The sequence below is a fragment of the Phyllobacterium sp. 22552 genome, assembly GCF_052044585.1.
GTDB classification, from domain to species: Bacteria; Pseudomonadota; Alphaproteobacteria; order Rhizobiales; family Rhizobiaceae; genus Phyllobacterium; species Phyllobacterium ifriqiyense.
On sequence record NZ_JBQENG010000011.1, the window covers coordinates 3139 to 60809 of the forward strand.

General features: G+C 54.9%; 56 protein-coding genes and 3 pseudogenes (1 of these 59 running past the window's edge). 32 read left to right on the forward strand and 27 right to left on the reverse strand.

Annotated features, from left to right (window positions below):
• Positions 1–2327, forward strand: a 2327-nt coding sequence (locus ACTJI9_RS21020; protein WP_440810710.1) for an autotransporter domain-containing protein, incomplete at its 5' end; no start/stop codon positions are given.
• Positions 2328–2435: 108 nt separating this feature from the next.
• Complete coding sequence (locus tag ACTJI9_RS21025; protein WP_440810712.1) at positions 2436–2729, forward strand: DUF6916 family protein; 294 nt, start codon at positions 2436–2438, stop codon at positions 2727–2729.
• Here the strand turns inward: ACTJI9_RS21025 and ACTJI9_RS21030 are convergent.
• From ACTJI9_RS21030 to ACTJI9_RS21055, 6 genes and pseudogenes are all read right to left on the reverse strand, one after another.
• Complete coding sequence (locus ACTJI9_RS21030) at positions 2722–3306, reverse strand: GNAT family N-acetyltransferase (protein WP_440810714.1); 585 nt, start codon at positions 3304–3306, stop codon at positions 2722–2724. The genes ACTJI9_RS21025 and ACTJI9_RS21030 overlap by 8 nt on opposite strands.
• A complete protein-coding gene (locus ACTJI9_RS21035; protein ID WP_440810716.1) occupies positions 3306–3839 on the reverse strand; it encodes a phage tail protein in 534 nt (177 codons plus the stop codon). The genes ACTJI9_RS21030 and ACTJI9_RS21035 overlap by 1 nt, the downstream gene beginning before the upstream one ends.
• Before the next feature lie 29 nt (positions 3840–3868).
• The gene (locus tag ACTJI9_RS21040; protein ID WP_440810718.1) at positions 3869–4399 is read right to left on the reverse strand and encodes a phage tail protein; all 531 of its coding nucleotides are present in this window, start codon (positions 4397–4399) and stop codon (positions 3869–3871) included.
• Between the two features lie 37 nt (positions 4400–4436).
• Positions 4437–4967, reverse strand: a complete 531-nt coding sequence (locus ACTJI9_RS21045) for a phage tail protein (RefSeq protein WP_440810720.1) — start codon at positions 4965–4967, stop codon at positions 4437–4439.
• Between the two features lie 854 nt (positions 4968–5821).
• A pseudogene (locus tag ACTJI9_RS21050) lies at positions 5822–6409 on the reverse strand (IS6 family transposase); the annotation flags it as partial.
• Positions 6410–6494: 85 nt separating this feature from the next.
• The gene (locus ACTJI9_RS21055; RefSeq protein ID WP_440810721.1) at positions 6495–10715 is read right to left on the reverse strand and encodes a DUF4781 domain-containing protein; all 4221 of its coding nucleotides are present in this window, start codon (positions 10713–10715) and stop codon (positions 6495–6497) included.
• 205 nt (positions 10716–10920) lie between these two features.
• Here ACTJI9_RS21055 and ACTJI9_RS21060 point away from each other — a divergent pair, with 205 nt between their 5' ends.
• Positions 10921–11358: a hypothetical protein gene (locus ACTJI9_RS21060; protein WP_440810723.1), complete on the forward strand. Its 438-nt coding sequence runs from the start codon at positions 10921–10923 to the stop codon at positions 11356–11358.
• A 558-nt stretch (positions 11359–11916) separates the two neighbouring features.
• On the opposite strand, the gene ACTJI9_RS21065 is transcribed toward ACTJI9_RS21060, so the two are convergent.
• Complete coding sequence (locus ACTJI9_RS21065) at positions 11917–13821, reverse strand: calcium-binding protein (protein WP_440810725.1); 1905 nt, start codon at positions 13819–13821, stop codon at positions 11917–11919.
• Between the two features lie 430 nt (positions 13822–14251).
• Between ACTJI9_RS21065 and ACTJI9_RS21070 the strand changes: the two genes are divergently transcribed.
• From ACTJI9_RS21070 to ACTJI9_RS21100, 7 genes are all read left to right on the forward strand, one after another.
• On the forward strand, positions 14252–14518 hold the full coding sequence (locus tag ACTJI9_RS21070; RefSeq protein ID WP_440810726.1) for a hypothetical protein: 267 nt from the start codon (positions 14252–14254) through the stop codon (positions 14516–14518).
• Positions 14519–14762: 244 nt separating this feature from the next.
• Positions 14763–16118, forward strand: a complete 1356-nt coding sequence (locus tag ACTJI9_RS21075; RefSeq protein ID WP_440810728.1) for an LLM class flavin-dependent oxidoreductase — start codon at positions 14763–14765, stop codon at positions 16116–16118.
• Positions 16119–16136: 18 nt separating this feature from the next.
• Positions 16137–17027, forward strand: coding sequence for an ABC transporter ATP-binding protein (locus ACTJI9_RS21080; protein ID WP_440810730.1), 891 nt, complete (start codon positions 16137–16139; stop codon positions 17025–17027).
• Between the two features lies 1 nt (position 17028).
• The gene (locus ACTJI9_RS21085; protein ID WP_336441715.1) at positions 17029–18105 is read left to right on the forward strand and encodes an ABC transporter substrate-binding protein; all 1077 of its coding nucleotides are present in this window, start codon (positions 17029–17031) and stop codon (positions 18103–18105) included.
• A 27-nt stretch (positions 18106–18132) separates the two neighbouring features.
• A complete protein-coding gene (locus tag ACTJI9_RS21090; RefSeq protein ID WP_440810732.1) occupies positions 18133–18981 on the forward strand; it encodes an ABC transporter permease in 849 nt (282 codons plus the stop codon).
• On the forward strand, positions 18981–19769 hold the full coding sequence (locus tag ACTJI9_RS21095) for an ABC transporter permease (protein ID WP_440810734.1): 789 nt from the start codon (positions 18981–18983) through the stop codon (positions 19767–19769). Before ACTJI9_RS21090 ends, ACTJI9_RS21095 begins: the two co-directional genes overlap by 1 nt.
• A 34-nt stretch (positions 19770–19803) precedes the next feature.
• Positions 19804–20673 carry an NADPH-dependent oxidoreductase gene (locus tag ACTJI9_RS21100; protein ID WP_440810736.1) on the forward strand — a complete coding sequence of 290 codons (870 nt, stop codon included), beginning with the start codon at positions 19804–19806 and terminating at the stop codon, positions 20671–20673.
• Positions 20674–20943: 270 nt separating this feature from the next.
• Here the strand turns inward: ACTJI9_RS21100 and ACTJI9_RS21105 are convergent, their stop codons facing one another.
• Positions 20944–21891 carry a DMT family transporter gene (locus ACTJI9_RS21105; RefSeq protein ID WP_440810738.1) on the reverse strand — a complete coding sequence of 316 codons (948 nt, stop codon included), beginning with the start codon at positions 21889–21891 and terminating at the stop codon, positions 20944–20946.
• Between the two features lie 92 nt (positions 21892–21983).
• Here ACTJI9_RS21105 and ACTJI9_RS21110 point away from each other — a divergent pair, with 92 nt between their 5' ends.
• Positions 21984–22850, forward strand: a complete 867-nt coding sequence (locus tag ACTJI9_RS21110) for a LysR substrate-binding domain-containing protein (protein WP_440810740.1) — start codon at positions 21984–21986, stop codon at positions 22848–22850.
• A 529-nt stretch (positions 22851–23379) separates the two neighbouring features.
• Here ACTJI9_RS21110 and ACTJI9_RS21115 read toward each other — a convergent pair.
• Positions 23380–24279: a LysR family transcriptional regulator gene (locus ACTJI9_RS21115; RefSeq protein ID WP_440810741.1), complete on the reverse strand. Its 900-nt coding sequence runs from the start codon at positions 24277–24279 to the stop codon at positions 23380–23382.
• 138 nt (positions 24280–24417) lie between these two features.
• On the opposite strand from ACTJI9_RS21115, the gene ACTJI9_RS21120 reads away from it, so the two are divergent.
• Both ACTJI9_RS21120 and ACTJI9_RS21125 read left to right on the forward strand, forming a co-directional pair.
• Entirely contained in the window at positions 24418–24747 is a 330-nt protein-coding gene (locus tag ACTJI9_RS21120) for a nuclear transport factor 2 family protein (protein ID WP_440810743.1), read from the forward strand.
• Positions 24744–25523 (forward strand): SDR family oxidoreductase, encoded by a 780-nt coding sequence (locus ACTJI9_RS21125; RefSeq protein WP_440810745.1) that lies wholly within the window; start codon positions 24744–24746, stop codon positions 25521–25523. Before ACTJI9_RS21120 ends, ACTJI9_RS21125 begins: the two co-directional genes overlap by 4 nt.
• 28 nt (positions 25524–25551) lie before the next feature.
• Here ACTJI9_RS21125 and ACTJI9_RS21130 read toward each other — a convergent pair whose 3' ends face one another.
• On the reverse strand, positions 25552–26019 hold the full coding sequence (locus ACTJI9_RS21130) for a MarR family winged helix-turn-helix transcriptional regulator (RefSeq protein ID WP_440810746.1): 468 nt from the start codon (positions 26017–26019) through the stop codon (positions 25552–25554).
• Between the two features lie 144 nt (positions 26020–26163).
• On the opposite strand from ACTJI9_RS21130, the gene ACTJI9_RS21135 reads away from it, so the two are divergent.
• From ACTJI9_RS21135 to ACTJI9_RS21145, 3 genes are all read left to right on the forward strand, one after another.
• A complete protein-coding gene (locus tag ACTJI9_RS21135) occupies positions 26164–26961 on the forward strand; it encodes an alpha/beta fold hydrolase (protein WP_440810748.1) in 798 nt (265 codons plus the stop codon).
• Positions 26962–27149: 188 nt separating this feature from the next.
• A complete protein-coding gene (locus ACTJI9_RS21140) occupies positions 27150–28757 on the forward strand; it encodes a GMC family oxidoreductase (protein ID WP_440810750.1) in 1608 nt (535 codons plus the stop codon).
• A gap of 3 nt (positions 28758–28760) precedes the next feature.
• Positions 28761–29141, forward strand: a complete 381-nt coding sequence (locus tag ACTJI9_RS21145; protein WP_440810752.1) for a hypothetical protein — start codon at positions 28761–28763, stop codon at positions 29139–29141.
• A 365-nt stretch (positions 29142–29506) separates the two neighbouring features.
• On the opposite strand, the gene ACTJI9_RS21150 is transcribed toward ACTJI9_RS21145, so the two are convergent.
• Complete coding sequence (locus ACTJI9_RS21150; RefSeq protein WP_440810754.1) at positions 29507–30388, reverse strand: NmrA family NAD(P)-binding protein; 882 nt, start codon at positions 30386–30388, stop codon at positions 29507–29509.
• A 252-nt stretch (positions 30389–30640) separates the two neighbouring features.
• Between ACTJI9_RS21150 and ACTJI9_RS21155 the strand changes: the two genes are divergently transcribed.
• Positions 30641–31540: a LysR family transcriptional regulator gene (locus ACTJI9_RS21155; protein ID WP_440810756.1), complete on the forward strand. Its 900-nt coding sequence runs from the start codon at positions 30641–30643 to the stop codon at positions 31538–31540.
• 177 nt (positions 31541–31717) lie between these two features.
• On the forward strand, positions 31718–31903 hold the full coding sequence (locus tag ACTJI9_RS21160; protein WP_336441731.1) for a hypothetical protein: 186 nt from the start codon (positions 31718–31720) through the stop codon (positions 31901–31903).
• Between the two features lie 126 nt (positions 31904–32029).
• On the opposite strand, the gene ACTJI9_RS21165 is transcribed toward ACTJI9_RS21160, so the two are convergent.
• Entirely contained in the window at positions 32030–32434 is a 405-nt protein-coding gene (locus ACTJI9_RS21165; RefSeq protein WP_336441732.1) for a hypothetical protein, read from the reverse strand.
• A 266-nt stretch (positions 32435–32700) separates the two neighbouring features.
• On the opposite strand from ACTJI9_RS21165, the gene ACTJI9_RS21170 reads away from it, so the two are divergent.
• Positions 32701–33198 carry a TetR family transcriptional regulator C-terminal domain-containing protein gene (locus tag ACTJI9_RS21170; protein WP_440810758.1) on the forward strand — a complete coding sequence of 166 codons (498 nt, stop codon included), beginning with the start codon at positions 32701–32703 and terminating at the stop codon, positions 33196–33198.
• 167 nt (positions 33199–33365) lie between these two features.
• Here ACTJI9_RS21170 and ACTJI9_RS21175 read toward each other — a convergent pair whose 3' ends face one another.
• The 11 genes from ACTJI9_RS21175 to ACTJI9_RS21225 form a co-directional block, all read right to left on the reverse strand.
• A complete protein-coding gene (locus tag ACTJI9_RS21175) occupies positions 33366–34631 on the reverse strand; it encodes an ABC transporter substrate-binding protein (RefSeq protein ID WP_440810760.1) in 1266 nt (421 codons plus the stop codon).
• A gap of 25 nt (positions 34632–34656) precedes the next feature.
• The gene (locus ACTJI9_RS21180) at positions 34657–35493 is read right to left on the reverse strand and encodes a carbohydrate ABC transporter permease (protein ID WP_440810762.1); all 837 of its coding nucleotides are present in this window, start codon (positions 35491–35493) and stop codon (positions 34657–34659) included.
• Entirely contained in the window at positions 35490–36428 is a 939-nt protein-coding gene (locus tag ACTJI9_RS21185; RefSeq protein WP_440810764.1) for a carbohydrate ABC transporter permease, read from the reverse strand. The genes ACTJI9_RS21180 and ACTJI9_RS21185 overlap by 4 nt, the downstream gene beginning before the upstream one ends.
• Positions 36421–37575, reverse strand: a complete 1155-nt coding sequence (locus ACTJI9_RS21190) for an ABC transporter ATP-binding protein (RefSeq protein WP_440810766.1) — start codon at positions 37573–37575, stop codon at positions 36421–36423. The genes ACTJI9_RS21185 and ACTJI9_RS21190 overlap by 8 nt, the downstream gene beginning before the upstream one ends.
• The gene (locus ACTJI9_RS21195) at positions 37572–38408 is read right to left on the reverse strand and encodes a metallophosphoesterase family protein (protein ID WP_440810768.1); all 837 of its coding nucleotides are present in this window, start codon (positions 38406–38408) and stop codon (positions 37572–37574) included. Before ACTJI9_RS21195 ends, ACTJI9_RS21190 begins: the two co-directional genes overlap by 4 nt.
• Positions 38409–38935: 527 nt before the next feature.
• Positions 38936–39595, reverse strand: coding sequence for an aspartate/glutamate racemase family protein (locus tag ACTJI9_RS21200; RefSeq protein WP_336441757.1), 660 nt, complete (start codon positions 39593–39595; stop codon positions 38936–38938).
• A 70-nt stretch (positions 39596–39665) separates the two neighbouring features.
• On the reverse strand, positions 39666–40634 hold the full coding sequence (locus ACTJI9_RS21205; RefSeq protein ID WP_336441758.1) for an ABC transporter ATP-binding protein: 969 nt from the start codon (positions 40632–40634) through the stop codon (positions 39666–39668).
• Positions 40627–41697 carry an ABC transporter ATP-binding protein gene (locus ACTJI9_RS21210; RefSeq protein ID WP_440810770.1) on the reverse strand — a complete coding sequence of 357 codons (1071 nt, stop codon included), beginning with the start codon at positions 41695–41697 and terminating at the stop codon, positions 40627–40629. The genes ACTJI9_RS21205 and ACTJI9_RS21210 overlap by 8 nt, the downstream gene beginning before the upstream one ends.
• A complete protein-coding gene (locus ACTJI9_RS21215) occupies positions 41694–42587 on the reverse strand; it encodes an ABC transporter permease (RefSeq protein ID WP_440810773.1) in 894 nt (297 codons plus the stop codon). The genes ACTJI9_RS21210 and ACTJI9_RS21215 overlap by 4 nt, the downstream gene beginning before the upstream one ends.
• Before the next feature lie 3 nt (positions 42588–42590).
• Positions 42591–43544 (reverse strand): ABC transporter permease, encoded by a 954-nt coding sequence (locus ACTJI9_RS21220; RefSeq protein WP_440810775.1) that lies wholly within the window; start codon positions 43542–43544, stop codon positions 42591–42593.
• Positions 43545–43619: 75 nt separating this feature from the next.
• A complete protein-coding gene (locus ACTJI9_RS21225) occupies positions 43620–45131 on the reverse strand; it encodes an ABC transporter substrate-binding protein (protein ID WP_440810840.1) in 1512 nt (503 codons plus the stop codon).
• Between the two features lie 649 nt (positions 45132–45780).
• Here ACTJI9_RS21225 and ACTJI9_RS21230 point away from each other — a divergent pair.
• The 6 genes from ACTJI9_RS21230 (at position 45781) to ACTJI9_RS21255 (ending at position 49907) form a co-directional block, all read left to right on the forward strand.
• Positions 45781–45999 (forward strand): hypothetical protein, encoded by a 219-nt coding sequence (locus ACTJI9_RS21230; protein ID WP_336441762.1) that lies wholly within the window; start codon positions 45781–45783, stop codon positions 45997–45999.
• A 30-nt stretch (positions 46000–46029) separates the two neighbouring features.
• Entirely contained in the window at positions 46030–46230 is a 201-nt protein-coding gene (locus ACTJI9_RS21235; protein WP_336441763.1) for a hypothetical protein, read from the forward strand.
• Between the two features lie 441 nt (positions 46231–46671).
• On the forward strand, positions 46672–46869 hold the full coding sequence (locus ACTJI9_RS21240; RefSeq protein WP_440810777.1) for a hypothetical protein: 198 nt from the start codon (positions 46672–46674) through the stop codon (positions 46867–46869).
• 47 nt (positions 46870–46916) lie between these two features.
• On the forward strand, positions 46917–47837 hold the full coding sequence (locus ACTJI9_RS21245) for a LysR substrate-binding domain-containing protein (protein ID WP_336441765.1): 921 nt from the start codon (positions 46917–46919) through the stop codon (positions 47835–47837).
• Positions 47838–47951: 114 nt separating this feature from the next.
• A complete protein-coding gene (locus ACTJI9_RS21250) occupies positions 47952–49136 on the forward strand; it encodes an MFS transporter (protein WP_440810779.1) in 1185 nt (394 codons plus the stop codon).
• A gap of 333 nt (positions 49137–49469) precedes the next feature.
• Positions 49470–49907, forward strand: coding sequence for a GNAT family N-acetyltransferase (locus tag ACTJI9_RS21255; protein ID WP_440810781.1), 438 nt, complete (start codon positions 49470–49472; stop codon positions 49905–49907).
• Positions 49908–50809: 902 nt separating this feature from the next.
• Here ACTJI9_RS21255 and ACTJI9_RS21260 read toward each other — a convergent pair.
• Complete coding sequence (locus tag ACTJI9_RS21260; protein ID WP_336441768.1) at positions 50810–51799, reverse strand: substrate-binding domain-containing protein; 990 nt, start codon at positions 51797–51799, stop codon at positions 50810–50812.
• Positions 51800–52220: 421 nt separating this feature from the next.
• Between ACTJI9_RS21260 and ACTJI9_RS21265 the strand changes: the two genes are divergently transcribed.
• From ACTJI9_RS21265 to ACTJI9_RS21275, 3 genes are read left to right on the forward strand one after another with little or no spacing between them, the layout of a single operon-like run.
• Positions 52221–52964, forward strand: a complete 744-nt coding sequence (locus ACTJI9_RS21265) for an ATP-binding cassette domain-containing protein (protein WP_440810783.1) — start codon at positions 52221–52223, stop codon at positions 52962–52964.
• Positions 52965–53000: 36 nt separating this feature from the next.
• Positions 53001–53999, forward strand: a complete 999-nt coding sequence (locus tag ACTJI9_RS21270) for an ABC transporter permease (protein ID WP_440810785.1) — start codon at positions 53001–53003, stop codon at positions 53997–53999.
• Between the two features lie 12 nt (positions 54000–54011).
• A complete protein-coding gene (locus ACTJI9_RS21275; RefSeq protein WP_336441771.1) occupies positions 54012–54914 on the forward strand; it encodes an NAD-dependent epimerase/dehydratase family protein in 903 nt (300 codons plus the stop codon).
• Between the two features lie 375 nt (positions 54915–55289).
• Here ACTJI9_RS21275 and ACTJI9_RS21280 read toward each other — a convergent pair whose 3' ends face one another.
• Positions 55290–55811, reverse strand: coding sequence for a cupin domain-containing protein (locus tag ACTJI9_RS21280; RefSeq protein WP_440810787.1), 522 nt, complete (start codon positions 55809–55811; stop codon positions 55290–55292).
• Positions 55812–56053: 242 nt separating this feature from the next.
• Positions 56054–56290: a hypothetical protein gene (locus tag ACTJI9_RS21285; protein WP_336441773.1), complete on the reverse strand. Its 237-nt coding sequence runs from the start codon at positions 56288–56290 to the stop codon at positions 56054–56056.
• Positions 56291–56304: 14 nt separating this feature from the next.
• Between ACTJI9_RS21285 and ACTJI9_RS21290 the strand changes: the two are divergent.
• The 4 genes and pseudogenes from ACTJI9_RS21290 to ACTJI9_RS21305 form a co-directional block, all read left to right on the forward strand.
• Positions 56305–56487, forward strand: a pseudogene (locus ACTJI9_RS21290) (LysR substrate-binding domain-containing protein); the annotation flags it as partial.
• 77 nt (positions 56488–56564) lie between these two features.
• Positions 56565–56732, forward strand: coding sequence for a hypothetical protein (locus ACTJI9_RS21295; protein ID WP_440810845.1), 168 nt, complete (start codon positions 56565–56567; stop codon positions 56730–56732).
• Entirely contained in the window at positions 56675–56854 is a 180-nt protein-coding gene (locus ACTJI9_RS21300) for a hypothetical protein (protein ID WP_440810841.1), read from the forward strand. Before ACTJI9_RS21295 ends, ACTJI9_RS21300 begins: the two co-directional genes overlap by 58 nt.
• A gap of 22 nt (positions 56855–56876) precedes the next feature.
• Positions 56877–57237 (forward strand): annotated as a pseudogene (locus ACTJI9_RS21305) (Dps family protein); the annotation flags it as partial.
• A 57-nt stretch (positions 57238–57294) separates the two neighbouring features.
• On the opposite strand, the gene ACTJI9_RS21310 reads toward ACTJI9_RS21305, so the two are convergent.
• Positions 57295–57671: the 3' portion of a LysE family translocator gene (locus ACTJI9_RS21310; RefSeq protein WP_336441774.1), read on the reverse strand. 235 nt of this gene lie beyond the right edge of the window; the window shows 377 of its 612 coding nt (coding positions 236–612); its start codon lies off the right edge, out of view; the stop codon is at positions 57295–57297.

Here is a 57671-nt window from a genome sequence, read left to right on the forward strand (position 1 = left end):
CGGCCACAGACAGTTCAACCGGCAGCGGACCATTCACTGCCATACAGAATTATTCTCTCACAGTTGTTGACGCCATACCTGTGGCAAATCCAGTTGCAGCAACCGTGCCTTTCAACAGTACCGCCAATCCAATTACGCTCGATATCGTGGGTACTGCAACGTCCGTATCGATTGCCAGTACGCCGTCGTCGGGCACCGCAACCGCAATCGGAACGTCGATAACATATACGCCTGCCACGGGTTTCTCAGGCACGACGTCGTTCACTTATACCGCATCCAATGCAACCGGTACCTCGGCACCGGCTCTCGTGACCATAACGGTGAATGTTGCGCCGCCAGTCGCTCAGCCACAAACTGTTAGCGTGAACTATAATCAGACAAAAACATTTACCGTGACTGGTACTGGGGCAGGTCCCTTGACCTATTCACTGGTTACGGGGCCGTCGAACGGGACGGCTGTTGTCAATGGTGACGGCAGTTCCACTTATACACCCATCAGCACGTTCAGCGGGCCCGACAGTTTGGTTTTTGCTGCAACTGGCCCGGGCGGTAGCAACAATGCAACCGTCACATTCGATGTCGCGCCGCCGGCGGCAATTGCGGATTTGTCGGCTCTCGTGCCAAGTACTGGTGAGTTACAGCCTGGGTTTTCAGCTTCGATAACAAGCTATACGGTAGAAGTGTCCAATTTGACCGAGAGTATTGCGCTCACACCCACGTCCACGGCACCCAACGCAACCATCACCGTTCAGGGACAAGCTGTAAGTTCAGGCTCATCCAGCGCTGCGATAAAGCTACCGGTCGGGCAGACCCGTATCGCGGTTATTGTGACAGCTCAAGACAACACGACCACGAGGACCTATGAAGTCACAGCCCGCCGTTTACCACCAGCTCCGATGGCGGCATCACGCACCCTCGAGGTGCTGGCTGGCCAGACAGTTCGGGTTGACCTGACTCAGGGCTCGACAGGCGGGCCGTTCTCCGCGGCCCGAATTGTCAACATCTCGGATGATTCTGCTGGTCCCGTGAGCATTGATGCAAACCGACCGGCCTTCGATATGATTTACGCATCTGACCCTACTTACGGGGGAACATTGCAGGTACAGTACACGCTAGCTAATCCCTATGGAACATCAAGTCCTGCAACCATCACATTTGTCGTTACAGCCCGCCCCGATCCTTCGAAGGATACTGAAGTGATCGGTTTGCTCACGGCACAGGCCGATAGCGCCAAACGCTTTGCCACCAACCAGATTCAAAACTTCAACTCGCGTCTCGAGCAATTGCACGATGAAGGGGACCGCCGCAACAACAGCATGGCTCTCCGGCTCGGATACTCGGAGGAGAATGGCCCGGACGATATGGACGAACCGTTCCGCGAGCTTATGAATTCGGGCTCTGTGCCGGGGTTGTCGGATGGTGTGCCTGATTTTGCCATGCAGTCCTTCGCCGCAGAAAAACGCAAGAAGCAAAAGCAGAACGAGCCAGCTCTGGATGCAAATCCTGGAAAACTGGCGGTGTGGACAGGCGGTTTTGTGAACTTTGGTGATCGCAATGATGGTGATCAGGATTTTGATTATACGACCGTCGGCGTGAGTGCGGGTATGGACTACCGTTTCTCCAAGAAGTTTGTCGCAGGCTTTGGTTTCGGCTATGGCCGTGACGCTTCCGATATTGGCGATAGCGGCACCGAAAGCCGGGCCCATGCCTATAGCGCAGCAATCTACGCTAGTTACTCTCCGATCAAGTCGGTGTTCCTCGATGGCTTAATAGGCGGAAGCTGGCTGGACTACGACAGCCGACGTTATATCACCGCATCGGGTGATTTTGCTTCCGGCGATCGCGATGGCCGGCAGATATTCGGTTCAGTCACCGCAAGCTATGAGCATCGTACTGATACCTGGTTGATATCGCCCTATGGTCGTTTCGATTTCTCGCGCTCGTGGCTGGACAGCTTTACCGAGAAGGGCGGATCCGCATATACACTGAAATATGGTGACCAGACCGTCGACACGCTTTCGGGTATCGTTGGTTTGCGCATGGAATACACCATTCCCATGGATTGGGGCGCTTTGAAGCCGGGTGCCCGTGCAGAATACACGCATGATTTTGAAGGTTCGAGCCGGATCAAGCTTGGCTATGCCGATACTGCAGGTCTTCCGTATGACGTCACGACTGACAGCAGCGGCAGCGACTACGTTACACTCGGTCTTTCACTTGATGCACAACTTGATACCGATTGGAACGCGAACTTTGATTACCGCACGACGGTTGGCGCAGACAATCAAAACCATGCATTCGGAGTGCACTTCGGCAAAAAGTTCTAACGGTGTGTGACGGTACAAGTGTTGGGGGGAGCCACTTATTTCTCCCGATCTCGATGGCTTTCGGTTAGGGCAAGATACAGTCAGCGCGACCAAACAAATGGGGTTGGGATGGGAATTATAACTTTGGATATTTTCGCCCGCAGCGTCGGCGAAGGATTCGAGATCGAAATGGGAACCGGGTCTCTTGTTTTTACCCTTACCGAGGCGCGGCCCTTGCCCGAACGGGGTTTTAGCGGGATGACAAGGGCACCATTTTCTTTGTTGTTCCGCAGCGAGTCAAAGATTGTGCTGCCACAACAGATTTACAGATTAAAGAACGCAGCGCTTGGAGTTCTCGACATTTTTCTTGTGCCTGTCGCCAGAGACAGGGACGGCATAATTTATCAGGCCATCTTCAATTGATGTGTGACGGTTCACTCGCCGCTTCGCAAGGGTTTCCCTGCAATAGCCATTGCATGCGTATATGGGTTACGGAGGTTTCTACCTCTTGAAATCCTGATGCCTGATAAAGCTTCTGCGCACGGGTATTGGTTCTGTCAACATGCAGGACAATGCCGGTAATTTGTTCCGTAATCGCTGCATTCCGGATACTGTTCAAAATGGCAGATCCCAAACCATGATTGCGCCACTGCGATAAAAAGCCAATGTCGATAATATGCCATTCAATCGCAGCCATTTGCAAGTAAAGGCGGCCGATCGGGGCGCCGTCCTTCTCCATGATCAGAAAATCCGTTCCGGGAAAGGCTGCAATGTAATATCGATGTTGCAGATCAAACTGCTGGTCCAGAAATGCGTCCTTGCTTTCCTGCGGCCATGGAATGTTTGCGAATTCCTCTTTCCGGAACGAACGATAAAGCTGACGAAGAAAGGGCAGGTCCTCGAACCTTGCAGCACGCAAGCTGCAGGACGATATCGAGAACCTGTTACTCCACGTGCGAGCGGGGAACGTCGGCATCTGGCCGATGGCGGAGCCAGTCATCAATCGAAGGATGGAAACACGCCGGACAGCGCGATGCTGAAGTTAATTGCCAGATAAGGCTGGCGATTCTCGTGAGGCTGACTTCCACCCGCGCTACCGATTGTATTGGGTGCAAACTGAGCGTTGGGTTGGGCATCGGGCAAAAATGGAGCACTTGAGTTCGGCACGCTCAAGGAATTGCCCGTGCTGGGCGAAGCGGCGCGCTTGGTTGAATCACTTTGATTGTAAATGGTCAGGGAATGCGAATGTGCAGGCATCTCCGCCTGGGACAGCGTTACACTGTTGCTGCCAAAGGTTTCGCCTATATGGCGCAGCGTCAGTCCCGCGCCCTGGCCCTGGTTACAGCCTGCCCGGTTGGTAAAGTTGGGCAATTGGAATGTGGTCATGCCGTCGCCGCCATACTGGGTGCCAAGCAGCGAGAACAGTGCGGTATTTTGCCGGATGGCCAGCGTCGCGCCATTACAGGATGCCCAGCCATAGGGAGGGAAGTTGAATCCGAACAGTTGAATCTCACCGATGAAAGGTTCTGTCATATCAATTGTCCTTATTTGCGAGACGCGATTTAATTCTGTTGCGGGAAGATACCCGCATAAGAGATGCAATACTGCACCGTCAGCGTCGGCATCGTGTTGTCATGCATGATTGTCGACCCGGTCATTTGGGATGCTGCCTGCGAGGTTCTGAACGCGATGGCCCCACTCACATCTGTGGCATACATCGTGTCACCGATAATTGCACCGAGCTCGACGTTCGAACCGACTGACGCGGTGTTGGCAAAGGCAGTGGTAGCTTGATATGGATGGGTGTGCGCTGGCATTTGCGTTGGTAAAAGCGTGACGTTTTCGCTCCCGGCCGATTGACCGATAACATAGGTGGACAAACCAGGCCCTCTGCCCTGATGAACTGGCACACGCCCGCAAAGATTAGGCATGGCAAAGGTAGTAACGCCATCGCCGCCATATGTCGTGCCGATGAGCATAAATAGTGTTTCATATTCGGAAATTGGCTGCAGCGAGTTGTTGCAGGGCAGCCACCCATTGGGCACCCGGGAAAAGCCGAAAAGCCGGATTTCTCCGACATAAGGAGTGCTCATCGTTAGTTCTCCGTAGGAAGCATTTGGTGAGAGACGGTCAATTGCGTGAAGGGAAAATGCCAGACAGTGCGATGCAGTAATTAATCACGTCATAGGGTTGCATATTGGCGTGGGGCTGGGTGTTGCCAGCCGGAGAAACAGTCTGGCTCGAAAGTACAACCGCGGCACCGCTGGAGGGGCCGTAAATATTGGCACTGTTGGTTGCATAGAGCGCGTTGTTTGGATTGCGTAACGTGCCATTGCTGGTGGTTCCTGTTGCAAGATGAGCATGCTGAGGCAGTTGTGGTTCCAGCAAGGTCACGTTTTCGACGCCGCCAGTTTCGCCGATCTGGTAAGGCAACGGCTGCCATGATGGATCGGCCGATGGGCCAAATCCCACCGGTGTGCGGCTTTGCATGTTCGGCAATGCAAATGTTGTAGTGCCGTTCCCGCCATAAAAAGTGCCTAGAAGAGAGAATAAAGCTTGGTTCTGACTAATGGCCAAAAGTTGCCCATTGCTCAAAGCAAATCCTTTTGGGGTAAATTGAAATCCAGAAAGCAAAATCTGGCCAAGAAAGACTTCGGACATACTCTATCTCCCCAATATTATAATATATCTGATAGCATCATCGCCCAACTTACGCATAAAATGCAAGAACATTTGGGTAGATTAATTTATAAAACTCAAAATAATTTCCTCGAGAAAAATCTGCTGGCGATGTCAAGTAAAAGAGTACTGCGTATCAGTTCAATCCAGATTAAAGATGCAGAGAAAACAGATTCGTAAGTTTATCTGTCACGAAAATAAATCTGTAGTGTGTTGAATTAAATTCTCTGATTGACTGCCGACATCTTCAGCAGGACGCAAGCATCAGTAATATTTCGGAAGCTGGGTGGGCGCATGCGCCCGCATGACGCCCACGTTTGGGCTATGCACTGGAACCGAGATCTGGATAATTTCTGAAGTTGACGAAGAATGTCGACATGTAAGAGCACCGATCGTTTCCAGCGAAAATTGGCCCCTTATTGATATTTTCAAATGAAGTTCTTAGGTCGGTTGGAAGTCTTTCAGCCGCATGCAATCGGCGGGTCGTGAGTTCAAACTTGTTCAAGGCGTTGCAAGTTTCCTTACGAATTTCCTGCAAACCACTTCAATAGGGTGGCCAGTCCCTATAAAGAAGCAACGGTCTCGGCGTGCATGGTTACTGGGTGGACGAAATGATATCCATGATTGAGTCCGCCAACGGTTGCTCGTTGCCGTTGAAGCTTTGGATCATAGCGTCCAGAACACGCTCCTTTACAAGTTCCTCGGCGCCGAACGGTAACCCGGCATTATCCGCCAACAGGGATAAGAACGTCAGCTGAGTTCGGCCATTGCCTTCTCGGAAATGGGGTTCTGTTGCAAATTTTCGAGGTAACGCAGTTGGTCGCGAGCTATCCGTTTTAGAACGAAGCAGCCAGGATATCGAATTGCTCGGCCAGTGATAGCGATGGGGTATAACCATAACGGGCCTCCCGTTTACACATCATGTGTACCATCTCAATACCGGACAGCGTAACTGCCGCGCTTGCGAATGACTTGAAACCGAGAATCGCTCCGACGCGCCGCTTGATCCGCCGGTGATCCTGCTCGATACAGTTATTCAAGTATTGACTTTGGCGGATGCGTATCGGTTTGAGCTTTCGTCGTGACCGGTCCTGTAGCCCACATGTCGTATCGCAGGATACAAGAGCTTTCCGATTGGTCTGACTGCCGTCTATGACGACGCGCTCGGGGCGGCCATGCCGGTTGAACGCCTTTGAAAAACCGTTTTGCCGCCGGCAGGTCCCGACGTTCGCTTAACCAGAACTCGAGGGTATCACCCCCGCTGTCTATGGCGCGATAAAGATATATCCATTGGCCCCGGACTTTGATGTAGGTCTCGTCGGCATGCCATTTGCCAGTGACGGCGCGTTTCGTCGGTTGAAGCGCTCTAACAACAATGGTGAGAAATGCACGACCCAGCGATAGATCGTGGAATGATCGACACTCCTGAAAATATCGCAGTTCAATGTCACACCGATCGTAACCGAAGAGTTTGCAACAGAACCGTTGTGTCTCGCTATGGAACTGCGCTCAGGGCACGCCATCGCCCGTCTGCCAGACTGGCGTTTCCGCAAATTCCGGCGGGCCGTCCTGGGTGAGCAGATACCCGTATGTATCGCCCGCCGGTCCGCCCGGCGCTCCTGAGCCATCGGGCGATGCCCAGTCGGCGTGACGCGGGTTGGAAACGGCAAACGTGCTCTGATCGACTTCATAGCGGATGACGAGGAAGCGGATCTTGTCTATGGGTTCGCCGGAGGTGAGTGTCCGGAGGGCCTCTTCGGCCCGGAACCTGTCCGCCGGCGATGCCGCGGCCCAGCTTCCATTACCGTCTGCAGCGTTAAGCATGCGATCAAGAGCATAGGTTGGCCCAAGGCGCTGGTCGGGGCTGAGCTTCGAACTATTGGCCTTGATCTCGGCAACGATATATTGCCCCGACTCGGGGTTGTACATGAAGATATCGACCCCGTGGCCTGAAGGGTTTTTCGCCGTGAGTATCGTGGTATAACCGCGATTTTTAAAGTCATTGATGGCAAATTCTTCCGCAGCATCGCCGATTTTCTGATTCTGCGGTTTGACGGTCGGTTTCGGCCGGATGACTGGTGGCTTTCCAGATTCAGTCACCACTTCAAGTTCCGGCAGGTCCTTGCCTGCATCGGTGCGGCGCAGGGCAAGCCTGTCTGGCTTGCCGTTAACGCCCGGCTGCCTGTACCAGACATAATCTGCCGGGTTAAGTTTATTGGCAGCGATGTAGTCGTTGTATGCTTCCTGCGACGAGCCTTTCAGGCCGCCGCCCGGTCCGTCCGTGCGGGCCATTTCCCTGCCGGTGGAGGGCTGTCTGATGACCGAGGGATCGGTGATTTTCGGATCAGCGGCGATGCGCTGCAGTCCCGAAAGATAGCCGGTATAATCACCGATCTCCGCTGAAATCTGTGCTTTTTCGTAATCCGACAGGCCGGGTTTCTGCAGGTCCTGATGCAGCTGCTGCAGCTTGGGCGTCAGTTTTTCCAGTTCGAATTGGATCTGATAGGCCTTGGTTCCGGGCTTTGCGACATCGGCGCCGAGGAAGCTTCTTAGATTTCCCTGAAACCCGTTGTTCTGATACATCAGTCGGGCAACACGCCTGTGATTGGCTATATCTGCCTGCGAGGCGGAAGGTCCGGTCTCGATGAAAAATCCACCGTTTCCGGACGGGTCATCAACGATGCGGATCTCATTTCCCTGGAGCTGCGGATTTTTAACGACGGCCGGTTCATAGGCCGCAAGCAGATTCCGCGTCTGGGTGACAGGGTTGAACATGTCTGCAATGTCTCGCGGGGTCAGCGAAGGACCGCGTGACATGTTCACGCCGATCATCGTGCCCCAGAAGCCCATGGAGAGGATGGCGGATGCTTTTTCCTCGCCAGACATGGAGCTCCAATTGGTGGCGCTGTAATGGGCCATATTGGCGATGGCGGCCGCATCCGCAGTATTTGAAATGGCCATGCCGGACCCGAGAATGCGCGCCATTGTCGGAGTAAGCGTCGCGCCTTTCGATGCGATGTTTGCCAGTTTTGCGGCGCTTCCGAAGGCCGCCGCTGCGGCGATACTTGATACGCCGTCGAGCCAAAGCATGCGCGCGTCCGCATCCGTGATGGGATTGATCGACTGGCCATGTTCAGCGCGGTCGGCAAGCTGGGTTCCGGCGCGATATGTCCCCCAGCCGGCGACGGCGACACCGACCCCGGCAACAATGGGCGTTGCGACACCGCCTGTTCCGATGATGAGCGCCGCACCCACGATGATGCCGCCCACCAGGGCAGCCTTGTCGATGATCTCAGTGATATGCTCGCCGAAAGTGTCGACGGTTTTCGGTGTATTTTCCGGACCGGACAATTTGACCGATCCATCCGGATTCTGCGCAAGCTGACCATCGGCCGGATAGGTCATGGCGCCGGGAGGTAGCTGATTATTGGCTTTCCAGTCATTGAAATCCTGGTATTCACGACCGAGATTGTCGACGAATTTGTCGCCACCTGCTGTCGATACCCGGAACAATGGCAATGTCACTGTGCCCGTCTGGCTGCTGGAATACTGGATCGGCAGCACCGTGACAGCGATGTTGCCTTCGCCAGCCGTCTTGCGAATCTGGTCGGCGATTGTCTGCACGGGCTTGTTGTCTTCACCGCCAAAGAGCGACAGTTCGCCATTGGCCACTTTGGCCTGCATGTCCTCATCCGACATGCCCTCCGGAATGACCGGCTTCGAACCCATTGCGCTGCCTATGGTGTTTTCAAGGTCCGTGCCCTTGAGCACCACGGGCGCGTTGCCGCGCAACTCCAGATATTGACCTGCGATCTCCTGCGCAGGCGGATTGACAAAAACCGGATTCTGCCAGGGATCATCGGTCGTCTTAAGGGTGTCGGCATTGATATTCTTGTCGGAACGGATGATGGCGAGCGCATTGGAACGGGCCCCGAGGGACAGCGAAACGTCATCACCTGTTCCCGGAAACAGCAATTCGCGCCCTTGGTGGGTATCGAGAAGGGACTGAAGGCGACGGGCTTCCGCATCGCGGGTCCTTGCATCATCGGGCAACCACTCGCGGGCGAGGGCTGTGGCCATTTCACCGGGGCCTCCCTCGGGACTCGAGCGCAATGTCGGGCTATAGGTGTCGGAGAGCGCAAAGACATTCTGGACAACTGCGCTGGTAGTGCGTGTATGGGCTCCCGAATTCACCGCCATGAGAACGGCCTGCAATGAATTCGTGCGGTCCATGGTTGTTTGTCCAGTGTCGGCCTCCGTCCTGAAGCCGATCGACTGGATGAAAGCGGCAGCTTTTTCCGGGCCGAGCGCTTCAATCGCGTTTCGCAGCGACGACAAATCGTATTTGCCGTCCTCGCCGACCGTTGCCGATGTGCTTGCCCGGACGGCCTGATTGGCAAAATAGCGTGCTCTGAACTGGTCCTCCGGACCGGGTTGCCCGCCCGATTCCGGTGTGGCAAGGGCGGCTGCCCGCGCGGCCATCCGCTCACTGACGATCGCTCGCAATGCCGGGTCATCGGACCGGCTCGCCGCTTCGGCAAGATAGTCGATGTCCGACAAGCCCCGATCCGTGTCGAGTTTGATCAGCACCTTGTCGAGGAGATACTTCTTCGTGAGCTCATCCAGCTTGCCGAGATCACTGTCCTCGCCCTTGAGGGCTTTCATGACCGTATCCACGCCGTCCGTATATTTGAGCTCCTTGCCATTCAGCCAGATGTCGACCTTCTGTTGATTATCGGCATCGCGCACAAGCTGCACCGCTTCGGGATTCTGCTTCAGCGCAAGCTGCACCGCCGGTGGCTGGCCCTGCGACAGATCCGTAAAAGTTTTCTTGACATCGGCTGGTCCCCCTGCAGCGCGCGCCTTGTCGATGATGCCGCGCGCCGTGTTTTCCGCTTCCGATCCCGTATGGCCGCTTTCCCTCAAGCGAATGCCCATATCCTTGGCGGCCTGATCAATCTCCATCTGGGCCGATCCTGCATCCTGCCAGTCGCGATCATACAGATATTGCAGCTGCGCCGCCCGTACGCCTTGCGGGAGACTTTCCAGATAGGATTTTACATCCGTAGTAATCTCGCCGCTTTTACCCTCTTTGCCCTTGAGATGGAGAGCGTCGCCGAAACTGTCAGCGGCGGCATGCCTGGTCGCAATGCTGGCGGGAGCCGCATCCTTCCATGTCCTTGCATCCGCCTGCAGGCGGTTCGCCGCAGCTTGGCGCTCCGCGGGAGGGAGGGCATCGAGATAGGTTTTTACATCGTTCTGAATATCCTGGCGTTCCGCATCGGCCTGCTCGGGCGACAATGTCTTATCTTCCAGTACTTCACTGCCGCGCACGCGCAGATCAGTGAGGAATGCTTTTTCGTCAGCCGGCACGCCATTGGCATCCTTGGGGCTGCTGGCTGTCAGGACCGGATCGCGCTGGGGTATAAAGATGACCTCGTTCGGGTGCAGCATGTCATTCGGACCGAAAATACCCTTGTTGGCATTCTGGAGCTCGTTGAGACTGATGCCGTTGTCACGTGCAATCCGCTCGGGCGCATCCCCGGCTTCGACCACCGCGACCTTCTCGTCGAGAGGATCAATTTTGCCGAACCCGCCGGCTTTCTTCCTGTCCTGTAGGGCTTGATTGATGCTGGTCGTAAACGCCCGTTCCTGCTGGGTGCTTACGGGAGTGACCGCATCCCCTGTTTTGTTGTAACGGAATTTGCCATTCTCATCGATCCGGAACATCGTGTCCTCCAAAATGCGATGCAAATTGTTGTTGGTTCGTACGGAGTTCAGGACCTATAAGAATGGCTGCCGGCTGTAACGCCAAATGACATTTTGTAACAATATTGAACAGACAACTGCGAGCCGTTGCTGTGGTTGAGTTTGTGCCAGCGGACGCAACTCATTCGACGCGACAAAGATCCCGAGGCAATATCGGATAGGTGCTATGACGGGAAAGGCAGAGCATGAATCATTCGGATATACTTGGTCGCAGCATTGCCGGCCCAGTGGTCAACTGGCGCATCACGAGAAGCTGAACCCCATCGATTTTCGCATAACTGCGGAGATGGGGTTTTTCGGTGGTTTTGACAGCGGTTTCGGTCTGCAGGTGGAAAGCCTTTCCGCATACAGTGCACAATTCGAAGAGGTGCGGTCGAGAAACCTGCCGGACGACGAAAGGATCGTCGCAGGCTGTTCTTTAGCGTCGGATGCGATCAGAACAGTGCAATGCGCCTATCTGTCAGCGCTTACATTCGGTCTAACGTTCGGAGAAAGCAGCGCCATCGTGGCTGCGAAGCTCGGTGTGGGCCCGTTTCGGAAAGGAAAGGGCAGTTCGTTTCCGGAATATTCAGCCGAACGCTTCGATTACTCCTCGCCACGTTGACACTTTCACCACGATAGGCGGCCGTCCCGCAAGAACTGACATGGGGACTGATGGCGAGACCATCGATTGCGCGCAAATAGGCCTGTGGCAGAGTTGGCGCGGCCCCATGTTTGAGACGTGTGCCGGTTTCGTCCATCACCAAATCGAGGCGAATACGCCCTCGATCTGGCTTTCCATTAGCCGGGAAAGACGGTCGAGGATCACTTCCAGCGGTGAATTTACGGCGATCATCTCAAGAATGGCCGCCTGATCGTCCTAAGAAATTTGTCTTGCTTGCCAGCGGTAATATCACGGGATGCCGACATGAGCCACGACCGGTTCCCTTTGAAATCAACAGCGTAGCATTTGACGAGCCTGGCGTCGGAGTTTCCCATCGTCAGGAAGAATTTACGTGTTTTCAAGTGGTTATATGCTGTTTGAAAATAAAGTAGGCTGTAAGGGTAGTAGAAACACCGGTATGCCGCGGTAAACGGATAAGTTTTTCGCAACACAGCCTCCGATAGACGACGAAAGATAGCGATTGATCAAACCTGCAGACGACTTTTACCGAGCCTCGCCTCAGGCAAAGAGGAAGTCGTCAGCCGTCAGTCCCGTCTCATGAACCTGAACCGAATCGTCGTTGCTCAAGGCAATCTGGGTGTAGTCATCGGTGACGGTGATCCTGCCTTCCGCCTCGAGCTGTGCAAAGCTTGAAAATCCGTAGCCGGCGATGTCGAGGACGTCGCCGCTTCCTGCCTGGAAGCCGATGACACTATCATTGCCGCTGCCGGGAGCGAAGACGAAGTGATCGGCGCCACCCGTGGCGTCATCACCGCCATTGCCTGTGATAGTGTCGTTTCCGCCCCCACCTGTCAGAATGTCCGCGCCGTTCGACCCGACGAGACTATCATTGCCGGCTCCTCCGGTAAGGGTATCGTTGCCGGCCGAGCCAGTAAGGTTGAAACTGATGCCAGCATCTACCGAGGCGCCGGCATCGAATGTGGTGCCATCCGGACCCCAACCGGTGTAGTCGACACTGCGTAGACCAGTTTCGATCAGGTCACCGGAGACGGTGATGTGATCGGCTTGGCCCGAGCCGTTAATGCTAATGCTCTCAATGTTGCTGACGTGGGCGCCATCGATATCGATCCAGGATCCCTTTCCCTCGATGGTTGTGTTGAGGGCATTTACCACGTTTTGAAAGTGCAATTCATCGGTACCGCCGCCGCCGTCAAGCACATCCCTGCTGTCAATTGGGGCAAGATCGATCCGGTCGTCTCCGCCACCGCCGAGGAAGGTGCCGTGGCCATCCCAAATTCCGAGTTTGACATTGACGCCGACGGAGTTACTGGCATCAAGGTTGAAGGTGGTTTGATGGGGAGCGTTGCCGCTGTAGGTGGTAACCGAGATGGTCTCCAGGTCGCCCGAAGAGAAGTCTCCATCAATCGTCACCCGGGCCGCCTCGAGGAAGTCGAGGTTGACAGTTTCGACTCCATGCAAGGTGGCGCCATTGATGGTGGCTCTGCTACCGTCGGCCGCAATGTCGTACGCCGTGGATTGATGGCTTTCGTACAATAAGTCGGTCAATTCGCCACCGATGATGTGGTCACCGACGCCGTAGTCCTCTAAGGCGAACTGATTGGTGGCCCATCTGCCGCCGATCAACGTGTCGTCTCCGCCGCCACCTCTCAAATAATTGTGGTGAGGCTCGCCATCATTGCCGTTCAGCGTGTCATTGCCGCCCAGGATGACGTCATCGCCATTCCCACCGTTGATACTGTCCGAGCCGTCACCGCCATCTATCGTGAAGTCGCCATAACCGGTGGTGTTGGCGTTGATGGAATCATCACCTGCGCCCAAGGAAATCTGGCCGTTTGCCCATCCAGGAGTGGTTTCGCCGTCCCCGGTATAGTCCCGAGTGGTGGGTCTTATATCTATGAAGTCGTCGCCCGCCCCGGTGTCGATGTGTATTTCGTTGCTCCAATCACCAGTATTGCTGTCAATACCGAGCCTGATGTCGTCATCGCCGCCGCCGGTTGTCACCTCGGCTCGCTTCACACCGTCGATCTCGATATCCCGGGCGGCATCGCCGCTAAGGTGCAACCACGCATCGACAAAGTTGGAGACCCTGAGTGCCGAGCCTGTGAACTCCGAAATTTCGATGTTCTTAATAGTGTTCCAGGCCCGGTTCAACGCGACATCGACGCTGTCGTCATCCTGCCAGTCGATACTGATCGCGGACGCGCCCGTGTTGGGATCTTCGCCGATCTGGGTTTCGGGAAACTCAACGAGGTTAATCTCGGTGTCGCCCGAGTCGGATACGAAACTGCCTTCTTCGGATTGAACCGGGTCCGGATTGACAGCCGTCGTATAGGTGTAACGGATGGCGAAATCTTCCCAATACGCGCTATGTCCTGAAGGCTCGCTGGATATCCATCCTGGCCTATCGGACGTTGACGACAGGTTGAGTTCTATCTTGGCCATAAAATCCTCCTCCCAGATCGGATCAAGTCAAAATCGTTCTCTGCCCCATGTCGCCAGATCATAAAATCACCCGTCGGCACAACGACAAAGCGGCTCGCCTGCTTGCCGCACCAAGCGCGGTCGATAGTATCTGCGCCATTCTATCAAATATAACTTGGTATCGATTTTAAAAACAGTGCGGTTATCCAAATGTAGTAAACTACAAAAAACAGAATCCTCCAAACAAAATGTTATACTGACACTGCCTACAAAGTATCTCAAATATAATTCGAAATTCGTTCTTGTGCGAATTATCCGAATGACTGGGTGCGTAGCAAAGATTCTGGCGATGACATAATATTGATTGACCAGCCGCATGCGGTGTGCTGTGCTGCTTGCGATCCAAAGTCTCCAATTTGTCCAATAAATCAACACTCCTGGTACTCATTAAGTGTTCACCTACCTTTCTTCGCTCGATACAATAGCTCGGGCGCGGGACCCGCGCGATTTGATTTATCGTCAGTCATTTTCTATTCTTTATATCAGTCGCCGGGAATTCTTTCTCGGCGATACCACAGGAGCGTCAGTTGCGTTGCGCCTTGCTTACGAGAAAAGCGGCTGCAGCAGAACACAGGCATATCTCAGAGACATTGTCGGCTGGTATTTCGACGTTCCCTTGCCGAGCCTGAGAAGCCTCCGCATTGCCATTCAAGCCTGACGCCAGTTCCATAAATCCCGATCGGTGATCGCGTTTAGGCGTGCGGGCTAAAATTTGTTTGCGACCCGAAAGACGGAATTTGGGCACCGCCAGAGTTGAACCCGACGTATTCTACAATCGAGTTCCAGGCTGCAGGGAACGCACGAACGAGAAAACCCAAATCGATCCAATCTAAAGAATACCATTTCTGTCGTGATTAAAAATTGCGGCCTAGGCTTTCGGTAACACCGGATCGAGATGAACCATGAGCAAACCTGCTGACCAATTGAGACTAGGCGCATTCCTGTACCCAACGGGGCATCATATTGCGGCATGGCGCCATCCGCAGGCTCAAGCCGACGCCGGCTCGAATTTCGCCCACTATGCCGAACTTGCACGCATTGTCGAAGCGGCGAAATTTGATCTGATCTTCATGGCCGACGGCGTTGGTACGCGTGGCACCGATACGGAAGCACTCAGTCGTACTGCCCTACGTTATGTGGCGCAATTTGAACCGCTGACGCTTCTTTCGGCCCTTTCTGCCCTGACCGAGCGCGTGGGCTTTGTCGCTACGGCGTCGACGACCTACAACGAGCCCTATCACATCGCCCGCAAGTTCGCTTCGCTCGACCATATTAGTGGCGGTCGCGCCGGCTGGAACCTCGTGACTTCAGCCAGTGAGGACGAGGCGCATAATTTCAACCGTGATCATCACGTTGCCCATGCGGAGCGTTACGAACGTGCCGAAGAATTCGCCGATGTCGTTCGCGGACTGTGGGACACCTGGGAAGACGATGCGTTCCTGCGCGATAAGGTTAGCGGCATCTACTACGATCCGTCCAAACAGCATCTTCTCAATCATCGCGGCAAGCATTTCAAGGTGAAAGGTCCGCTCAACGTATCGCGATCACCCCAAGGTCATCCGGTGGTCGTACAAGCCGGCTCATCTGAGCCGGGCAAGGATCTCGCAGCGCGAACCGCCGAAGTCATTTTCACAGCGCACCAGAATATCGAGGACGCCCGTGTATTCTACCGCGACGTGAAGGGCAGGCTTGCCCGCTTTGGGCGTTCGCCGGAGGATCTGAAGATCATGCCCGGCATTTTCCCCGTTATCGGCAAGACCCTGTCGGAGGCCCAGGAAAAATTTGAGCAGATTCAGGAGCTCATTCATCCGGCCGTCGGACTGTCCCTGCTCAATGGCATAGGCGGCGATGTTGACCTGTCGAAATATCCTCTGGACGGACCTCTGCCCGAAGTCACCGAAACCAATGGCAGCAAGAGCCGCCAGAAACTGATTGTTGATCTGGCCCGCCGCGAGAATCTGACGATCCGCCAGCTTTACCTGCGTGTCGCCGGTGCGCGAGGCCATTGGCAGATCGTGGGTACACCGACGCAAATAGTCGATCAGATGGAAGATTGGTTCACGACCGGTGCTGCCGATGGCTTTAACGTCATGCCGCCGCATCTGCCTGTCGGGCTTACAGATTTTGTCGAGCATATTGTGCCGGAACTCCGACGGCGCGGACTTTTCCGCACCGAGTATGAGGGGCGTACACTGCGCAGCCATCTGGGTTTGCGTGAGCCGCACCATCCGGCTCAGTCAACTGTTGCAGCCGAATAAACCAACAAAGGAGCAACCATGCCGAGCGTTGCACATGTGAAAATCAACAATGTCAGCCGGCGTTTCCAGGTCAATGGAAATACGATCACGGCACTCGATAATGTGAGCCTCGATATAGCGGCAGGCGAATTTGTCACCATTGTCGGAGCCAGCGGTTGCGGCAAGTCGACACTGCTGCGCCTTGGCGCGGGTCTCGATGTAAAGCACGACGGCACTATCGAACATGACGGGGCACGGGTGACCGGTCCCAGCCTTGATCGCGGTATCGTGTTTCAGGAGCCGCGCCTGTTTCCATGGTTGACAGTCGAGCACAACGTTGCGCTTGGTCTCGAAAACGCACACTTCTCGAAGGCGGAAAAACGCGAACTGGTTGCAAAACAGATCGCGTTGGTGGGCTTGACCGGCTTTGAAAAAGCCTACCCGCACCAATTATCAGGCGGCATGGCACAACGCGCCGGAATTGCGCGCGGTCTGGTCAATCGCCCTGATGTCCTCTTCCTCGACGAACCTTTCGGCGCTTTGGATGCCATCACCAAGGCTCGCCTTCAGGGGGAGTTGCAGGATATCTGGGCCAAGGAGCAGATTACAATGGTGCTCGTCACGCACGATGTCGATGAGGCTGTCTATCTTGGTGACCGCGTCGTGATCATGTCGCCGAGCCCGGGTCGGATCAGGGAAACCGTCACTGTGGATTTGCCGCATCCGCGCGAGCGAACCTCCGCGCAGCTCGCCAGTATTCGCAACCACGTACTTGATATTCTCAATAGCACGACGGGTGGCGACAAGCCGAAGTTCCCGATCAAACAGCCTGCTGCAAAAGAACAGCCGGTTCCCAAGGCAAACCTGATCCATGCCGCCTTGCGCCCAAAACTTGCTAGCCGGCCCCTCTATTCATCGACGGAGATTTGACATGAACCTATCCCACTTCACCCGAAGAGCGCTTTTTGCCGCAATCGCCTTTTCTTCCTTTACGTTTCCGGCTATTGCGGAGGAACCACTGACGATCAACGTCGGTTATGCCGCCATCGGCCTCGACAGCCGGCCTTATTCGGAAGGCACTTCCGCAGCAACAGCGAGAGCGGGCGAGTATCTTGAGAAAGAATTCGCCGGCGATCCGAATATCAAGATCGAATGGTTCTTCTTCAAGGGTGCCGGTCCGGCCGTCAACGAAGCCTTTGCCAACAATCAGCTCGACTTTGCCTATCAGGGCGATCTACCCTCCCTGATCGGCCGAGCCAATGGATTGAAGACCAAATATCTTCTGGCCAGCGGTGCACGCAAGCCCCTATACCTGGCAGTCGCCAAGGATGCCGCGATCAAATCGGTCGCGGATCTGAAAGGCAAGAAAGTCGCCTATCAGCGTGGCACCAATGGACATCTTGCGGCGATCAAGATCCTGGAGGCCAATGGCCTCACCGAGAAAGATCTGCAAGTCATCAATCTCGATAGCGCAGGGACGGTCGCAGCGCTCACAAGCCAGGACATCGATGCGGCATTTGGCGATACAGCACTGATCAATCTCGCCGAAAAGGGCAATGCCAAGGTGATCTACACCACAAAAGGAGACGATCCGCGCTATGGTCGCAATGCCGGTATCGTTGCGCGCGAAGACTTTATCGAAAAGCACCCGGAAATCACCCAGCGTGTCGTGGATGCCTTTGTCAAAGCGGCGCAGTGGTCCTCCGACGAGCCAAATCGTGCGGCCCTCTTCGACCTTTGGCACAAATCTGGCACGTCCATCCCGATCCTCGAAGAATATTTCAGGAACGACAAACTGGCCTATCGTAACTCGCCTCTCATTGATGATCTGCTCGTCTCGCAGTATCGGGAGCAGGGCGTCAAGGCCAAGGAATTCGGTTTGATCCGTCGCGAGGTCAGCACCGACGGCTGGTTCGAACCGAAATATCTCAATACTTCGCTGCAGAAGCTTGGGCTGCGGAATTTTTGGCAGGCCTATGGGGCAAACGGCAAGCCACTGGGCTCGTAGTACCAAACAAACCTGGCAGACCATCACATGAGTATCGGATCTAACAGCATCATCATCGAACCTGCCTCTGCGCAACAGGTGGACAAGGCACAAACAAAGACGTTTGGAAGAAGATGGGGACTGCACCGTTTTGCGATCGCGCTTGTCCTGCCGGTTGGTCTGCTTATTGCGTGGTGGATTGCCTCGGGGAGGGGCTGGCTGCCGGAGCAGATATTGCCGTCTCCAGCCTATGTCTACTCTACCGCAGTAGACATGATCAACTCCGGTGAAATCTTCTATCATGCAGGCGTCAGCCTGGGCCGTGTGGCGATCGGATTTCTGTTCGGTGCGGTTGGCGGTCTGGCACTCGGCATGGCAATGGGCCTGTCACAACGGATCGATGACTATGTCAGGCCGCTGTTTCTCGCCTTTGCGCAGATACCGACGCTTGGCTGGATTCCCTTGCTCATGCTGATCTTCGGCATTGGCGAAACCTTGAAGATCATCGTCATCGCCAAGGGCGCCCTCGTTCCTATGGCAATAAATACCGCTGCTGGCATCCGTTCGGTTCCCGCCAATTTGGTTGAAGTCGGTCATGCCCTGCGTTTCGGCCGTTGGCAGTCCTTGCGTCTCATTGTGCTACCCGGAGCGGCACCCTCTATTTTTACCGGTATCCGCTATGGTCTCACGCACTCCTGGACCGCGCTCGTCGGCGTCGAGTTGCTCGCGTCCTCAGAGGGACTTGGCTATCTGTTGGTTTGGGGCAGACAGATGTTCTGGCTCGACGTTGTCATTGTGGCGATGATCGCTATCGGTATTCTTGGCTTCGTGATGGACAAGGCTCTCGATATCTCGGAGATCTCTGTCCAGCGCTGGAAGCACGAGGAGGGCAGTTGATGTCATTTATCGCGAACTTCCAAACACGGCGAGCTGTCAAGATCCGGCGCGGTCTGACCATTCCCGTGCTGCTGTTGGTTGTCTGGGAAGTGTCGAGCCGCACCGGTCTGGTCGACTCTCGGTTTTTGCCGTCTCTGGAAGACGTGTTTTTGACCGCAAAGCGTGAGTTGATCGACAACGATCTCATTGGCGAACTCGGTGTCAGCCTCTTTCGCAATGTGGCCGGCTTTCTGATTGGCTCGGCAATCGGGATAGCCTTCGCAACGATGCTGGCGTTGTCGCGCGCAGCGGACGCGTTGGTCACTCCAACCTTCAACAGCCTCAAGCAGATATCATTGTTGGCCTGGATTCCGCTTATATCGATCTGGTTTGGTTTCGGCGAACAGGCGAAGATCGTTTTCGTTGCTCTCGCGGCGTTCATCCCGGTGGTGCTCAATACCTATGAGGGTATGCGCAACACACCGCGTGACCTTATCGAAGTCGGGCAGGCGTTGAGGTTCACACCGCTGCAACGCATCACCCGCATTTTTCTTCCCGCCGCCTTACCTTCGATTGCGACTGGGGTGCATCTCGGACTGATCTATTCCTGGCTGGCAACCGTTGGGGCGGAATATTTTTTAGCCGTGGGCAGAGGCGTTGGTGGCTTGATCATTGCGGGCCGGGAGCATTTCGACATGGCGCTGGTCATGGTAGGGGTAATCATTCTTGGTCTGGTGGGCTTTACGCTCAACAGACTTGCTGCGGCTGCCGAAGCTCATCTTCTTCGCTGGCGCGTCAGTGCGCATTAACAGCCGGCTTGGCTGCAAACAGGAAATTCGATTGATGTCTACACTCGCCAGCGACGGCACCGACACGCCACAACCACCAAATGCTGACCGGATCAGTACGTTGTTGCAGCAACGTTATGGGACGCAACAGGATTTGGCCGGCCAGCTCTCGGTGACAACGGTCATTGAAACACTCCTCGCACACCGGAGCATACGGTTTTATCTGCCGCAATCGGTTCCGGCGACAGCGGTGGAGCTTGCGATCTCTGCGGCACAGTCCGCGCCGAGCTCTTCCAATCTGCAGGCGTGGAGCGTATTGGCAGTTGAAGACGACGACCGCAAAGCGCGGATCAACGCTGTTGCGGGAAATCAAAAGCAAATTGATCAGGCTCCGTTGCTTCTGGTCTGGTTGGCTGACCTATCTCGCTTAAGAAGTATAACCAGGACGCAAGGGTCCCCGGCCGAGGGCCTGGACTATCTGGAGAGCTTTCTTCTCGCCATTATCGATGCCACGCTTGCCGCGCAAAATGCAGTCATGGCCTTTGAATCCCTTGGGCTGGGAACTTGCTATATAGGTGCACTGCGAAACAACCCGGAGGCTATTGCAAGGGAACTGGCGCTTCCGAAGGAGGTCTTTCCGGTTTTTGGTTTGACTGTCGGGTATCCGAACCCAGGAATCAGAACGGACATCAAACCGCGCCTGCCACGATCAACAGTCTTCCACCGCGAACAATACGGAGCCAACGCAGACAGTGCGGATTTCGGCGACTATAACACGATACTGCGTGCCTTTCAAAAATTGCAACTTATGCCGGCAATCGATTGGACTGAGCAAATGAGCAGGCGAATTGGCACGAAAGAAGCGCTGAAAAACCGCGATGTACTGTCAAGTGCAGTCAAATTGCTCGGGTTTCGGATCAAGTAGGATTGCCCAGTTCTTAAAACGTTCGGTTAATTGGCGGAGTGGCTGTCACCCCGCAGGCGACGATAACCACTCTCGCCTATAGTTCTGCCGACAAGTCAGCAGGCGGCGACGCCTTCGCCGCAATTGCTCCGGCTGATCTCCCTATCCTTTGTGGGGCAGGCCTATGGCGCCTCGGCTCATGTGGACAGCGACGGCAACGCAACGTTGATCATACCGCATTGTCGCCAACTCAATCTACTTCATAGTCAAGGCTGCTACGCCGTCTCATTCTCAGTGCATTTTGCTTCGATTGACACCGCTTGATGCTTTGGTGGCAGTGGACGCCGACTGCCGGCTCAGCAGACTGCGCCAGACGATTGGTCCTGATGCGATACCGATTCCAATAAGAACAGCCAGAAGCCCGATAATCAGGTGTGCTCCCGTCGATTCGCCGAGGAGGACAACGCCGAAGATCGAAGCTGTTACCGGGTTCACCGCAACGGACACAGCAACGAGCGTGGGAGTGGTTCTGCCAAGTGCATAGGCCCACAGGAAGAAAATGCCAGCTCCACATACGATTGCAAGATATCCGCTCGCAATCCATTGCGGTGCGCTCAGCACGTCGAGTTGTGCAAGACCACCAGTCAGAGCCGACAAGATCGACAGGCATGCCGCGCCCACGCCCATGCCGAAGGCGGCAAATGGGATCGGTCCCGAGCGGGATATGAACGGACGGGACCAGACGTTGTAAAGCGCCATGCAGAATGCGGCCGCTAGCATCAGGGTATCGCCTCGCCATGCGTCCGGTGGTGTGGTCGTCGTGCCGATGCCGAGCGCAATAAATACACCACCCATTGCAACGAGGACGCCGATCATCTTGCGCATTGTTGGCCGTTCGACCCTCAAGATTGCGCTGGCGACCATGGTGAGCAGCGGCAATGTCGAGAGCGCCAAGGCACCCCGCGAGGCGGTCGTGTAGATCAAAGCCACGTTGAAAAGCACGGGAAACAGACCAAAGAACAAGAGACCCAACGCAGCCGTGCCGAGCCAGTCGTGTTTGCTCGGCCATCGGTCGTGCCGCCAAACCGCTATTGCCAGCAGGACCAGGAAACCGCCGCCAAATCGAATGGCCCCAATCGTCAGCGGATCGAGCGTGCCCGCAAGATAGCGTGTGGCGCCGATCGCTGTACCGCCGATCGCGCTGGACAGAACTGCCGCAAGGACGCCAAGAATTTCCATACCGCCGCACCTCCCGGGCTCAGAGCCTGTGGTAAGCGACAAGAACGCTAAAAGGAATCGAATTAATCTCATTAACTTGATAACATTCAATTATGAGCACTTCGACCCTCGATCCGGAACTCTTGCGGGCTTTCGTCGCCGTCGCTGAGCACCTGTCGTTCACGCGCTCCGCCGAGCGGCTCAACCGAACACAGGCGGCGGTGAGTTTGCAGGTACGCCGCCTTGAGGAGCGCCTTGGTGTCGCGCTGTTTCGCCGATCGACAGGGCGCGTCGAAATCACGGCAGCTGGCGAGGATTTTCTGATCGATGCGCGTCGTATCCTCACCCTCAACGAGCAAGCGATCGCGCGCCTTTCCAATCAGAAGGTTATCGGACGCATTCGCATCGGTGTCATGGAGGACTATGGCACCAAGATCCTGCCGCGCCTGCTGGCCGACATGGCCGAGCGATTTCCTTTCGTTCAAATCGAGATGGAGATCGGTCTGACTGCCCGATTCCTGAAAAGGCTCGGATCGTCCTTCGATGCGGTCATCGCCATGCATCCAGAAGGCGCAACCGAAGGAGAGTTGATCTGTCGGGAAAAGGCGGTTTGGGTAGCAGCGGCCGACTACACCGTCGAGGATATCAATCCTCTGCCGATGGCCTTGTCGAATCCAGATTGCCTGTTTCGCGCCTGGGCCCTTGAGGCGCTCAGTGAGGCAGGTCGACTATGGCGGTTGGCTTATGTCAGCTCGAGTCTTGCAGCCGTGGAGGCTATTGTTAGGCAGGGCTTGGCGGTGACTGTCGTCAAGGGTAGCATGCTTTCGCACGGCCTGCGCAACGTTGATCCCGGTCAATGCTTGCCGCCGCTGCCTAGCGCCGAGATACGTCTTCACCGGTCCAAAACACTCAGCCCAAGCGCCGCACTGGCTATCAATCACCTTGTGCTTCGACTCCACTCGATGGCCTTGGGCTCGTAGGCGGCCTTCAACAGACCGTGCGCGAATGACTGTTCCTACCCATCTCTGTTGACGGCAATATGAGGAAGGACCGGATTGAACCCAAATCACGAAGGTCTGGCTATCTTAATGTACGATCCTGCCTCCCACCGGAATCGCCCCCATCCTCGGCGTTCTTCTCGATCTGGAACCCAATCTGAAGCGCTGGTCGGTTCCGGGGCGCGGAGCTGGTGGCAGAACAGGTGATTTTCTCGGCATGTGCTCCGAAAATCGCATAGTGCCTCGTCTGGAACCGCACTTAACAGAACTGCATTGAGTGGTCTGCTGTTCCATTCCATTCAAGGCGGTAATTGCGCCTGTTGATTTGACCATTTCCTCCCATTTAATTTTCCGAGCATCTAAAATCTCAGCGAGTGTTCCGTAAACGGGATGCAGGGCCCTGTCCGGATAACAGTCATTTTCTGGGCTGTTCTTCCCAGCAAGACGGATGACGTCAAAGTATGTTGGGTGCGTATCGTCGATGTCGAGAAGACGTTGATTTAAGCACTGGTCAATTACCCTTTGCAAAATCGCGGGCAGCTTGAATGAATGCACTGAACGCGGCGGGTGGATTCTTCCTGCCCGGATAGTATAGGGCTAATGGCGCCAGTGGGGGAGTCCAGTCCTCGAGAACGCGCACTAGTCGCCCGGCCGCAATGTCATCGCGCACATCCGCTTCCATGACATATCCAATTCCAACGCCATTCTGGGCCGCTATACTGACGAGGCTTGGCTCGTCCAGCGTGATAGAGCCTTGGACATCGATCTGCACGGCGTTCCCGTCCTTCTCGAACCGCCAACGAAACAAGGCGTTGTTGGGCAGACGCGCACGGATGCAGCGAAATCGGTATAGGTCGGCCGGGACGGTTGGCCTGCCGTGAGTGCGCAGGAAATTCGGCGACGCGACGACGGCATTGCTGCGATCGAGACCGAGCGGCAGGGCAATCATGTCGTTCGGGACCAGATCAACCGTTCTCAGGCCCAGATCAAAGCCGGCCGCGACGATGTCGACGAGTTTACCCTCCGTGACCAGATCAACATGAACCTGGGGGTAACGCCGCATGAACGACAATATGAGCGGCTCCATCACCTCTCGAGCCGCTGACGCAAATGCATTGATACGCAATGTGCCGGTCGGAGTATCCTGAAGCGATTGAGCCGCGAGCATGGCATCGTGGATGTCGGTCATTGCCGGTCCGATTCGCTCGACAAAGGTCGTTCCCCCATCGGTCAGCGAAACGCTGCGCGTTGTACGGTTAAACAAGCGAATGCCCAGGCGCTGCTCTAGCTTCGCAATGGCGTTGCTCAGTGCGGTCGTGGACATGCCGAGCTCTAGCGCTGCGGCCCTGAACGAACCCAGCCGAGCAATGCTTAGAACGGCATCCAGGTCGGTAAGAACAGATCGCGCCATTGTCCCTCTTTTCGAAATTCCTCATCCTGCTTTGTCCCAGTTATCATGTCAATCATCCGGCTCTAGATTGACCTTGTCGGCCGGAAGAGAGCCGAGGTTACAGTCGGTAAGGGCTGGAAACATGATTGGAGGATACGAATGACGATCAAACTACCCAAAGGCATCGAAAACTATTTCGGTGCCGACCGGACAGGCAGCCCGGATGTGATCGCTTCCACATTCACCGAGAACGGGATCGTGAAAGATAAAGGCCTCACGTACCGAGGCCGGGATGCCATTCGCGCGTGGATGGCCGACGAAAGCCAGCAATACAGCTACACGGTCGAGCCCTTCCTGATCAACAGTGAAGATGGCAAAACCTTGGTGACGGCCCGCGCCGTGGGCGACTTTCCGGGCAGCCCGATCGACCTGCGGTTCTTCTTCGTCCTCGCGGGCGACAAGGTCGCCGAACTGGAGATCACCGTATGACACAGTTCCTCACCTTGCAGGGCCGCCGCGCCCTGATCACCGGCGGCACTTCGGGCGCCGGCGCTGCAACTGTAGCGCTCTTCAAAGATCTTGGCGCCCGTCTGCTTACCAGCGCGCGCACCAAACCGGCAGATTTCTCCGGTGCGGCATTCGTTGAAGCCGATCTGACCACCCAGACGGGGGTTCAAACCGTCGTCGATGCGGTGCATCGGGAACTCGGCGGCCTCGATATTCTTGTGAACGTGCTGGGCGGTTCTTCGGCACCTTCTGGCGGCTTTGCTGTGCTCACAGACAAGGAGTGGGACAAGGAGTTCAACCTTAACTTCTTTCCGGCGGTCAGGCTGGATCGTGCACTGATCCCTGGCATGGTCGCTCAGGGAAGTGGTGTCGTCATCCACGTCACCTCGATCCAGCGAAACCTTCCGCTACCCGAGGCGACGACCGCCTATGCTTCGGCCAAGGGGGCGCTCAACACCTACAGCAAAAGCCTTTCCAAGGAGGTTTCTCCGAAGGGTGTACGGGTGGTGCGGGTTTCTCCCGGCTGGATCGCAAGCCCGGGATCCAATGGCCTGGCCCTGCGCATAGCCGAGCAAGCCGGCATCAGCTACGACGACGCGGTGCAGGTCATCATGAACTCGCTCGGCGGCATACCGCTTGGACGACCAGCCGCGCCGGAAGAGGTCGCAGACCTGATCGCATTCCTTGCTTCGGATCGGGCATCGTCTATCACCGGCACGGAGCATGTGATCGACGGCGGGACTGTTCCGACCGCTTGAGCATTTAGGCCATCTACCGCGGTCCAAGTCAGGCGGGTGCGTCCCACCCGCCGATCTGGGTGTAGATCGCGTTACGAAGATGCCGCACGTCGCGGTTCAAGGCAGCGAGTTCCGCCGGTGTCTGGGTCGAGGCTGCAAGCAAGGTGTCGCTCAGGCAGCCTGCCTTATGCTGCAAGGCACGACCCTGATCTGTCAGCGCCACCAGAACCTGACGCTCATTGTTGGCGTTGCGCGTCCGACGCACGAGCCCGGCGGCTTCCAGGCGTTTCAGAAGCGGTGTCAACGTGCTGGACTCAAGAGCTAGTCGGTCGGCGATAGAAACCACGGTTTGTTCGTCTTCCGTCCAGAGAACGTTCAGGACGAGATACTGCGGATATGTCAGCCCAAGCTCGTCGAGAAGCGGCTTGTAAGCGCGCTGAACGGCGATGCCGGCGGTGTAGATCGCATAGCAAAGTTGGTCGCGCAGAGGCGGGGGATCGTTATGGCGTTTGGTCATTTTGAACTCCTGAAGACGTCCATATAATCGAACTTATCACGAAAACCAATATTGCGATAAGAATTGTGTTGACGCGCAGATCAAGATGTGAAATCTAATAGATATCGCGATAACAATTATCGCAGTTACAACGAGGAGAAGGCCATGACACGCAAGTCCATCACGACCATTTCGGCAATCGCAGCTGCAGCCTCACTGTCGGTTGCGCTACCGGCGGCGGATGCCGCCGACATTATTCTTAAAGATCAATCCGTAAGAAACGTCGTTCTGGTTCACGGCGCGTTTGCTGACGGTTCCGGCTGGAGGGGTGTTTACGACAACCTGACGAAACGCGGTTATCGCGTCACCATCGTCCAGAACCCGTTGACGTCGCTTGCAGACGATGTCGCCGCCACCAAGCGTGCGCTCGAGCGTCAGGATGGTCCGGTTATTCTCGTCGGTCATTCCTGGGGCGGCACGGTCATCACGGAGGCTGGCATTGATGAGAAGGTTGCGGGCCTCGTCTACGTCTCCGCTCTCTCCCCCGATGCCGGCGAGACGACGGCTCAGCAATATGAAGGCTTTGCGCCTGCTTCTGAATTCGTAATTGAGACTACAAAGGATGGTTTTGGCTATGTCAGTCCGGAAAAGTTCAAGGCGGGGTTCGCACATGACGTCAGCGACGCCGATGTTGCCTTCATGAGGGACGCGCAGGTTCCGATCAACATGTCGGCGTTCGGCACCAAGCTCGAAAATGCCGCTTGGCGTACCAAGCCCAGCTGGGCCGTCATTGCTACTGAAGACAAGGCCTTCGATCAGGCCATGTTGATCCACATGGCTGAGCGCATCAAGGCCAAGATCACCAAGGTGTCGGCAAGCCACGCCCTGTTCATGACGCAGCCGGCAGTCATCGCCGAGACGATTGATAAGGCTGCCAAGGCCGCGTCGGCGAAAAAACAATGATCGACTTGCGCCATCGGGACGGTCGAGACTTTCCCGATGGCGTCGAGACAACCCGTTAAACAGATCGGCATGCCCGATGCGAAATTACGGTAGGACGTGGATCTCTGACCGAGATCCGTAAACATTTCCTTGTCTTAGCGTCCAGGACTCCCCCAAATTTACCTGAAACAATTCACAGAGGATCTCACGTGAAACGGCATAGCCATGATAAAAATGCACCCGATACCACGTTTCACCCACATGAAGCGGTCGGTGACGTCTACGATTTCATCGTCTGCGGCGCCGGCTCCAGCGGTTCAGTTGTCGCGGCGCGGCTGGCGGAGGATGGAAACGCGACCGTTCTGCTGATTGAAGCGGGCGGAGATGATGAATCCGAAACCGTATCGAACCCTGCGCAATGGCCACTCAATCTTGGATCAAACCGGGACTGGGGCTTTGTCGGACAGCCAGCGGCTGGCCTGGATGGCCGCCGACTCCCTCTGAGCATGGGCAAAGGGCTTGGCGGTGGTTCGAGCATCAACGTCATGGTATGGGCCAGGGGACACAAGGAAGACTGGAACCACTTTGCGGCCGAGGCCCGGGATGAGGCCTGGGGCTATCAATCGATCCTTGGCTACTATCGCCGGATCGAAAACTGGCAAGGCGTGCCGGACCCATCTCGTCGCGGAACCGGTGGGCCCGCCCATGTATCGCAGCCTGCGTCGCCGCAGCCAGTGGCGCAAGCGCTTTTGAGCGCCGCGTCAGCGATGGGCATTCCGGTCTTCGATTCAACAAACGGCGAAATGATGGAGGCCGCTGGCGGCGCATCGATTGCTGAACTGCGTATCAGGGAGGGCAAGCGGGAAACGGTGTTTGAATCATACGTTCGTCCGCTGCTGTCGCGTTCAAACTTGACGGTGATAACGGAGGCGCTGGCTACGCGTCTCATCTTCGATGGTAAGCGGGTGAGAGGTGTTGAAGCCCTGATCGATGGTCGGCGACGGCAGTTCATGGCGCATTGTGAAACGGTGTTGTCACTTGGAGCGATCAACACGCCGAAAGTCCTAATGCAGTCCGGTATCGGCCCGGAAGACGAACTCCATTCTCACGGCATTCCAGTCGTGCAACACCTGCCGGGGGTTGGTCGCAATCATCAGGATCATCTCGCCTTCGGCTGCACCTGGGCTTACCGAAAACCGGAAGCCATCGGCGGGAGCGGTTGCGAGGCAAATCTCTACTGGAAGAGTGACGCACGTCTGTCCCAGCCTGATATCCTCCAGTGCCAGTTGGAGTTCGCCGTTCCGTCGCCGCCTGAGGCCGGTCTTGAAACACCGGAGCACGGCTGGACGATGTTCAATGGTCTCGCACAGCCGAAAAGCCGCGGCCGTTTGAGGCTCTCTGGTCCCGACATAAACGATCCCGTCCTGATCGAACCGAACTCACTCAGTGAGCCAGAAGACATGGCAGCAGCGTTAGCCGCAGTCGAATTGTGCCGCGAACTCGGAAACAGCGATGGCTTCAGACCTTTGGTGACAGGCGAAGCCGCTCCCGGTCAGCGAAACAGATCAGGCATGATCGATTTTATCCGTCGCTCGGCCGTCACCTATTGGCATCAATCCTGCACCGCCAAGATGGGACGCGACGCCATGTCGGTGGTCGACAACGAGCTCAAGGTCTACGGCATCGAAGGCCTTCGCATCGCGGACGCCTCGATCATGCCGCGGATTACCACCGGCAACACGATGGCGCCGTGCGTGGTTATTGGAGAGAGGGTATCCGATTTGATACGAAAGGTGCATTTCCTGGGAAATTACTAGGGTTTGCTCAATCGATCTCGCAGTCGCGGATTTGTTGGGAAACCGATCTGGGCTGTTTGGCGTGTCGGGAATTTCTGGCGACATGCTAACACTGTTAACTCACAAGATGCCTTTGCACAAGAAGCAGTCGATTTGTTCGTTTATACAATCGCACGTGAAATGGGTGCGATGACTGCTGCTTTGCGAGGGCTGGATACTTTGGTTTTTTGTGCTGGTATCGGGGAAAATTCTCCTTTAATTCGCGAGAAGATCGGGGAGGCAGCAGTTTGGCTGGGCATTAAAATAGATGCGCAGCGCAACTGGTGGGGTGAAGAGGATATTAGTGCCCCTTCATCCAAGGTAAAAGTGGTCGTTTTTCGAACTGACGGAACGGGCGGTGGCTAGCCAGATAATGCGATTCCTGCCCGAGATTAGCATCCCACACTAAGTCGCTGCGATCGCGGTGATCGTCTTCGAGTTATCGTCAAGGCTCTTCGATTATTTGGTCTTGAGATGCTCCCCATCGCCGCTGCAATCTGTTCGTTCGTGTAAAGGTCTACAGCGCAAGACAATATCTTGAGGAGAGAGCCAACTTCAAATCCGCTTTCGACCACCGGTTGGGCGGCATCGCCCGGCATCCGGAAGGTCCCCAGTCTGGCCGGGGCTAGCGACACCGTGAGTTTCGATCGCTTCCATGATCGTTCCTATCAAGTTGCGGGGGTAGGCGGCGGCGGAAGCAGAAGCCGTCCGCCGCCCGTTTTCTCGCGAGCCTAAGCGGTCCTGCTCGCGGCCGCCTGCCGGACCAGCGCTTCGATTACTTGCTCAAGTGACGTCGTGCCCCTGGCACGATTTCCGCCCTCGGCCTTGAAGTCGATCCAGCCTTCGTTGAAGCCGTCGAGCATACGCGTGCGCGGCTGCGGGTTACGCGAACCCTGAGCACGGAACAGGCCCTCCCAGCTTTCCCGCGGGACGATCTCCACCCGCACTGGATGCCCGAGCACCGACGCGAAGGCATTGGCGAGATCATTGGGCGAGACCCGTGCAGGACCTTCCAGTTCCACCACGCGCTTGCCGATCCATTGCTCGCGGATCAGCTCTGCGGCAAGCTGGCCGATATCTTGCGTCGCCACCATGGCGAAGGTCTTGTCGGCAGGCTGGAGGAAGCTGTGCAGCACGCCTTCGTCGCGGGCTGAGGCCACGTCCCAGGCCGCATTCTCCATGAACCAGCCGGGTCGCAGGAAGGTAACGGGGAGATCAAGCTCGCTGAGGGCTTCTTCCAGCATCGTCCGCTGGCTTAACAGATTGTCCACTTGTGCATCGGCGCCGATGGTGGAGAGGCAGACGACCCTTTCGGGGCGGGCAGCAAGCAGAGCGGTCGTCAGCACTTCATTCTGCTTCGCCGCCTCCGGATAGCCAGGCGCCGGATCGAACTCCGACGGCGGCAGGATGAAGACGCCAGTGGCGCCCTTGAACGCGGCGGCAAGCTGCGTCGCGTCGCCCATGTCGGCAAAGGCGATGTCGCAACCGCGCTTGTGCCAGATTTCCGCCTTGGCAGGATCGCGCAGCACCGCACGGACCGGTTCTCCGGCTCCTATCAGGGCTTTCGCCAGCGCGCCGCCGACCTTGCCGGTAATTCCTGTAATCGCATACATGATAAGTCTCCTGGTGTTGGGGTCGGGAATGGAGCAGGCGACGCCGTCGTAGAGGCGCTCAAATGTGCCGTAGAGCTCTGCAAGGCCTAAGACTTCCGCGCTTCCGGCAGGCCGCTGCGCCAGCCGAGCGTTGAGGAAGAAACTACGGGACGCAGAAAGATGATTCACGCGCATTAAAATCAAAGATAAGATGACTTTAAATCATCATGATAAGACGGTCGGCAAAGAGCGACCTTGCGACGGAGAGAAGGCATGAGTTTCGACACGCGGCTGCTGACCGGGGTCGGCGTTTTCGGGGCAGTGATGGAAGCGGGCAATTTCGTGCGAGCTGCGGATGTTCTCGGCCTCACGCCATCGGGAGTCAGTCGTGCGGTAGCGCGGCTCGAACAACGCGTCGGCGTTAGATTGTTCGACCGCAATCCGCGCGAAGTCACGCTAACGGAAGAAGGCGCCCGCTTCCATGCAAAGATAATGCCGTTGCTTGCCGCGCTGGAGGAGGCGGCCTCCGAAGCCGCCGGTTCGGCGGCATTCGTCGGCGGGCGGCTAAGGGTTTCGATCGATCCCTGGTTCGCGCGCATGGTGCTGGCGCCGAGGATCGGTGAATTTCTGGCGCGCTATCCCGCTCTGACGCTCGATCTGACCACCAGCAACTATCGCGAAGAGATGATGAGCGGCGCGGATGTCGCCGTGCGTTTTGGTCCGCCGGACGAATCGTCGCTGATCGCGCGCAAACTGCTGGACGTACCGGTGCTGACCTGTGCCGCCCCAGGCTACCTTGCCCGCCACGGAGTTCCAGCGACACCCCACGACCTGATGCACCACGATTGCATCCTATTTCGCGACCCGCAGACCGGGCGACCGTTCACCTGGGAATTCCAGGGGGATAACGGCGCCATCGAGATCAAGGCGGCGGGGCGGTTGGTCATGGACGATCCCTCCGCTGCCGTCGCGGCCTGTCTGGCGGGGCAAGGCATATTCCAGAGCTTTGCCATCGGTCTCGACGAGTGGCTTGAGAGCGGGGCGCTCACGACGATCTTGACGGAATGGTCCGGCGAGCAGTTTCCGCTTTACACCTATCATCCGTCACGCCACATGCCGCCTGCCAAGGTGCGGGCTTTTCTGGATTTTGTTCAACGAACTGTGGCGACGTAACGTAGGGCATTGATCGACTTTATCCTGCGTTCGGCCGTGTCTTAGGCACCGATCCTGCACAGGCAAAATGGGACGCGACAGCATGTCGGTGGTTGACAACGAACTCAAGGTCTAAAGTGCCAACACGTTGTCGAGACACATTTCGATTGTCCCATCGGTCAACTTGTGCTGGCTGGCATGATGGATTACGAGCCCACCGCTCCGCGACTTTCGGTAAACGAGGGTACACTTGGCGTGCGTGCGTGCTTTTCCGGTCACGACACGCTCAGTGAAGATGGTCTGAAGGAATATGATCAATATGTGGTTCGGCTCTGGCCCGGAGCTGAACCGGAAGGCGTGCGCGTGTTGAAAGCACATGGCTAGCCGAGAACACTCTGTAAGGCCACAACTTCTAAACCGTTGTGACACTTTAGTTGAGGCAACGTTAGCTCGGCACCACCACAATTCGCCGAAAAACTGCGAGGCAGACATCGCTCGGTACGACCACGATTAGCCGGGTTCCTGAATGACATAGCGGTCATTCTCGTCCAATTCGTCCGGGTCTACAAAGACAACCGAGCGTTGGCCAGTATTGGAGACACGAACGAATGAATATGGATTTGCTGTTTCATCGTTGGCCAAGAGCAAAGCTCTATCGAGCGTCCGCGCTAAATAAGCGGCTGCCTCAGGAACATCAGGGCGTGGCAAAGGTTCAGAGATGTAGAGAGTGATCAGTTGCGAGTACTTGTGTGGAGAATGAGCTTCAACGATGCACGTGACGGGTGCATCCTTAATTTCGCTGATACTGTGGACAACGTTCACGCTCTCGGTGGAGAAGTTGAGCATGGCCGCTATGCAACGCTGCAGGAGGCCATCATCGGCCGGGCTCTCCAAGGAGGCATCAAACCAGATCACTGTCCGCGTCCCCAGTGAATCGCGCGGTGATGGTGCCTGCGCCAGACATTCATCGTTGTGGGATCACTCTTGGGGCCTTCAAGGCGTTCCAAAACACCTTCGAATTCACCAAGAAACTCACCGTTTTCGGCACCAGCAACGATCCAAAGAGCGCATCGAGTGCAGTCCCGGTATAGGTCCGTCAAATTCACAATCCGTCACAATGTAGCACCGTAATTTCCTTATGTATTACAGCCATTTTGACATTTGAGCAAAAGGAAAGTGCATTGTCACGTCCCGTTGGAGCCGAAAGCAGCCCTTGTCGAATCTTGAAACCGTCGGGGCGCGGCGATACACTTATAGGTACTGCTGGACGCGACGGATATGAGCGCCGAGTGGCTGGCTTCGCTAAATGCGCAAAGCTGGACAATGCCAGGGAAAATGCCGCGGAGACGCGTCTTTTCGCAAATGAGATACTGCAGGGAGCTGAACATCTTTCGGTTGCGGCACGCGACCACATGCGAACTGTTACGTCCGAGAAGGCGAGAGTAATCGATACATGGGCGGCGGCTGGAAAGATCGAGAAAATCGATGCCCGCCACCTGTTCATTCTGTTGTGGTCGGTAACGCAGTTCTATGCCGAGTTCGAGGCTCTGGCCTGTGATGCGCTTAATGTCAGCGAATTAAAGGCCACGGACTACGATATGGCTGCGAAGACGATCACGCAGACGGTATTGAGGGGGCTTCGGCCCCGTCATCATGATGATTCAGCAAAGGCGAGATAGTCTGCATCGGCTTAACTGAGACGCTAGAACCGCGACTCTGGGCCGTTATGGGACCAATCAAAACGCTCTAATATCGACGGGCTAACGCGCGCCAACTCAAGATCAAGGATCGATCAGCCACTTCGCTAATCACGCACAGTGGCTGATTTCATAAGAGCGGTTTATTTTCAGCGGCGTGGCAGCAGTTTCTGTACCTCGTCTGCGGCGTTGTTCAATGCCTCTTCCGGCGTTGCTGTCTGTTCTACGACGCGCGACAGATTATCGACGATTGTCTGGGTCACCTTCACGCCGTTTGATCCTGGAAACGCATACCAGGGTATCATCAGGTTCATCTGGTTAAGACCAGCCTGAAACAACGGGTTCTGTTTGTAGAAATCAGCCAGATATTCGGGTGACTTCGCGGCAAGCTCATTATTGGGTACGTAACCCGTTCCCGGAACGACTACCGATGCGCCATAGGGCCCGGCGGCAAACTTTGCAAACTTCCACGCAGCTGTCTGCTTTGCTATATCCTTCGTCAGGATTACCACCGCATTGCCGCCCGTCGGGAGACGCCCTTTGTCGGGATTGAGAAGCGGCAATGGACCGGTGCGCAAATCAAACTTGCTGCCGACATTCTTGATCGTGTTGCGCAAGGCGCCTGTGGTCTGAAATGTAAAGCCAACCTTACCGGCGACGAAGGCCTGCTCGCCTGCCTGTTTTGTCAGGACCGGCATTCCACCTTCCTTGGCCAGACGGCTGACGAGGTTAAATGCAGCAACACCTTCGGGGCCATTGAAGGCAACTTTCTTTTCATCGGGAGAAAGCATGGTGCCGCCCGCACCAAAAAGCAGCGCGGAGAACATCCAATCATCCCCTTGCCAGCGAAAATCGATGCCCTCATTACCGTTTCCGAGTGCCTTGACCTTCGCTCCAAGCGCGATGACCTCGTCCCATGTTTTTGGAGGCTGATCGGGATTGCCACCCACTTGCCGGATGAGATCGGCATTGTAGTACATGATGGGGTTTGAGGTGGCGAAGGCGAGACCCACCTGCCGATCGCCAACCTGGGCCAGGCGAAGGATATTGTCGCTGAAGCCTTGGGCGGCCATGTCGGTCTCTTTGGCAATCAGTGGCGTCATGTCCACGTTCACACCGCGTTCGGCAATCATGCGGAGCCGGTTGAGGCCGATAAAGGTGATATCAGGCATTTCAGCAGTGCCTGCCTGACGCAAGATCGTCTGAATACCTTCTTCGTAGGTGGCCGAAGGGCTGACAAAACTGATCTTGATGTCAGGGTTTTCCTCCATGAATTTCTTGGAGATAACATCCATTACATCCTTGAAAAAACCCGGCATCGGGTAATGCACATTCAGCGTTGTCTCTGCGAATGCGGGTATGCTGAAAACAGTGGCGATGGCGGCAGCCGCAATCGTCTTTCGGAAAAAGCTCATTATTATCTCCTGGTCTTGGGAATGATCAGCCTTTGAGGCCGGTGAGAGTGATGCCTTCTATGAAGCGCCGTTGTGCCAGCAGAAATGCTGCGACAAGCGGCAGGGTAATGATGAGGGTTGCGGCCATCAGCGCGCCGTAGTCGTCACCTGCCTCTGCTGCACGGAAAAATAGCAAACCAAGCGGGGGGGTCGCCCGTTCCGTGCCGGTGATCACGATCAGCGGCCAGAACAGATCATTCCAGTGGGCAACGACCGAGAAAATCGCAAAGGCGGTCACTGCGGGCCATGCATTGGGCACTATTACGCGGTTGACGATGGCCAGTTCCGACATCCCGTCGAGGCGGGCAGCCGCGATCAGGTCATCGGGCATGGCGCGGAAGAATTGCAGAAAAAGAAAGATGCCAAAGACCGATATGAAGAACGGTGCCGACAGGGCGAAGTAGCTGTTGAGCATGCCGGCCTTGTTCAATGCGACGTAGATGGGCAACGCGGTTGCATGAATGGGAATGAGCAATCCGAGCATGACGAGGGTCATCATGGTCTGGGCCGCGCGGAATCTCAGCTTCGCCATGGCGTAGGCGCATGGTATCGCAATGACCACCTGAAAGAAGAAGATCAGCGCGCACACGATCACTCCATTAAGCAGGAGTTGCTCCATAGGCACTCGCAAGAAGGCTTTGCCGAGATTTTCCCACAAAGCCCAGTGTTGCGGCAGCAATGTCAGCGAGGATGAGAAGATTTCCTCGCGTGATTTGGCTGCGGTTGAAATCATCCAGATATAGGGAGCAAGGAAAAGGAGGGCTCCGGCTGACAGGATGCCGAGACGCAGATTACGCATGGAGAACAGAGCAACGTTTTTCATGTGTAATGCACCCGCCGGTCCAAAACCCGATATTGGATGAGCATAAGAACGATCAGGAAGGCCAGGAAAATGACAGTCATAGCGGAGGCATAGCCTACACGCAGAAAGATAAATCCCTCCTGATAAATGGTAAAAAGCAGAACCTCCGAGCTCTTGTTCGGACCGCCCTCGGTCAGGGTTTTGACGGTCTCGAAAACCTTGACCGCATTGATGACACTGATTGTGGTGACGAACAGAGTTGTTGGCCCCAGCATTGGCCATGTGACGAGACGAAAACGCTCCCAGCTGCCCTTGGCGCCATCGACTTCCGCTGCCGCGTAAAGCTCGCGCGGGATTGCCGTCAGGCCCGCAAGGAACAGCACCATGTTAAAGCCGACCGACTGCCAGATGCCAATGATTGCCAAACTGAAAAGCACGGTGCTGCTGCTGCCGAGCCAGTTTGGTCCTGCGATACCGATCATGGAAAGGATGGCGTTGACCGGGCCGATTGTCGGATGAAGCAGATACTGGAACACGGTTGCCATGGCGACAAGTAGCGAAGCAACGGGCAGAAAGTAGACTGTACGGAAGAAGGTCCGCCCGCGTGTTTCCCCTTCAATCAACAAGGCGACGGCGAGGCCGATAAACACGGAAAACGGCGTGACGATTGCCGTATAGATGGCGGTGTTCTTGAGTGAGATCAGGAACGTCCGGTCACGGACCAACTCGATATAGTTGCCGAAGCCGATAAACTGGAAGTCGTCATATCCCAGTTCGTAATTTGTCAGGCTGAAAACAAATACAGCGAGTGTCGGCAGCAGGATCAGAACGACAATGAGAACGATCGCCGGGGCGGCCAGCTGCCATGCTACCCTTTCCTCGCGCCTGGCTGCGCGGATCGCTGCCTGCCTTGCAGAAGAGCAATTGTCCTGAAGCGGTGTCGCCAACTCACGCATCGACGGCAATCCTTGCCGGGGTTCGCAAGGGAAGGCGCGATCCGTCCTGACCGAACACCAGACAAGCACCCTTGTCGATCTGCAGCATAATCGGCGAGCCCACGCCAAGGTGCGCGACGTCGGCAGGGGCGGCCTTGACAACAAGGCCTTCATCGATGCCAGCCGTGTCTGCCGTCACCAACACTTCGGAGCCCAGAAACTCCAACCGTGAGACTGTCGCCGCAATGCCCTTTGAGCCGGGGGACCGCAATTTTATGCGCTCTGGCCTGATCCCGACGTGGACTGATGTTCCCACCGGCCCCGTGACACCTTCAAGGATTGCCTTGCCGCCAAAAAAGATGGTGCCATTCTCGGATGTAATGGCGCTGATAATATTGATACGTGGGCTGCCAACGAATTTCGCGACTTCGATATGGCGCGGGTCGTCATAGATACGTGACGGAGAATCGAACTGCAGCACCTTGCCGCCCATCATTACCGCGACACGGTCAGCCATGCTCAATGCTTCGGACTGGTCATGGGTGACGTATATGGTGGGGACACCGGCGCGCCGATGCAGATCGACAATCTCGGCACGTGTGTGGACGCGCAGATTGGCGTCAAGGTTGGAAAGCGGTTCGTCCATCAGGAAGACGCCGGGTTGCCGGACAAGTGCCCGGGCCAAGGCGACGCGCTGACGCTGGCCACCGGACATTTGGCCAGGCTTGCGGTCGAGGAGATGGTCAATCTGAAGGCTTGTTGCTGTGGTAAACACCTGCTTTTTGATCGCCGCTTGAGCGGTGGCTCGGCCGGAGACGAAACGGCCGATGAACGGCATCCGCTGTAGCAAGGAAAGATTGCGCATGGCGAGCGGCACCGCGATATTCTGTGCGGCAGTCAGGTGCGGATAAAGTGCGTAGGACTGGAAAACCATTGCCACATTGCGGTCAGCGGGATGATCGGCTGTAATCTCCCGCTCGCCCATCCAGATGCTGCCGGTATCGCCGTGATCCAGACCGGCGGCAATTCGCAGCAAGGTACTCTTGCCACAGCCGGATGGACCGACAAGCGCGATAAATTCGCCTTCTTCTGCTTCAATGCTGACATCGTTCAGTATACTGTTTGCGCCGTAGGATTTGGAGATATGCCTGAGGGCGAACGCGCTCATATGGTTGTCTCCGCCGTCGGCGCCTTTTTTGCGCGCGGATAGACCTCTTCGATGACATCATCGAGTACGAAACGGGACAAGGTATCGATTTCGACGATCTCGCTTTTCACGGTGTCCGTGAGTGTGTGGATCGCCGCACCAAGAATGCGCGCGCCGGGCATGTCGGGCTCCATATCTCCGACGATGAACGAGGACGCAGGGGCCCAGACAAGGCTGGTATTGTTGTGCATGCCTTGCCAGCCACGATGCAAATGCCCGCTGGCATGGAGGGCGACATCATATTCCGCAAAGAGATCCAGAAGTTTTTGGCGCGGAGCGGGACGAATGCTCCAATAGCCCGTTTCGCCTTCATCGGCTGTATCGACGAAGAGTGGCTTGTGCGCGAAGACAGCAATGCGGCGGGCTTCAGCGTCGGCAAGCGCAACTTCAAGCCAATCGAATTGCTCTTCTTCTTCCGGACTGTCAGCACCCAGGATGAGACTGTTCAGGCCGATCAACCGCCAGTGTTTGCTGTCGTAAGTCCAGCGGTCCGGTCCAACCATCTCACGCCAGCGGTCAATCCGGGTTGCATTAACCGGCTGTGCACTTCCGGGCATGTGACCAATATCGTGATTGCCGGGCAGACTGAGAACCGGAGCAGAAATTTCGTTCAGCAGTTTGGCCGAGAAGGCAAGATCGTCCTCAATATCAGCCCCATCAACAGCCAGGTCGCCCGTATGAATAACCAGATCCGGATTCTGGTCTGTGACCCATTGGGCCAATGGTGACCAGTTCGCGTTGAAATGCGGTTTGGACGGGCTGAGGTGAGTGTCAGTGATCTGGATGATCCGCACGGGATATCTCTCTTTAAAAATCAAATGTGAAGGCGCGAATGCGTTGCGGCAGACAGGGGAAATACAATTCGAGCATACCCCGTCCAGCGCGGGGTCTTCATAGGCTTGGTCTGTGACAGCTGCGTTTCAGGCTAATGACAATTCGATGAATGCGGATACGATCGGAAATCGCCCAATGCAGCCGCTGGATTTGCACAAACGCCGAATTCCGGGAGATAGTGGCAAGATTTCAAGTATTAAATTTGCAGGGTCAGGCGTTCGGTTCCGCTCAAGGAAATCATAACGTCTGCTTCTAGCCGATATCGTTGAAAAGCGCGGTATTGCTGGAGCTGGCATGTTGTGATGCAATCGTCGCATTGACTTGCGGAGGATTGAGCGACGACCGGATGTCAGACAGCTCCAGCGCAACTCGTCTACGACTTCTGCCTCGATGATCATGTCTCTGCAGACCATATGCGTTGCGAGTGGGGCGGACAGGGGACTTGATGAGGCCGATCAACTGACCGGCTGAACCGGTTGGGTACGATCTACGCCTGCGGCTTGCCAATGCGTTTAAGCAAGAGTGTAACTGCGGAGGGTATTGGTGCGATGACAGGCGCCAAGAACCGTTGGCTTAACCAGTGCGCAACTTGACCCAGCGGTCCGCCGCCAACAATAACGGCTTCTGCTCCATCATGCAGAAAACATTTTTCAACGGCACTGAACAAAGCACTTTTCAGCCTTTCCTTGTTGGCGACAAGCGCTTCAGGTTCTCCCTGTGTCAGCCGCGTTCCGGTAAACAGATTACCGACGCCAAGACTCCCGGCCTTTGCGGCAAAGCTGCTAACCAAACCGGGCGTAATGGTTGCGATCCCGAAGCGCCGACCCTTCATGGAGGCGTCGAGCATGCTCGCCTCGCATATGCCAACCACCGGAAAGGTGACCAGATTGCGCAGGATGTCGATGCCTGGATCACCGAATGCTCCAATGATAATGCCATCCAAACGGTCGTTTTCTTCTAGCGCCATTTCAATGACACCAGACGCAGAAGCAGCCAATTGGCCTTCATTCAGGATCATCGGGACACCGCGCTTTGCAGTGACACCTTCAATAACAAAGCCGGATGGGAGCGCATCGCGTGCGATCGCAACCATCATCGCTGTCGTCTCTGTTGATGTATTTGGGTTTATCAAACGTACGCATGGCATATTCTGAGGCGTTCTCCTATAAGCTGCGCAGCTCCCTTCATTTGGTCGTATGGTCGTTTGTCGAACGAGACTAACCAGGATGAATGCAGGCAACGTGCCTGTCATGATGGTGTGTAATAAGGGTGGGTACCGCTATTCGACATCCTTCGGCGGCTTTCTCACATCGTGGTGCGAAGGCGCAGCCAGGCGGCAGGTTGGTAAGGTCAGGAGGCGAGCCGGGAATTGTGATCAGCCGATCACGACCATGTGCCAGTTCCACCCGCGCGCCGAGAAGGCCCTTGGTGTATGGATGACGGGGCGCGGAAATAATATCGGCCACCTTACCTTCCTCAACGATGCGCCCGGCGTACATAACTGCAATGCGATCGGCAATTTCCGCTGCCACGCCGATGTCATGTGTCACAAAAATAACCGAAAGACCGTATTCGCGTTGTAGCTCACGGACCAGCAGCAAAATCTGTATCTGCACAGTTGCATCGAGCGCCGTCGTGGGCTCATCTGCCAGAAGCACCTTCGGATTGCAGGCGATTGCCATGGCAATCATGGAGCGTTGAAGCATGCCGCCTGACATTTCGTGGGGATATGTATCGAGCCGCCGCTCTGGCGAAGGGATTCGAACTTTCTGAAATAGTGAGAGCGCGCGGTCTCTGGCGCCAGCGCGGCTGACCTTTTCGTGTCGCTGTATGGTCTCCGTGATTTGATCGCCAATTGTATAGACCGGATCAAGGGCCAGACGAGGTTCCTGGAACACCATGGAAACTGCCCGCCCACGCAGATTGCCAAGTTCTTGCTTTGACATGCCCAACACATCTTGCCCGGCGATATTGATTGATCCTTCGATCAATGTGCCCGGAGGATGCAACCTTAGAAGCGAGCGCATGGTCACGCTCTTCCCGGAACCGGACTCGCCGAGAAGGGCAACGACCTCGCCTGGGCGAACTGCAAGACTAACTCCACTGACAGCCTTGACTGGCTTGCGGCCACGCCAGAAGGTTACCGACAGATTTTTGATATCGATCATCGGCGCAACCTCAGACATGCTTCATTCCTCCATCATTGGCGCGGCTGTGACCTGAGCCTGGAAGGGACATCAGACAAGCGGTTTTGTGCGTATCAATCTCTCCAAACAATGGCGGCAGGGCTTTAGTACAGATAGGCTCGGCAAAGGAACATCGCGTATGAAACCGGCAGCCTGATGGAGGATCGATCGGGTTGGGCGGATCTCCGGCAAGCGGCGCCTCGGTTGTTCGCTTGGCAGGATCCGCCTTGGGCATGGATGCTAAAAGTGCAGCCGAATAGGGATGACGGGTCGCCTCGAACACGGCATCCCGGGTCCCGATTTCCGCGACCCTGCCAAGATACATCACCATGACCCGGTCCACCATAAAGCGGACAACATTCAGGTCGTGGGAGATAAAAAGATAGGTGAGGCCAAAATCTCGCTTAAGGTCGAGTAATAGGTTCAACACCTGCGCCTCGACCGATTTGTCGAGAGCCGAAACTGCTTCGTCGAGAATAACAAGACGCGGTTCCAGAGCCAGAGCCCTGGCAATGTTAACCCGTTGGCGCTGACCGCCAGAAAGCTCGTGCGGATAACGACCAGCAAAACGTCTCGGTTCCAGACCCACGCGATCAAGCAAATCGTGGGTTCGTGCCAAGGCTTTGTTTGCCGATACACCATGGATGCGCGGTCCGAAGCTGATCGAATCCTCAATCGTTAGCCGCGGGTTTAGCGAAGCATAGCTATCCTGAAACACCATCTGAACCTGTCGGCGATAGTCGGGGAGTGGGAGTGTGCCACCTACTGTCTCGCCGTCGAAGAGAATTTCACCTTTGTCTTGCTTGATCAATTGCATCAAGAGGCGTGCCGTCGTGGACTTGCCGCATCCGCTCTCGCCAACAACACCGAGCGTTTCACCTTTAAGAATATCAAAATCAATCCCGTCGACAGCGCGAACGACCCGCTTGGTCTGGAACAGTCCCTGGCCTTTCACCGGGAAATGTCTCTGCAGATCCCGGACGGAAATCAGTGGTTGAGCGGGGCCACCACGATCTCTGGGGTCCGTATCCGGTGAGGAAGCGGAAAGACCGAGTACGCTCATGACTTTACATCCATGGCCTTGCGCAGCCCGTCAGAGAAAAGATTGAAGCAGATTGATGTGAAAAAGATCATCACCCCGGGCAAAGCTGCCACATAGGGATTGGTATAGATTGCAGTGCGCAATGTATTGAGCATAAGCCCCCACTCGGCGTCCGGGGGTCGAACCCCAAGACCCAGGAAAGACAAGCCAGAGGCGAGGATCATCGATACAGAAATGAGACTTGTGGCGAAGACGAAGATTGGCCCAAGCACATTACCAAGAATGTGGACCGTGATGATTGTCAACGGTCCCGCTCCTGAAGCACGCGCGGCGTCGACATAATCGAGGTTACGCACTTGAGTGGTAACGCTTTCTGCAACGCGCGCGATCTGCGGAATGAAAACCACCGTCAAGGATACGAGCGCATTGGTAAGACCCGAGCCGAGTGCACCTGACAACGCGACCGCCAGCAAAACCGAGGGAAAAGCATAGAACACGTCAATCGTCCGCATGATGAGGCTATTGGCGATGCCACCAGCATAGCCCGCAATGATTCCAATTGCTGAGCCAATAACAAAGGCGACGGGAACCGGAATGACCCCCATAACAAGAGAAAGCCGCGCTCCGTAGATCAGCCTGGAAAGGATATCGCGCCCGAGTTCGTCCGTTCCAAGGATATAGCCTGGGGTGCCGATGGGTTTCAAACGTCGGATAATACTTGCCTTGGTAGGGTCGTAGGGCGCCAGATAGGGTGCGAAAAGTGCAACCAAGATGAGGATGAGTATAAGACCGAGCGCGATCACGGCAATCGGATCACGGCGGAGCCGATGAAATACACCACTCCAAAAACCCGCAGACCGGACGATCGCCGGAGGCGCAAACACAAGGGCAGACGAAGGGACGGCATCCATGCGTCAGCTCCTTTGAATGCGCGGGTCGATTGCGCCTTGCAACACGTCGACAACTAAATTGACAAACACGAAGAACATGGCGAGCACAAGGATGGTGCCCTGAAGGACGGGCAGGTCGCGGGTGAAGATGGCGCCGTTCAAAAGAAACCCGGTTCCCGGCCAGGAAAATACCGTTTCAATAAGAATTGATCCCCCAAGCAGATAACCAAGCTGCAGACCCATTACCGAGATTGCTGTGGGCGCGACATTGCGAATGACGTGCCTCATGATCTGTCGGGTCATAAGTCCTTTGGCGACCAGCGCCTGGGTAAAATCCTGCAAAAGAATATCCGCGACAAGCGATCGAATTGTTCTTGCGATGATGCCCATCGGAATGACAGACATGGTGATGGCCGGCAGGATCAGGTACCGGATATAATCCCAATCAAAGGAACGTCCGCCCGACCCGCCAGGGCCCCCTCCCATTGCCGGTAGCCAGCCAAGCTTTACCGAAAATGCGATGACGAGAACCATACCGAGCCAGTAGTGAGGGATGCTCACACCAATCATTGACAGACCCGATGCGACACGATCGATCCACGTGCCGCGAAAGACGCCCGCGAGGAAACCCAGGCTGGCGCCAAGTGTGAAGCCGATCACGGTTGCCGCGACCGCGAGGATCAACGAATTGACTGCCGCATCACCGATTTCTCCGATGACCGGACGTCCAGTTGCGATTGAATTGCCGAGATCACCTTGTAGCGCTCTCCGGCCCCACAGGCCGTACTGTACAATCAGCGGTCGATCGAAGCCGTAAAAGTTGCGTATCTGTGCCTGCTGTTCGGCAGACGCATCAGAAGGTAAAATGGCAGCCAAAGGGTCGCCAGGTGCGATATGAATAAGTAGAAAACAGACAATACTCACACCGATGGCCACCGGTATGACATGCAATAAACGTTTCAAACTATAAATCAGCATGATGTCCTCATTGAAAACAAATCGAGGCCTTGCAACGGGGATGCACCGACAAGATGGTGCATCCCCCGCGCCGCGTTATTCCTCAACTGTTATTGCAGAGAAGTCCTGGAACCAGTTCTGTGCCTGAACGAAGCCTTTGACTTTTTTTGACATCGCTCGTGGATTGACATCATGGGTCACCATCAAAAACAGCGCTTCGTTTACGTATTTTTCGTGAACCTGATGCAAGACCTTGTCCTGTTCGGCGGTGTCGAAGGTGTTGCGCACCTTGTCAAACAGGGCATCCATTTCCGGGTCACAATAATAGCCCCAATTCGTGCCAGCTGGTGGAGCGAGATTGCACTGCAAGTGACGGATAAGACCCGTGAATGGATCCTGGATAAAATAGCTGTAATTGATCGCCGTCGCGCCCTTCGAGCTCGCATCCTTGGCGCCTGCCCGCCATATATTGATGACCGTATTCCAGTCGGCGACCTCATATTCGATGTCGATGCCGATTTCGGCGAGTGTCTGCTGAATATATTCGTTCATCTGTAACGGCAGCATCTGACCTGAGCCCGAGGAAGAGATAATCACCCTGGTCTTGATACGTTTGTTGGGCCCATAGCCGGCCTCTGCCATCAGTTTTTTGGCTTCCTCAACATTATAGCTCGGTTTGAAGGTAGGATTTCCGAACCACTGATGGTTTGGTGGCATAAACCCTTCGGCCGGTATCATGAGGCCGCCAAGGAGCTCTTTGAGACCATCGCGATCAACAGCGAGGTTGGCCGCCTTACGCACACGGATATCGTTCCACGGCGAACCTTCAACGCGCGACAAGTGCCACGTCCAGTTATGTGGATAGGAATTGGTAACAATCGCGAAACCAGCATCCTTGAGGGATGCTACTGAATCTGGAGCCGGTGCCTCAATCCAGTCCACTTCCCCGGATCGCAGCGCCGCGACGCGCGTATTTGGTTCCGGAAGTGGAATGAGCACCAGCTTGTCGAGCTTGGGTACGCGCTTGGCATCCCAGTATTCCTTGTTTGGTGTCAATTCGGCACGTTCGCGTGGCGTGAATCCGCTCTCAAGCTTCCAGGGCCCTGTTCCTGACGGCTTTTGGGCCACCGCATCCCAACTCTTGCCTTGAGCTTCCCAATTAGCGGGAGACGAGATGGTGATCCAGCTGAGCTGATAAGGCAGCGTTGCGTCGGGCGACTTGGTTGTGATTTCAAGCGTGAGTGTATCCAGTGCTTTGTAACTTGCGACAGCGGGAATACGGGATTTGCCTTGCGCCGACTGTCGGGGGTCGAATTGCGGAGCATCCTGCTTCAGTAGTTTGTCGAGATTCCAGATAATTGTGTCAGCCGTTAAAGGGCTGCCGTCATGGAATTTGACGCCAGCGCGCAGTTTGAACGTCCACTTTGTTTTGTCCGTCGCATCAACTGCCCAAGATGTCGCCAACCCGGAAACAAGTCCTGAAGGTTCATCGGCTTTGGAAAGATCCCATTCCACCAATGAATCATAGACGGTATAGCCCATGAAACGTTGTCCTTCGCCTCCCTGGTCAGTCTGGCCCGTGGTAAGAGGGATGTCAGAAGCAGTCATGCCGATACGCAAGGTTCCAGCAGCGAAGCTGAGGGTGACGGCAGACAGCGACAGGGCGATGGTTATCGCTCCCACACACACAGCTTGACTTAATTTGGTGGCAATAGCCTCTTGGTTTCGCGGTGTATGCGATGTGCCTATCTGTTCCCATTTCATTCTTTATCTCCGCACTGGATGTTTCCAACAAAGGAGAAGCAGGTTTCATGCCAGTTTTCGTGAAATGGTGTTTTCCTGCCAATATCAGCGAAACTTGGGTTCTTGCAGGCAATATCAATCAACACATCGGCTTATAATCTGGCGAACTGATTAATCATTGTGCGGTAGCCACGTCTTGGTACGGGATGATTAGTTGGAGAAATGACAACAGGCTTCGATGGATGTGTTGCAAACGTTTCGTCCATGATGGCTGTGGCAGGCACTGCTCCCGCAGGGCTTTTACGACAATAAATTCCTGAAGGATCGTTGCCATCGATTTTGCTGCAAATGATAGGAGTTCCACGACAGGTTACTAAGCTAGACGTTGAGGGTGCGCTTTTGCTCATCATCATCGAAGAGCGTGGCGACAACGAAAGACACAGTTTGAGTGCACAGGTAGTTGTTGTCAGCGCTTCCCCAGTTCACCCAATTTCGAACCTAGTCAGGTGCGGTAATGCAGCTGGCCTCGGCACCGATCTACAATGTTTTTGGCGAGAGCGAAAAGCGCGACTTTGAAAAATACAGTAAACAGTTTTTGAGCTTTGCGGATCTGAAGCCGGAATTCATCGAGCAGCTCACGCAGTTCAACGCCAACGGCTATGGGGTAGGGCAGGTCTTTGGAACCTTGGCGAAAAGCTTTGCTCATATCGCGGCGAAAGATATGATGACCTAGCTCGAAACGCTATCGGACGATAAACGTGAGGTGCTGATCCGCAATGCCAAACTCGTGACGCGAGATGAGCACGGCAAGCCCATGCTGACCGCAGAAAGCGATTTGGATGTTATTCCCGGAGCGCGGGCAAGAATGAAGGGTCTCAAGGAGGAAGACAGGCCTTCGGGAAATCCCACGCGGGCAATCAATCCGACGCCTGCCAGCGTTTATGGCCACGGAAAACGGCTATAGGATTCCGGGGCTGAACATCGACCTCGCTCCCTATCATAGGAATTGAGACAGTATGCGAAGACATGTTAAATTTGGCCGAACTTCTCTTGGCAAGGTTCGATCAGCAGCTGTTATGCACCCTGTTTGGTTTTCACTGTGAAAACGGGTGCGGCAGCACAAGTGGAGGCGATTGAATTTCAACAAGTCGCTTCTCGAACATTTCCGTTGGCTTCGCCCCCAGGCATGGATCAATTCTGCCGTCAGTGCTGCAGCGCGGAGCAGCCAATGGCTGTTCCCGATTTGGTTACTAGAAACGGTACCATTGGGTAGCCGGAAAACTGGAAATCACTGAAAGTCTGCTGCTTGATGGCACCGGGCAGTGCCAGAAATCGACCGCAACACTTTGCAAGGCGTGCGTTTCGCTATCGATGATGGAACCGGGTACTACTCGTTTGGGAAGGGGTGCAGGACATCGGCGTCGACCGGATCAAGCTCGACAAGGTTATTGTGACGAACCGGTCCGCAGCGGGACTCATTGCCGACATAATCTGTATGGCCCGTGCGAAGGGCCTGAAAATCACCGCTAAAGGCGTTGAGCCAGCAGAGCAAAAAGAATACTCGGCTCGCTGCGGCTTCGCTAATTCAACATTTTTATATTGAGACGATAATAATATTATTTTCTTTCTTTCGAGATGCGGGAGGTTCTGATGATTGAAACACGCTTGCTACGGCAGTTCATTGCCGTCGCTGAGGAACTGCATTTCAATCGCGCGGCGCTACGGCTTCATATGGCACAGCCGCCACTGAGCCAGGCAATCCGCCGGCTTGAAGCCGAGGTTGGCTTTAACTTATTGGAGCGCACGAACCGTAGCGTTGCCTTGACGCCAGCTGGCGCTTCCTTCCTGCAAACGGCGAGGGAGATCCTGCTCTCACTTGATAACGGGCTCGCGCGCACTCGGCGCGTCGCCAAAGGTATCGATGGCCACATAACAATGACCTTCATCAATATTGCGCCCTATTCGTCGCTGCTGCGGGCGCTGCGAACCTTTCGCGGCGCCCATCCTACCGTTGAGTTCACCATGCGTGAGGCTCCGACACATGAGCAGGTCAAGGCTCTGGAATCTGGTGTGGCCGACATCGGAATTCTGCGTTCACCGGGCACCACTACTCCCGAATTGTGTTATGAAACTATATTTTTTGAACCCTTCGTTGCTGCATTACCCGCAGGGCATAGACTACAGTCACATGACTCCATCCCGCTGAACGCACTCAGCTCTGAATCTTTCGTGGCTTCGTCCAGAGCACTGGGTCAGGGCTTCCACGACCAGATCATAAGTCTTTGCCAGGCCGCCGGTTTTTCGCCCAGGATTACTCAAGAAGCGCGGCGCTTGCCGACCTTGATAGCTTTGGTCGCGAGCGGTTTTGGCGTTGCATTGGTGCCGTCGTCGCTGGCATCGAATGCACGCGGGGACGTTGTATTTCGCCCCATCAGCGTTGATGCGCCTGATAATATCCGTCATCTCAAATTGCTGATGGCCTGGAATCGTGGCCAGGCCTCGGCAGTTCGGGATCGACTGATCGATGAGATCAGAGGCAGCATGGGCCCTGACGCTTCGAACAAGACTTAGATCGTCTTATTTCGGGACATATAAGATATTTTACGAGCTGCTCCGAAACCGCTACTCCGGCATCCCGGCTTTGCGCCCATGTTGTGGTTTTTCCGAGATCGTCAGGATATTCATATGCCCCTTGCCGTCTACATGTTTTCCCTGTGCACGTTTGCATTTGGCCTTTCTGAATTTGTCGTAGCGGGTCTGGTATCTGCAGTCGCCATTGACCTTCATGCTGACATCGGGATCGTTGGTACCGTCATTGCGACCTATGCCTTTGGTGCCACGATTGGAGCGCCTCTGTTGACGGCACTTGTCTCGCATTGGCAGGAAAAGCACGTTCTGATCCTGGCGATGGTCATTCTTGCCGTGGGAAGCCTGGCAATGTCGGTTGCGCCTGATATTTTTACTCTGCTTGTAATCAGGTTCGCTGTTGGTCTCAGCCATGGGGTTTTCATGGCGGTTGCTTCAGACGCAGCAACAAAGCTCACCGATCCGGCAAAGGCCGGGCGAGCCGTCTCGGTCGTTTGGATCGGATTGACGCTTGCCCTCGCGCTAGGTGTTCCCCTGGGCACTTACCTCGGGAATATTTGGTCGTGGCGTGTCATTTTCATATTCATCGGCGTTCTGGGTGTACTGGCAGGAGCAGGGTTATTAATCTTCATGAACGGCAATGCACGTGATAGCCATACAACAACTGGTCGAGGGGCTTGGGCTGCCATCAGAGCGATTATTCATCCGCAATTGATGATTGCGGCAGGCGTCGGTGTTCTGGTCAGCCTTGCGACCTTTTCGTTCTTTACGTTCGTTGCCCCATATCTGCTGGAGATAACGGACGCTGACATTCAGGGGCTCAGTGCGGCAATGCTGTTGTTTGGTTTATGTACAGTCGCTGGAAATCTCATCGGTGGCTATATCGTCGATAAGACGGACGTTAATCGGAGTGTTATGATCGGGATTTTAGGACTGGGCCTCAACCTTACGGGTCTCTATCTGTTCAACAACTCACAATTTACAATGGTGCTGCTCATCGGGCTATTGGGGGTTTCCTTCTTTTCCACCGTTACGATGCTCACAATTCGTCTTTTGAAAGTGGCGCAACGTTACGTTCCCGGATCAACAGCAGTCGCTGCCGGTCTCAATATTGCGTCCTTTAATTTGGGAACTGCTCTTGGCGGTGTGCTCGGCAGCGCGACAATTGCCAGCGGGAACTTGCCGCTCATTCCCCTGGCCGGCGCATTTGTGGCAGGGGTCGCAGTTCTGATCCTTGCAGTACAAATGCGACGTGCAAAGTGGGAAACCGAGTGGATGCGGTAGATGTTGCTTTTGCCTTGCGGCTCGCCAGTGCCGGTCCTGAAAGCAGGCCTTGCATGCAGATCTTGGACCGGCCGATGCGAATAAGCGGGACCGGCGAACGGTTTCTGCCCTTCCATGTCGTCTAGCGGGCTGAATTGGGTTCTGTTGCAAGAATCTGATTTGAACAGATGCGTGTCAACTCCGGACGCAGTTCAGCAAAGTGTGCGATCTAGCTAACAGAATGGGATACGTTGCCGCCCGCAGCCAATACCTCAAACAGACGTCGCAATTCGTGCGTGGTGCTATTAAAAGCGGACATGGAATTCTCCATGAGCCAGATTCAGAAGGTGCACGTTGCTCAAGATCAGACCTGCCAAACACGGTGATGCAAAGGCGCTCACCCAGTTGATGCATCAATCGAGTGCCTATGAAGGCAACTACGCCAGCATTCTGGACGGCTATGCCATCACGCCCGCCCAGCTAGACGCAGAAGTTTTCTACGTCGCCGTCCTTCAGGACGCTATAGCGGGCTTCTACAGCCTAACGCTAACCGACGAACCGGAATTGGACCTCATGTTTGTTGCCGATCACGCTCAAGGAACGGGAATAGGTGCGAAGCTATTTCAACACATGGTGGCTGAGGCAAAGCGACGTGGTATTCCTTCAATTAAGATTGTCTCCCACCCACCTTCTGTCGGGTTCTACCAAAGGATGGGGGCCACGATCGTTGGAACTAAACTGCCAACAATGAAGGTGACTTGGGCGCGCCCAATATTGAACCTGGCAATCTAACCTTTCAGAGTAGGGTGCGGATGGCTTATTTTGCAAAATGGACGCAATGAAAGTGGATAGTCGGTATTCCACCACCGCAAATCGACTTCGTTATAGCTATTAAACGACAGCTTTGCTTAACAAGCGATCCTGATTGAAATGGCCGGAATGCGGGCGCAAAGCCATTATCGCATCAGCACGTGTGCTTATAGATCCTTGAACCCTCAATATGCTCGGGCAGCTTGTACAAAAGTGCTGAGATAGCTCGCGAGTTGCGTCAGCCGTTCTATCATGCAGTCCGCCATTCATTATAATTCGATCAGTGCATAATCTTTGCAATAGTTTAATGGGTATTATAGACATCTGCGCTACAATCGAAATCGTTGAAAATTAGCCTCTTATAGGCATTTTCAAAGGAAGGTTTTGCTGACAGGACTTGTAATAGAATAAATGCCCAATCCTCAGTAAGGATGCTCAAGTTCTGCCTGTTGGGAGGTAGGTTCGATGTCGTTCGGGCCTATCACTTGGTTTACCGTTTTAATGATGGAGACCGGCGGGGTGTAAGGGTGCAGAATGAATGTCTACTATGAATGTGTTGCTACCGGATACAACGAAAGATTGGGTCGAATCCCAGGCAAAGACCGGGCACGCTAACCGCGACAACCGCCTGTTCTGAATTATTAGACGATTGATTTGCCACGTCGATACTTTCCGCAGGAACAGGTGCCGAACCAGCGGTGATGATAAAGACTATCGGAAGTTCAATTTCTATAGATCGGTGAATGCAACGACCGAAAACGCCCCCCTCAGATTAGAACCACTTGGTTCTGGCGTGCGTTATAGCCAAAAAGGTCGGATTAGGGGGGCGCTCCAGGAGCACCTCCCTCGTTCATTTAGCAACGATAAAGACTAGCACTAAACCGTCATTTTTGAATACATGTTGAGACGGTGTCTTTTGTACACTCGTCAAGGCCCGTGAAGACCGGATCTTCAACGGTTTTTCCTTCTATAAGATCAATCATAACGGATGGTGCTTTGTAGCCCATCTCGAATGGACGCTGACCAACCAAAGCGGTTACCAAGCCCTCACCCGCAATAGCAACCTCATCTCCGATAGTATCTGCAGCCGATATGACGAAGTCGTTACTCGCAATCCTGTCTTTCAATGGCCGAACCAGGTCCCGGTAAGGTTGCGGCGCGCCGAACAACGGCCAGCCACCTTCAATCGCAAAAGCATCTAGATCCGGATTTGCGGCGAGGATGTCCGTCATTGCCTGAACACCTTTAGCTCCATCATCGTTGGTAAATACCGGGCAGCCAGCGACTTCAGTCCAGCCGCCTTGCCCCTTCAACTCTTTCGCGCCTTTTTCCCCGGTTAGAGCATCGCGGGTACCCTGGGCACGGCGCAAAATGTTGTCAGCGCCAGGATTACCCTCGATCAAGCATATTTTTCCCCCGTTTGGCTTCGCCTTCTTAATGTACTCACCGATCTTAAATCCCATAAGGTAATTGTCTGTACCAAGATATGTCTTTCTCAAAGCGGAGTCTTCGGCAGCAAGATCTGCATCCAGGGTCATAATGGGTATCGTGGGGCTTGCCGTTTTCAGGGTCTGTGCGATCAGCTTGGCATTTGAAGGCGAAATTGCCATCGCCACCGTGTCAGATTTGCCAAGCATATCCTGTACAATCTGGGCTTCTCCCGCCTCATCAGAGGTAGACGCTGGTCCAGTGTAAAAACACTCGTATTCTGAATTGGCATTTTCACTATTCCATTTCTGGCAGCCCTGATTGATTGCCTCGAAAAATGGGTTGTCCAAACCTTTTACGACGATTACCAGTTGTTTTTTTGCGAAAGCGGGCACGACGTTAAGGGCCAGTGCAGCCGCAGCAATAAGTAATAGCGATTTTTTCATTAGTTCCTCCCTTTAGTACGTTGAATGATGCACGATACTCTATTTCGGAGTGGGCGCGCTCGCATGTGTTCGCACGATATTTCTGGGCTCAATCAAACAAAATACGTCTGTGTCAAAAGATGAAGCGGAGTGTTTTTATATGCGGGAAATTGCCTGCGCTTGCCCAAGGCCGGCGCGAACTCCCGCTCGGCCTGCCAAATTCTCCTCCCTCAGCCAGCTAATAACGATCTGAGCGAGCCGTCAATCTTTATTTATCGTATAAAATGACTTTTGGGCCATTCGTAGATTGACGCTTATCTCGTGGTTTGCATAGATGTCGTCGTTGTCTGGCCTCGGGAGGAGACTGGTCGAAACACCTGCGACTTGCGAAAACGATCCGTTTAATCGGGCCTGCGGTCGATAGGAAAGGGGAGGTGGAGCAGTGGCAGTTCTCGAACTTGCAAACGTCTCACGACATTTCGGTGCTATTCAAGCCGTCAACGATGTATCTTTTACCATTGAACCGGGTGAGGTCGTCGGTCTCATGGGCGACAATGGGGCCGGCAAGTCGACTTTGGTGAAAATGATTGCGGGCAATTTTCGACCGAGCGAAGGAGTGATGCGAATGGATGGGCAGGAGCTCATTATGAACCGCCCGGTAGACGCGCGTCGGCATGGTATTGAAATTGTCCATCAAGACCTGGCGCTTTGTGACAACCTTACAGCCGCTGCCAATGTATTCCTTGGTCGCGAGTTGCGCCGGGGCATATGGCCTTTGCGTATACTGGACTATGCTGCGATGTACCGACGTTCCGGACAAATATTTGCTGAACTAAAGTCGGAAACGCGGCCCCGGGATCTGGTCAAACAGATGTCTGGAGGACAACGGCAGGCGGTAGCAATTGCTCGAACACGACTATCCGATGCCAGACTCGTTCTGATGGATGAGCCAACTGCCGCGATTTCAGTTCGACAGGTCGCTGAAGTACTCAACTTAATCAGGCATTTACGGGATCAGGGAATAGCCGTGGTTCTCATCAGCCATCGCATGCCCGATGTATTCACCGTTGCAGACCGCGTAATCGTTATGCGGCGTGGTCGAAAAGTTGCGGACAAAGCAATAAAGGCGAGTTCGCCTGAAGAAGTAACGGGGCTCATCACCGGGGCAATTGAACAAGCTGCGTAAAGCGATGTTCATGTAGCTGAAGGAACGGACGTCATCATGGCTACCACGCTTGACCAAACGATTGACCAAAAACAGGAAAGTTGGCTATCTGCGAAACTGGGCAGCCAGACCTTTTGGGTTCTCGCAGCAGTAGTATTAGCCTGCATTTTTCTTTCTTTTGCTACAGATTCCTTTGCAACATCAAAGAACCTCTACAATATCACGCGAAACGTGACGTTTGTGGCAATCATCGCACTCGGGATGACGCTCGTTATTATTACAGGCGGCATTGATCTATCTGTTGGATCTGTCCTTTGCCTTTGCAGCATGGTGCTGGGCGTGGTTATGCATGCTGGCTATAGTATTGAAGTGGGCATCATTGCATCAATTGCAACCGCGCTCGTCATTGGTGCTTTCCATGGTGTTCTGATTGCGTACTTAGGAATGCCGCCGTTTGTTGTTACGCTCGGCATGTTATCGATCGCCCGCAGTCTGGCGATGGTTGCTTCAGGCAATACGGTGGTGTTCGAATTCGGTCCGGATCAGGCAAAACTCCTTTCTCTTGGCGGCGGGGCTTGGTTCTTCGGCATTGCGAATCCGGTCTTGTACATGATTGTACTGGCATTGCTGACAGGTTTTATTTTGCGGTGGACCCGGTTCGGCCGGCATATCTATGCCATTGGCGGAAATGAGCATGCCGCCACATTGACGGGTGTTCCCGTCCGCCCGATCAAGGTTGCGGTTTACATGATATCATCACTGTCAGCCGGCATTGCAGGTATCATTCAAACTGGATGGCTTGGCGCGATAACGACAAATATCGGTTCAGGCCTGGAGTTGCAGGTCATTGCAGCGGCGGTGATCGGTGGGGCCGCGCTGGCCGGAGGCGTTGGAACTGCCTTGGGCGCATTGGTGGGGGCAGCTTTGATTGAAATCATTCGCAACAGCCTCGGCTTGCTCGGTATCAACGCATTCTGGCAGGGTTGTTTTATAGGCGGGGCAATCTTGGTGGCAGTGCTGTTCGACCGACTGCGTAAGTTCCGGCAAAATCAATAGGGAAGTCAAAGTATGAGTAAGCGGATTGTTTTCACAGGCGGTACAGGAAAGGCCGGTCGTCACGTCGTGCAATATTTGGCTGACAAAGGCTACGACATCTTGAACGTGGATCTGACGCCGTTAGACCATCCCAGCGTGAACACACTGGTGGCGAACATTACTGACAGCGGGCAAATGTTCAATGCCTTGTCCAGCCATTTCGGATTTAATGGCTTTGAAAGTGGCAAAGGTCCGGCACCAGTGGATGCCGTGGTTCACTTTGCCGCTGTTCCGCGGGTCCTGATCAGACCCGATAACGAGACCTTTCAGATCAACACTATGGGAACCTATAACGTTATCGAAGCGGCTGTTAAGCTTGGCATACGAAAGATCGTTATTGCGTCGAGCGAGACAACCTATGGTGTATGTTTCGCCGAAGGTGACAAGGATTTTCATCATTTTCCCCTTGAGGAAGATTACGACGTTGATCCCATGGACAGTTATGGCCTGTCAAAACTCGTTAATGAAAACACGGCACGAGCATTCGCCGCACGATATGGTGCCGATATTTATGCACTCCGGATAGGCAACGTTATCGAACCTCACGAGTATAAATTGTTCCCGGATTTCCTGGCCAGGCCAATGTCGCGCAAACGAAACGCGTGGAGTTATATTGACGCTCGCGATCTTGGCCAGATTGTGGATTTGGCGATACGCAAAGATGGTTTGGGCTTTCAGGTTTTTAATGCCGTAAATGACACGATCACGGCTTTGCTTCCAACGCGCGAGTTTCTCCAGCGGTATTGCCCTGGTACAACGCTGCGCCGTGAAATGGATGAGTTTGAGGCGCCTTTATCCAATCGGAAAACGCGGGAAGTCCTGGGTTTCAAAGAGAATTTTAACTGGCGAGACCTGGTGCCTGAATCGGAACTGTAGCTTGGGACGCCTGGTCGTCTTTGTGCGAGTAAGATTACCGCACGTTTTGTGCGGCCAGGTCGCATCGATTTAACCAAGCAATACGCTGGGTGGAGCGCCACGGGGGAAAAATGACTGAGGACCGTTGATACATTCAGGATTATTTTGAACCGTCGAAACCCTCGTTTGTCTCGGACACTTGCGTCATATAATAACGTGTAGCGGCGACGGTTCTTTCACGGCGCAACCACTGACGGTTGCCATGACAGTTTTTGGGCCGGGAAAGTCAGGATGGTCGATGCTGCCGGATCAAATCTTGAGGCGACCAACATGCTTAAGGGTTTCTGAACGTGATTTGTACGGAATCGGCTGCGTCGCCCCGCACGAACGTCGCGCCTATCGATGAATGGGGTCCTTCCACAGGACGCCTTCCGGTCTTTCCACCGCTTCAATATCAAGATTGACGACAATGGGATCCTGGCCGGAGCGCACGAGCACGCATTCGAGTGTCTCGTCTTCACTCGCATTGATTTCCTGATGCGGCACAAAGGGCGGAACATAGATGAAATCGCCAGGCCCGGCTTCCGCGGTAAACTCGAGACGGTTCCCCCAGCGCATGCGAGCCTTGCCCTTGACGACATAAATGATGCTTTCAAGATCGCCGTGGTGATGGGCGCCGGTTTTGGCATTGGCATGGATTGTTACCGTTCCAGCCCAGATTTTCTCCGCACCAGCCCGCGCGTTGTTGATGGCCGTCGCGCGGTTCATGCCAGGCGTCTGGGCCGTATTGGGGTCCAACTGGTTACCAGGAATGACCTTGACCCCGTTGTCGCGCCAGTCAACCTCCTGATGGGGGTGTTCGTCACCGTGCGCATGGTCATGATGCTGGGGGTGATTGTGGTCCTTTGACAATGTCATTTTCTCGATCACGATGGTTTAAGCGGCAGCAGGTGCGCAAAAGAGGGCCCATGGTTTTGATGAGTCCAGGCTAGTCCGGACAAGCCAGACTTGGCCGAAACCGGCAAAGCGGACTGAACCTGCCCGGTAGCTTATACTAACATAAAATTCTAACACAGGGAGGGGCACCTTTCGCAACCGCAATTTCTGACCGCCGTGTAACCGGTTCGCTTAGCCTGGCATATCTTCAGCGCGGTGCAGCCTCAGATCAGGGGAACGATCACAATGTGGAAGGAGCGGGGGCGCTGTTCTTCTAATCCGTTGACCATACGGTGGCGGATGTGGGACTCAGTGACATAGGCAATTCCATCATCGGTAACCATAAGGTTGACGGGACTGTTCAGATCCTCCGCGATCACCTCAATCTTGCGTTGACCAGCGACAAGCGGTTCGGCGATCCGCAATACCCGACCGTGACCGCCAGCCCCAAATTGCCCCACGCCTGCTGGCCTTCATGCGCGCCTATCCAGACTTACAGTTCGATTTGCACTTCAGTGATCATGTGGTTGACCTCATAAGTGATCGCTTTGACGCCGCCGTTCGCATCGGTGCGAGCGAAAGCTGCGGCGATTATCGGGTGAAGAAGATCGCTGAGAACGACCGTTTCCTAGTAGCCTCGCCATCCTACGTCGATGCTCATGGCAGCCCTACGCACCCGGACGAGTTGCAATCCCACAGTATCCTGCATTTCTCAACGTTCATTCACGGCGCACGATGGAGACTGAACGAGCCGAACAGTTTGTGGAAGTTTCGGTCGATCCCATCATGCACTCGGACAATATCGCTGCTTTGCACCATGCGCGCTCGATGGTCGAGGCATCGCCATTCTTGCGAGCTTCGTCGCCAATGCAGACCTGGCCACTGGACGGCTGGTGCCTGTGATGGAAGGATACCAGCCAATATCAAGCACGGTCTCGATCATCTATCCTCGTGCGCCAATCGTCCCAAGGAAGGTGCGAGCCTTCATCGACTTCATGACCACAGAATTCATACAAATAACTTAGAGACTGAAGCACGGTTTACCTTGTCTCCGGCGCATTGATAACACTTCTGGCTGATGTGTTTGTGCTTTACCTCAGACCAAGAATTTCCACTGGCACATGAGCGGTCGCATTTCCGCTATTATCACCTGATGTTAGATGAGCAGGCGAACAGATATTCGCGAAGACGGATGCATCGCCGAGCGGGTCCGTAAAATTGACGGCATGACCACCTGTTCGATCGGCCATATCTCCAAAGCGAAGCGTCTGCTCGAAAATGATGCTGATTTCGTAACACTGCGAGACTTGCTGGCTAAACGTCGCGAGGACAAGGTAGCACTGGTTTCGTTGATGAAGGAGACGCACAATCTTTGCGACGGCATGGCAATACAGTGACCGCCAGCCTCCCAAACCGGGGTTAAATCTAAAGCAAAACTTTAGCCAGATCTGGCCGTTTTGCCACATTAGCGAACGGCGATCGCCGCGGCCGCTCCTGCCATCATGCCAGCGCTCGTACGATTGGCAATCATCATAGCCTTGCGGTGTTTGAGCAGGCGTCGCGTCTGCGCCGCAGCTACAGTCCATGCAACATCAATGGACACGACGACGACCAACATCGTCGCAGTGAGCTCGAACCAACCGACTGTCGAAATGGCATCGAGATCGACAATCGTGGGTAACAGAGCAACATAGAACATCATCGTTTTTGGGTTGCCCATCGTAACAGCAAAGCCTGCTGCAAAAAGTTTTGCCTTGGATATTTCGCCAGGCACGGTCTGACCAGTGAGGAAAACTGGGGCGTTCCACATCTTCCATGCCAGGTAGAGAAGATAAGCCACGC

Excerpts from the sequence above, each read along its gene's own strand:
- ACTJI9_RS21085 (WP_336441715.1), top strand. The coding sequence starts at position 17,029 with ATGAACCTATCCCACTTCACCCGAAGAGCGCTTTTTGCCGCAATCGCC.
- ACTJI9_RS21125 (WP_440810745.1), top strand. The coding sequence starts at position 24,744 with ATGACACAGTTCCTCACCTTGCAGGGCCGCCGCGCCCTGATCACCGGC.
- ACTJI9_RS21060 (WP_440810723.1), top strand. The coding sequence starts at position 10,921 with ATGACGGGAAAGGCAGAGCATGAATCATTCGGATATACTTGGTCGCAG.
- ACTJI9_RS21280 (WP_440810787.1), bottom strand. The coding sequence starts at position 55,811 with ATGACATTGTCAAAGGACCACAATCACCCCCAGCATCATGACCATGCG.
- ACTJI9_RS21065 (WP_440810725.1), bottom strand. The coding sequence starts at position 13,821 with ATGGCCAAGATAGAACTCAACCTGTCGTCAACGTCCGATAGGCCAGGA.
- ACTJI9_RS21275 (WP_336441771.1), top strand. The coding sequence starts at position 54,012 with ATGAGTAAGCGGATTGTTTTCACAGGCGGTACAGGAAAGGCCGGTCGT.
- ACTJI9_RS21090 (WP_440810732.1), top strand. The coding sequence starts at position 18,133 with ATGAGTATCGGATCTAACAGCATCATCATCGAACCTGCCTCTGCGCAA.
- ACTJI9_RS21220 (WP_440810775.1), bottom strand. The coding sequence starts at position 43,544 with ATGCTGATTTATAGTTTGAAACGTTTATTGCATGTCATACCGGTGGCC.
- ACTJI9_RS21110 (WP_440810740.1), top strand. The coding sequence starts at position 21,984 with ATGAGCACTTCGACCCTCGATCCGGAACTCTTGCGGGCTTTCGTCGCC.
- ACTJI9_RS21130 (WP_440810746.1), bottom strand. The coding sequence starts at position 26,019 with ATGACCAAACGCCATAACGATCCCCCGCCTCTGCGCGACCAACTTTGC.
- ACTJI9_RS21095 (WP_440810734.1), top strand. The coding sequence starts at position 18,981 with ATGTCATTTATCGCGAACTTCCAAACACGGCGAGCTGTCAAGATCCGG.
- ACTJI9_RS21105 (WP_440810738.1), bottom strand. The coding sequence starts at position 21,891 with ATGGAAATTCTTGGCGTCCTTGCGGCAGTTCTGTCCAGCGCGATCGGC.
- ACTJI9_RS21055 (WP_440810721.1), bottom strand. The coding sequence starts at position 10,715 with ATGTTCCGGATCGATGAGAATGGCAAATTCCGTTACAACAAAACAGGG.
- ACTJI9_RS21025 (WP_440810712.1), top strand. The coding sequence starts at position 2,436 with ATGGGAATTATAACTTTGGATATTTTCGCCCGCAGCGTCGGCGAAGGA.
- ACTJI9_RS21115 (WP_440810741.1), bottom strand. The coding sequence starts at position 24,279 with ATGGCGCGATCTGTTCTTACCGACCTGGATGCCGTTCTAAGCATTGCT.
- ACTJI9_RS21175 (WP_440810760.1), bottom strand. The coding sequence starts at position 34,631 with ATGAGCTTTTTCCGAAAGACGATTGCGGCTGCCGCCATCGCCACTGTT.
- ACTJI9_RS21150 (WP_440810754.1), bottom strand. The coding sequence starts at position 30,388 with ATGTATGCGATTACAGGAATTACCGGCAAGGTCGGCGGCGCGCTGGCG.
- ACTJI9_RS21045 (WP_440810720.1), bottom strand. The coding sequence starts at position 4,967 with ATGTCCGAAGTCTTTCTTGGCCAGATTTTGCTTTCTGGATTTCAATTT.
- ACTJI9_RS21185 (WP_440810764.1), bottom strand. The coding sequence starts at position 36,428 with ATGCGTGAGTTGGCGACACCGCTTCAGGACAATTGCTCTTCTGCAAGG.
- ACTJI9_RS21120 (WP_440810743.1), top strand. The coding sequence starts at position 24,418 with ATGACGATCAAACTACCCAAAGGCATCGAAAACTATTTCGGTGCCGAC.
- ACTJI9_RS21190 (WP_440810766.1), bottom strand. The coding sequence starts at position 37,575 with ATGAGCGCGTTCGCCCTCAGGCATATCTCCAAATCCTACGGCGCAAAC.
- ACTJI9_RS21035 (WP_440810716.1), bottom strand. The coding sequence starts at position 3,839 with ATGACAGAACCTTTCATCGGTGAGATTCAACTGTTCGGATTCAACTTC.
- ACTJI9_RS21180 (WP_440810762.1), bottom strand. The coding sequence starts at position 35,493 with ATGAAAAACGTTGCTCTGTTCTCCATGCGTAATCTGCGTCTCGGCATC.
- ACTJI9_RS21080 (WP_440810730.1), top strand. The coding sequence starts at position 16,137 with ATGCCGAGCGTTGCACATGTGAAAATCAACAATGTCAGCCGGCGTTTC.
- ACTJI9_RS21245 (WP_336441765.1), top strand. The coding sequence starts at position 46,917 with ATGATTGAAACACGCTTGCTACGGCAGTTCATTGCCGTCGCTGAGGAA.
- ACTJI9_RS21270 (WP_440810785.1), top strand. The coding sequence starts at position 53,001 with ATGGCTACCACGCTTGACCAAACGATTGACCAAAAACAGGAAAGTTGG.
- ACTJI9_RS21215 (WP_440810773.1), bottom strand. The coding sequence starts at position 42,587 with ATGGATGCCGTCCCTTCGTCTGCCCTTGTGTTTGCGCCTCCGGCGATC.
- ACTJI9_RS21210 (WP_440810770.1), bottom strand. The coding sequence starts at position 41,697 with ATGAGCGTACTCGGTCTTTCCGCTTCCTCACCGGATACGGACCCCAGA.
- ACTJI9_RS21250 (WP_440810779.1), top strand. The coding sequence starts at position 47,952 with ATGCCCCTTGCCGTCTACATGTTTTCCCTGTGCACGTTTGCATTTGGC.
- ACTJI9_RS21295 (WP_440810845.1), top strand. The coding sequence starts at position 56,565 with ATGGAGACTGAACGAGCCGAACAGTTTGTGGAAGTTTCGGTCGATCCC.
- ACTJI9_RS21100 (WP_440810736.1), top strand. The coding sequence starts at position 19,804 with ATGTCTACACTCGCCAGCGACGGCACCGACACGCCACAACCACCAAAT.
- ACTJI9_RS21205 (WP_336441758.1), bottom strand. The coding sequence starts at position 40,634 with ATGTCTGAGGTTGCGCCGATGATCGATATCAAAAATCTGTCGGTAACC.
- ACTJI9_RS21040 (WP_440810718.1), bottom strand. The coding sequence starts at position 4,399 with ATGAGCACTCCTTATGTCGGAGAAATCCGGCTTTTCGGCTTTTCCCGG.
- ACTJI9_RS21135 (WP_440810748.1), top strand. The coding sequence starts at position 26,164 with ATGACACGCAAGTCCATCACGACCATTTCGGCAATCGCAGCTGCAGCC.
- ACTJI9_RS21155 (WP_440810756.1), top strand. The coding sequence starts at position 30,641 with ATGAGTTTCGACACGCGGCTGCTGACCGGGGTCGGCGTTTTCGGGGCA.
- ACTJI9_RS21230 (WP_336441762.1), top strand. The coding sequence starts at position 45,781 with ATGCAGCTGGCCTCGGCACCGATCTACAATGTTTTTGGCGAGAGCGAA.
- ACTJI9_RS21260 (WP_336441768.1), bottom strand. The coding sequence starts at position 51,799 with ATGAAAAAATCGCTATTACTTATTGCTGCGGCTGCACTGGCCCTTAAC.
- ACTJI9_RS21075 (WP_440810728.1), top strand. The coding sequence starts at position 14,763 with ATGAGCAAACCTGCTGACCAATTGAGACTAGGCGCATTCCTGTACCCA.
- ACTJI9_RS21200 (WP_336441757.1), bottom strand. The coding sequence starts at position 39,595 with ATGCCATGCGTACGTTTGATAAACCCAAATACATCAACAGAGACGACA.
- ACTJI9_RS21030 (WP_440810714.1), bottom strand. The coding sequence starts at position 3,306 with ATGACTGGCTCCGCCATCGGCCAGATGCCGACGTTCCCCGCTCGCACG.
- ACTJI9_RS21225 (WP_440810840.1), bottom strand. The coding sequence starts at position 45,131 with ATGACTGCTTCTGACATCCCTCTTACCACGGGCCAGACTGACCAGGGA.
- ACTJI9_RS21160 (WP_336441731.1), top strand. The coding sequence starts at position 31,718 with ATGATGGATTACGAGCCCACCGCTCCGCGACTTTCGGTAAACGAGGGT.